Source organism: Alkalispirochaeta americana (assembly GCF_900156105.1).
In the GTDB taxonomy this organism is placed as follows: domain Bacteria; phylum Spirochaetota; class Spirochaetia; order DSM-27196; family Alkalispirochaetaceae; genus Alkalispirochaeta; species Alkalispirochaeta americana.
The window spans coordinates 57,672-100,962 of sequence record NZ_FTMS01000017.1; the positions used below are offsets into that span (position 1 = coordinate 57,672).

The window sequence follows — 43,291 nt, forward strand, 5'->3', positions numbered from 1 at the left end:
GATATTCTTCAGCGCCTCAGGGAACTTTCGGTACAGTCCGCCAACGGGATCTACACCGCCGAGGATCGAATGCAGATTCAGGTGGAGGTTTCCCAGCTGGTAGACGAGATCAACCGGATTGCATCGCATGCCCAGTTCAACGGGATGAATATCCTTACGGGATCCTTCGCCCGGGACAGCGCCACCGGTGGTGTCATGCAGTTCCACATCGGAGCTAACATGGACCAGAGTGAGCGGGTTTTTGTTGGAACCATGACCGCTCAGGCCCTGGGGCTGGAGAACGTTCAGGGGGAAGACGGAATCATCAGCATTTCCACCCCCGACGCAGCGAACCAGGCAATCGGTATGATCGACGCGGCGCTTCGCCAGGTTTCCAGTCAGCGAGCAGACTTGGGAGCCTACCAGAACCGGTTTGAGACGGCCCAGCAGGGTGTTGCCATTGCGGCAGAAAACCTGGCGGCCTCGGAATCACAGATCCGTGACCAGGATATGGCCAGCGGGGTTGTTGATTTCGTGCGCAACCAGATCCTGACCCAGTCCAACACTGCCATGCTGGCTCAGGCCAACACGCAGTCCCAGTCGGTGCTGCAGCTGCTCGGGTAATCCGTTCATTTTTGGTGAGAGGGATCTGGACGTCACCTTTCACCCGGCCACAGGGGGGGGTCGCGCGCTCCCCCCTCCTGACGGGCTGTTTTGTACATGGAGGTACCCATGGCTTTAGAAATCACTCCGGTGCTCCACCAGCACCAGGGAACGCAAAACTCCCAGCCCCGCATCAGCCTTGATGAGGCCCGGGAGAAAGCAAAAAAAGTTGCCGCCGAACTCCGGGAACAGCATCCCTCGCCTGAGGAGATCCGGAAAAGCATAGCAGAGTTACGGCGTGTCACGCGCAACTTCAATAAACAGCTGAACTTTTCTTACAACGAAGATCTGGGGCAGATGATCGTCAAGGTGATTGATCGAAACACCGATACAGTAATCAGGGAGTTGCCGCCGGCAGAACTTCAGCGCGTACACATCCGGATTCGGGAAGCGATCGGGTTGCTCTTTGACGAGACGATCTAGCCTTTAGACAGGACGGTTTTGCCTTTGACAAGACGGTCCAGGCCCAGGCGGCACAGTTCGGTGCTCGGCAGAGCACGGGAGGGGACGTGTCAAACATAACCATTCCAGGCATCTCAAATCGGCAAGGCATGGATACCTCCAAGATGATTGAGGATCTCATGAAGCTGGAGCGTCGGCCCGTGGAGCGGCTGGAACGCGAAGTTGAAACCTTCGAGCTCCAGCAGCAAACCTGGCGGGAGTTGGGACGAAACCTTTCGGACCTGCGCGATGCAGCCCGCCGACTGTACGGCTTTGAAAACCCCTTTCGCAACCGCCTGGGCGAAGCCAGCGACCCCTCGGTTCTCTCGGTTTCGGCCTCCCGCCAGGCCCGGGAGGGCCGGGAAGAGATCACAGTCCTCCAGACGGCAGGTCGGGATCGCTTTGCCTCAGCCTCGATTGACCGAAATTACCGTGTCGCTCCCGGGACCTATCAGTTCTCTCTGGGCGATACCACCCGATCCTTCCGCTTCGGCGGGGGATCCCTGAATGATTTTGCCGATCAGGTAAACCGGCGTGTTTCCGATGTCGTACGAGTCAGCATTGTTCCCGAAACCCGGTCAACTCGCATCCTCGTCTTTGAAGGACAGGGAGAGGGAGCCGAGGCTCGCCTTTCCTTTGGCGAGGCAGCGGAAGAACTGGTCCACGATATCGGACTCTTTGCCCCACCCCGGTCCGAAGAATCGGTATTTCTCCTGGAAGGACACCCCTTGCGTCTGGAGCCGGGCCATGAGGAAAGGATATCCCTGGGAAAACGCTTCACCCTGGAACCCGGAATGGTTCTTCAGTACGAGGCCCGCACGGAAGAACTGCCCCGGGAAGAATGGACCCCTCCCCCAACCCCGCCGGGCGCCGAGTTTCCCCCTCCCGGGGGCGTAACCCTGGGGGGAATTACCCTTCGCAACGAGTCTGACCGCATTCCCCTGCCCCGGCCGGAACCTCCCGAGCCGCCCCGGGAGGTGAAGAACAACCAGGCCCTGACAATTATCGGCGACGGCGACGAGCGGGATCTGCCGCCCCTCCCGGAGGGCCAGCAGTACCAAACTGTCACGATTCCCGCCGAGCGCCTTCCTGCCGCGGCACAGGAGTTCCGCTTTGCAAACCAGAACACCCATCGAGCCCTGGAGATCAAAAACATCCGGATCTACGATCCAAACCTCCGCGACGGAGCAGTTGCGGCAAACGCGATCGAGACAGCCCGGGATGCCCGTATCCTCTATAGCGGTGTAGAGATCACCCGGCCCTCCAACGAGATCGACGATCTTATCCCGGGGGTCACCCTCTCGCTTCGCCGCCCCTCGCCGCAACCGGTGGAGATCACCGTCAGCCCCGACAGGGAGTCTGCAAAGGATTCGATCATCAACTTTGTCGGATACTACAATCAAGTCATCCGCGATATTAACATCTATACCCGCAGCGATCCCTCGATCATCGACCAGATCGACTACTTTACCCCCGACGAACAGGAACAGATGCAGAAGCGACTGGGCCTCTTCCAGGGAGACAGCGCTCTCAACCAGCTGAGAACACGTCTCCAGACGATCATGATGGACGCCTACGGCGGAGCCGACGATGCCCTGCGCCTTCTGGCGGAGATCGGCATCTCCTCGAACGCCTCGGGCCGGGGAGGAATAGACACATCCCGCATGCGGGGCTATCTGGAAATAAACGAAGCAACTCTGGATCAGGCTCTGGAGCGCAACTACACCGCCGTGGGACGGCTCTTCGGCCGGGATACCTCGGGTGATCTTTCGGCCGACACGGGCGTGGCGGTCTCGCTGGAACAGTTTGTAACCCCCTATGTACGCATAGGAGGAGTGGTTGCCGGACGCTCGAGCAGCCTTGATACACGAATTTCCCAGGCCGAATCGCGGATAGACCGCTACAACAGCCGCCTGGAAGATACGGAGCAGCGCCTGCGCCGGGAGTTCGGCCGCATGGAAGGAGCCCTGGAACAGCTTGAAGAACAGTCGCGATCTCTGGATAATCTACCCGGTATTGGCAGAGGCCAGGGTAACTGATAAGGCACCGGGACTACAGTCCAATTCACCCGCAGCCGGAGCAATCGTGGAGCCGCAACAATAGCAAAGGCGCCAACACCATAAGGAGAGCCGATACCGTGAAGATCTTCATAAACGAGATGCCCCTGGAGTTCCATCTGGAAGAGGAGGAAACCCTCGGGTCCGTGGTGGACCAGCTAACGCAATGGCTCGCAGCCAACAACCACACCATGGAGAGCCTCCTGGTTGACGGCGCCTCCTGGGATGATTCCAACGCCGCCTGGCGGGAAAAACCGGCAACCTCCGTGGAGAAGGTGGAAATCACCGCCTCCAACCGCTACGAAGAACAAATCGGCAAGCTGGAAACCCTCACCTCCTACACCACCCTCCTGCGGCGCGTCCTGGTGGAAGGCTCCGATGATCAGCTCCAGGCCGTCCTGGAGGAGCTGCCCTTCGTCGTGGAGGGGATAGCCCGCATCACCCCCGATCTGGCGGGACTCCTGGAGGAACCTCTGGGCGGCATTCCCCGGGAACTTCCCGACAAGGAAACCCGCCAGCGCGCGGCCTCGCGGGCCGACGAGATGGCGAGCCTCTTCGAGAATCGTCAGCGGGAACTTATCGATCCGGAACACGAGATGGGCCGCACCCTGGTGGTGCTCGACGCCTTGTTACCCCTCTTTGAGGATATTCCCGGACAGCTCCAGACGGGAGAAGAAAAACAGGCTCTGGAGACGATCGTCCGCTTCACCGAGATTGCCAGCCGCCTGTTGCGGCTGATTCCCCGCATCGTGGAATCACACCCTTCCCTGCAGGAGGAACAGATCGAGGGGGAACCCCTGGAAGAGTTCCTGGGAACGATCCAAAATTTTCTGGTAGAGCTGGAAAAGGCCTTCCAGAACGCCGATTATATACTGGTGGGAGATCTCCTGGAGTACGAGATGTTGCCTCGTTTCTCGGCCATCTCCTCGGCGGTAGCACACCACATAGATAGCACCCGATAACGTTAGGAAGGGCATGAAAGTAAAAGAGATAGACAACATCGAACGGATTCCCCTGGCTATTGACTACCGGCGGATGTACCGCGCCCGTGTGACCATCGCAATCGGGGAGGCCGAATCATCACCCTGTCCGGTAGAGTTTGCCCTGGAGCTCTCCCCCTTTGGGTCACAACAGGTATCGGTAACCTTTCTGGGAAATACCGACTACCCCCTGATCCCTGCGGTGCGCCTTCTGAAGCAGCACCTGGTTGACCTGGATCGCGCCGGAGGGCTCCCCTGAGGATAGCCGAAACACACACCAGCCGTTCCGAGGAAGAGACAGCCCTCACCGCCCGGAACCTGGCGGAACGCATCCGGCCCGGGATGATCATCACCCTTCAGGGAGACCTGGGGGCAGGCAAAAGCGTTTTTGCCCGGGCTCTGGGAAGAGCCCTGGGGGTGGAGGAGCCCATGCCAAGCCCGACCTTCTCCCTGGTCCACGAATATCAGGGACGTCTTCCTCTCCTGCACATCGATCTCTACCGCCTCTCGGGGGAGGATGAGTTCGACTTGCTCGGGCTGGAGGAGGCCATGGAGGGGGCGGCAACTCTGGTGGAGTGGCCTGAACGGGCACCCCGGCTACTGGAGGAAGCGGCTGTGCGTGTCACCATCACCATTGCTTCACAGGCCCCGCACCCCCATGACCAAATCAGAACAATCACGATAGAATAGGCCATGCGAACGATCGCTCTTGATACGGGAAGCTCCATTTTGGCCATCGCTGCCGCCCGGGGGCACGAGATTGTGCAGATCCGGGAGCTTCCGCCGGAGTTCCGCCACATCGAGAACCTGACCCCTGCCCTGGAGGAGCTCCTCCGTGAGGTAGGTTGGTCTCCATCCTCTCTGGAAGCACTGGTGGTGGCGGCAGGGCCGGGAAGCTTCACCGGATTGCGGGTTGGCATGGCCGCCGCCAAGGGGCTGGCCCTGGCCTGCGGAGCGCCGGTCGTCTCGGTTGATTCCCTGGAAGCCCTGGCAGCAACCGAAACAGCAGCAGATCCGGCCTTCCAGGGACTCCTGGTGCCGGTGATAGACGCCCGCAAGGCCCGGCTCTACGGAGCGCTCTTTCAGCAGGATGCGGCAGATCAGGAACTGCCCGGACGATTCCTGGAAAACAGCGATCTCCCGCCCCGGGAGCTGGCCCGGGCCATAACCGCTCGGAATCCTCGGCGATGGAAGCTCACGGGAGCCCTAGACCCGGAGGTTCTCTCGCCCCACATGCCCCGGGAGATCCTTGAGCGACAACTGCCTGCTCGTCATCCCCGGGCATCCTCGGCCCTGCCCGGCCTGGTGAGGTGCGGTGCAGCACGGCTCCGGCAGAATCAGGTCGACGATCCCTACGCCGGCCCGGCCTATCTCCGTGCAGGTGATGTGGGAGAGGCCAAGAACTATCCCCGCTTTTCGGGGTGAGTCCCGGCTGATCCCCGGAAGAGGCCAACGGACTAGGGGGAGATCAAATCGGAGAGCCCCGAGAGATCGTCCGGGGCCGAGCGGGCAGCCGCCTCGTTTTCAGCCTGGATCGCTTCGAAAACTTCCCGGCGATAGACCTTTACCGACTCGGGGGCGACAATCCCCAGCTTGACCTGATCACCGCGAATCTCCACCACCGATATCTCGATATCGGAGCCGATCATGATTCGCTCTTTGGTCTTTCGCGCAAGAATAAGCACGGCCTACCCCTTTCCCAGGAGAGAGTGCTGAAGCCCCCAGCGCGAGTCCAGGGAGATCGCCTGCCGACCCAGCCTGTCGCGGCGATTCACGATGAGCGGCCCCTGGAGATTGCAGGTCGCCCGCCGGTCGTCTCCCTCTCGTGCAATGGTGACGATCGCAAAAACCAGGAGGTCGTCAAAATCGGGCTTTCCGATTTCGGCAAGATCCTCGGGGTCTATATCAAGTTCGTACCGGGACTCCACCAGGTAGGGGTTCACCAGAATAAAAGCCAGCTCCCGATCCTCCAGGCTTTGGAGCCAGAGGAAGGGCTTGTGCACGGCATCCAGCAGGGCATACCGCCGAAACCGCTCGAAACCAAAGAGACCGGCCGGAAAATGAATCAGCTGTTTCTCCTGAACCGTGACCGTCCCGTAGGGTTTGCTCTCGATCGTTACATCCGTCATCGTTATCGAACCTCGCTCACCAGCAGAATCGTCTACCGGAGAAAATCAAGCAGCGTGGGCTGGATGACCCGGGCAGAAACCCCCAGGGCAGCGCGATGGGTCATCTCCAGCATCTTCAAATCGGTAATTGCCTCGGCAAAATCCACGTCGGTGAGGCGGGAATCCTGGCCTTTCACGTCGAGGATTTCCATATCGTTGCGCTTGTAGCTCCCCTCGAGACGAGCGTTGACTGCACCAATTTTCCCCAGCGTGCCGAACATTGAATCCAGGGAGCTATCCACAGCGCGAAGCCCCCGGGAGCCGATAGCTTCCTGATCGCCGCTCATCATCTGATCCCGAAGAGCTATGAGGGAATCAAAGACTGACCCTCCCGAGACCCTCGCCGAGGGAGCGATATTTCCGGGAGGCCGGTCCTCGCCGGACGCGATGAGTCCCAGATCCTGCAGGACCTGCGATCCCGGTCCATCCTGGAGCCAGATTTGCCGGGGACTGGTCCCCTCGATTACCAGGCTTGAATGAACAGGATCCAGGCGCGCCCGCACCCCCGCTCCGGCATCGTTGATCTTCTGGATCACCGAAAAGGCCGTGTCGCCTTCGCGGAGGGTAATATCCACGCCGTTCACGGAAAAGGTTCCATCCTGATCAACCTGGTACTGCCGGGCATCCTGGCGGGACTGAATCTGCTGCGACTCGGCCCAAAAGACGCGGTTTCCCGGCAAGTTGGCTTCCACAAAGACATTTTCGCTGACTTCGGCCGACTGGGCCGTGATCGTTCCCTGGTAATGAACCTCGGTGATCATCCGCTGGTTGTCGCCAGTGACCATGCCCGTGAGAACCTGGAAGGGCTGCTGCTTTGTGCGGTCCCCCGAAAAGATCGTGGTGCCGTCGGAACCCCGGGCGTTTCCCAGCTCCACCATCTCCTGAAGAATCTCGTTTATCTCGTTCCCCATGTGCCGGAGGTCCTCGGGTGCATACGTGCCGTGCGCACCCTGGACAGCCAGTTCCCGCGCCCGCTGAAGGAGATCGACCGACCGCTGGACATAGCCTTCGGCGATCTGGTTCCTGTCCTTGATGGTGCCGATGTTGTCGCCGAAACGCTCGAGGCGCACCGTATAGGAGCGATACCGCGTGGCGTGGGCAGCCGCCAGGGGATCGTCCCGCAAGTTGGTAATCCGCGACTGCGTGGCAACCTGATTCTGGAGCTGTTGCATTGCCCGGGTGCGTTCCCGCAGATAAAACTGCATGGAGTCATTCGGCAAATTCGTGCTGATGCGTTGCATGGTTCTGCTCCTACGATCCGAGTCGGTTAATGATGGTATCGAGCATGCGATCCACCGTGGTGATAAACCGTGCTGCCGCCTGGTAGCCGTGCTGGAACTTGATCATCTGGGCCAGTTCCTCGTCCAGGTTGACCCCGCTGATGGATTGCCGCAGATCGGTCAGGTCCTTTCGTATCCGTTCGCTGGTGCGCAGCGAAATCTCGGCCCGTTCTCCCTTGAGTCCCACCCGGGCCACGGAATCGGCAAAATAGTCGTCCAGCGTCTCTTCCCGACCAATGCCAACGGGGGTGTTTCGAATTTGGGCGATCGCCAGGGCAGCCCGGCCATCGCCGATCTCACCGGGTTCTCCAGCCACGGAGAAGGAGCTGGCGACACTCAGCGGCTCCCGCTGGACTTCGGGGTTAACGGCAATCCACCCCGAGGGGTTCTGCAGGGGGGCCACCGAATAGGACGGGCTCGCCCCCAGGGAGTTTTCACCCCGGAGCCCCAGGACGGCATCGGCTTGATTCCAGACAAAGGCCCCGGCAGGGCCGCTCTCGTTCAGAAGGCCCGAGTAGCCCGTCAGAAACTGCCCGCTGTCTTCAAGATGGCGCAGAACAAAATCGGGGGTGTCCCGATCGGCTGCTACAGTTCCTTTCAACTCGAGCTGCCCCGTGCGGTTGAGCCGGGCTGTGACCTCGGCGCCTGAATTATTGATTCGGGCGATCACATCTTCCACGGTGTCCCGGGCTCGATAGGGAACTTCGATGATCCCCCCCGGGGCAGCCCCGGAAGAGGCCGAGAGACGCAGGGTACCGGCCAGGCCAATTTGGGCTTTCCCGTCCAGGGAGTTGGCACCGCTGAGACGGAAGATATAACTATGATCAAGCTCACCGTCCTGGTTTATATCGATGTTCCCCTGGGCATCCAGAACAGCCGGGTGTTCCACAAAAAAATCGACACCGCTCCGGCCGTTTACCCCGTAGCCCTCGCGGTGAATTTCGTTCACCAGGTCAGCCACGTTGACCACCAGCGTATCCAGCGCCTGGATTTCTTCCCGGAGATCCCGATCGCGCAGTTCCTGAAGGGCCCCCAGGGAGCCGCCCCGGAAGCGGATCGCCTCGCCACTGTGCTCCCAAACCACCTCGCTATAGCCGTTGTTCTGCCTGTTTGGTTCCAGATCAAAGGGCCGGGCGATTCGCCCCTGGACGATATGGTATCCTGCGGTGTATACGCTAAACTCGTCGGGGTTTCTCTCGTCCACAGTGATATCCAGGTGTTCGCTCAGACGATCCACCAGCAGATCTCTTCGGTCCAGGAGATCATTGGGGCTGTCTCCCGCGGCCCGGACCCGTACGATTTCCTTGTTCAGGTCGGAAATATCCGAGATGAGGGTATTAATCTGCTTCACCCCGCCCCGTATCTCCTCTTCCACCATCGTCCTGATTCTGTCCAGGTTCTGATACCGGAGACGAACCCCCTCCACCAGAGCTTCCCCCCGCTGAAGAACCGCCTCGCGGGAGGCTCGCTGGTCAGGATAGAGCGAAAGTTCCTGCCACCCATCCCAGAAGCGATCCATAAGACTTCGCACCGAGGAATCACCCGGTTCGTTGTAGACCTGCTCAAGCTGCAGGACGTAGCGCTCCCGCGTGGTCCAGTAGGACTCGTCCCCCAGGGCAGTGATGATCCTTCGGTCCAGCAACTCGTCGCGGACCCGCTCAACCCGGGCGATATCAACACCCTGGCCGATCTGGCCGGGAGTCTCGGCACGGTTCAGTCCGGGCCGATAGAGGGGATGCGTCGGAGTAAACTCCACACGTTGACGGCTGTAGCCCTCGGTGGAGGCGTTTGTCAAGTTGTGACCTACGGTCTGAAGCGCTCGCTGGTGGGCCATGATGCCCCGTTTGCCCAGCTCCAGCCCGGAAAAGGTAGACTGCATTAGTTCCCCCCTGTACCCTTCACTGGTGGTGATTCACCATCAGGGCCGTTCCCGCTGTTTCGGCACCCATATTCCCCTGACCGGTACGGGAATAGCCAGGAGCAGCCCATTCGGGAAAGAGTTCTCTCAAAACCTCACGGTTTGTCGCCATGGAGGAGCGCAGGTACGTGTCCATCGAGGCAGTGTTGCTCTGGAGACGGAGAACAGCCACCTTCAGAGCCCGGTAGGCCTCGCTCACATCGGCCCGAATCTCCCGGGGAAGTTTCGCCAGAATCGCTGCCAGAGACCTCCCGGTCTCTGCGGCCTGAGCCAGGTCATGAAAGGCCTGATCCCGTTCGTTCTCGATCCCGGCAAGGGCCTCACCCAGGGGATGAAGCTCTTCCAGGAGTTCCTCCAGGCGATCCCAATCCCGACGAAGAACCTCCGTCTGCAATGCCTTCTGGTGGACCGTAAGTTGATCCAGCAACGAGGTCTGACGCTGGAGACACTCCAGCAGGCGGGCCGCCCGGGCCGGAATCATGGGCTGATCTGCAGAACTCTTCACCTGTTCCTCCACCCTTTCCTTATCGACGGAACAGGAACGTTCATTTAATCCTCTTCCTGCGATTGTGCGTTGATTCCAGAGGTGGCATACTATGGGTGAACCTATTCTGAGAAGGGAGCAACCATGACTATTACTGATCTGATACCACATAGAGATCCTTTCCTCTTTGTTGACAACCTGGAGACGGTCTCCGAGAAGGAGATCGTTGGAACGGTCACTTTTGGGCCGGAGCGCCCCTTTTTTGCCGGCCATTTTCCTGACTACCCCGTGGTGCCGGGTGTTGTCCTGGTGGAGAGCATGGCTCAATGCGGCGGGGCCGGTGTGCGGCAACTGGGCGTCCTGGGAGAGAAACTTTTCTTCCTTGCATCGATTCAGGGTGTCAAGTTTCGTCGCCAGGTACGACCCGGCGAGACGGTGCGCATGACCGTTACCAACCAGCGGATCAGCCCGCGAATGCTCCGGCAATCAGGGGTGGCTACCGTGGATAGCGAGGTTGCCTGCGAGGCAGAGTGGATGTGCCTGGTGGGAGATGCACCAGCCTCATGAAACCCAGAGAAACAATTCCGAAGCGCCTGCGAGAACGGGCACAACAGCACGCCCAGCGCCCCTTCAGCTGGAGCAAGGACGAGAGCAACGTCTTCCAGGCAACCTCCTTCGGCGAGATGTGGCAGCTGGTCACGGCCCTGGCCTGGGGGTTCCGCGATTTAGGGGTTTCCCGGGGAGATCACGTGGGAATCATCAGCCACAACCGACGGGAGTGGCTCTTTACCGACCTGGCTATCCTGGCCCTGGGAGCAGCCGATGTCCCCCGGGGATCCGATTCCACCGCCGATGAGGTTGGCTATATCCTGCACCACGCCGACTGCAAGATAGTGATCGCCGAAGACCCGGCGCAGTGTGAAAAGATTCTCTCCCGCCAGGGTAATCTCCCCCTGCTGGAAAAGATCATCCTCTTTGATGATTACCAGACGCCCCGGGATCGCCCGGCACCTCAGGGAATAGAGCTGATACCCTGGCAGGAGGTTCTGGACCGGGGGAACGCCGCCGGCCAGGAGGGTCGCCGGGAGATCGAAGAAGAGGTCGATGCCGGAGATTCCGACGATGTGGCAACACTTCTGTATACATCGGGAACCACGGGAGAGCCCAAGGGGGTCATGCTCACCCACCGGTCTTTCCTCTTTCAGATGGACCGGATCGTGGATATCCTTTTCCTGAAGCCTCACGATATTTTCATGACCGTCCTGCCTATCTGGCACTCCTTCGAGCGGGCGATCGAGTATATCTGCCTGAACTACGGGACCAGCCTGGCCTATTCAAAACCGATCGGGAAGGTCATGCTGGCCGATATGGCTCGCCTCCGGCCGGCCTGGATCACCTCGGTGCCACGAATCTGGGAGGGCATCCGCTCGGCGGTGCTGCGAAACGTGAGCACCCAGAGCCCTCTGCGGCAAGCGATGTTCTATTTTTTCCTGGGGGTGAGCGAGATGCATTCCGGAGCATATAATGCTGTACGGGGACGGATACCCCAGTTTCAGCGGCGCTCACGGATTATCGATGCCCTGGTCGCGATGGTCCCCCTGGTGATACTCACCCCTTTCTGGTTTCTGGGAGATCTTCTGGTTTTTCGCAAGATACGCCAGCGTCTGGGTGGGCGCTTTGTTGCGGGCGTCGCCGGCGGAGGAGCCCTCCCCCCCCATGTGGACCAGTTCTTCCGGGCCGTGGGCATCACCGTCCTTGAGGGCTACGGTCTCACCGAAACAGGGCCGGTCCTTTCGGTTCGCCTCCAGAAAAACCCCATCCCCGGAACGGTGGGCCCCCTTCTTCCCGACATCGAGTACCGGGTGATCGACGAGAAGGGCCGGGAAGTTGGCCCCGGCGAGAAAGGCGAGCTTCACGTGAAGAGCCCCCAGGTTATGCTGGGCTATTACAAGAAACCTGAACTCACCGCTGAAGTTCTCCAGGAGGGGTGGCTAAAAACGGGGGATCTGGTGGTTTTTACCCATACCGGCGATTTCAGGATCGTGGGGCGCTCCAAAGAAACGATCGTCCTCCTGGGGGGCGAGAACGTGGAGCCCCAGCCGATAGAAGAGGCGATTCTCCAGTCTGACTACATCGATCAGGTGATGGTGGTAGGGCAAGACCAGAAGTTTCTGGGAGCGCTCATCGTTCCAAACGAGGAGTTGCTGCAAAAGCTGGCCCAGGAGCTGGAGATCGACTACGTAGAGCGGGAAGAACTGCTGGAAAACGAGGCGATCCACTCGCACCTGAGCCAGCAGGTGAAGGAACGGGTGAACAGCAAAACCGGCTTCAAAAGTTTTGAGCAGGTTTTCCGCATTCATCTCCTGCCCCGACCCTTTGAAGTGGGGGGAGAACTCACCCAGACCATGAAGATGCGCCGGAACGTGATCGCCGAGAAGTACCGACGGCAAATCACCGCGCTTTTCTAGATACTGCCAGCCAGACCGTTCGCATCCCCGGCCTGAAAGGGCCGGGGATCTCTCACCCTCTCACATCCTCACCGGGCCGGTTGTCCGGGGTGGTGCGCAAAAAGGCGTCCCGAAATCCCTGATTGCGAACCTGGTGCAACACCGTTCCCCGCTCGTCCGCCGAGAGGGGGCCTACAAAGACCCGGAATATTCCAGGACGGGGGCTCCCGTCTTGAAAGGTGACCGCCAGAGGAAGGTCCTCTCCACCGTTTTGCAGGATCCTCACCGCCCGGAGGGCACTCTCGTGCTCTCCCATGGCAGCAACCTGCACGTAGTGGGCACCGCTCTGAAGGCTATCTACCAGAGGCAACTCCCCAGGGACGGCCAAAGAGGGGGCCCCTTCTTCGGGGGTAACTTCTGGTTCGGGCACAGCCTCTGCCTCCGGGAGAGGCGAGGGTGCGGCCACGGCCGGTTTCATCTCGGGATCTTCCTCGGGATCTTCCGAATCCGGTACGTAGTCGGGGCTTCGAAACTCGGCCGGTTCCAGGGTTATCACCACGTCGGGAGAATAGGGAGTCACCTCATCGGCCGAGGGCTGGACCAGTTCGGGCAGTTCCGGTTCCTCGGGTTCGGCCTCGGGTTCCATCGCTATCTCGGGTTCGACCTCGGGGGGGGCAGCCTCAAGCTCCTCGGGTTCCCCGGGCGCTATCGCTATCTCGGGCGTGATCTCGGGTTCTCCTTCTCGGGGCACATCAGCCAGAGGAAGTTCGATGGCCACCTCGGGGGGGTGCGTTCCGGGGGGCGGCACCAGATGATCAGCCTCGTCCTTTTCGACAGGGGGTTCCCGATCCATGGCCTGCTTCGGTTCCATGGCCTGCTTCGGTTCCACGGTCGGCTTCGGTTCCACGGCGGGAAGCGCCACCAGGAGCGGTGCTTCACCCCGCAGAGCCCGGTCAACTTCAAGAATTCGTGCCGTCAAGGGATCCTCCCCCACCAGGGAATCGACAACTTCGGCTCGAGTAGCGGGAGCATCCCTGACGACCGCCTCTTCGGGCGCTTCAGGGAGCGTCAAGACCACCCCGAGAGGAGCTCGCCCGAGGGGACGATCGGGAATCAGCGGTGGATCAAGCAACGGAACTGGCAGGACCTCCTCGTCCTCCCGAGGAGGAAGAGAGATATCGGGCAACACACCGTAGACGTCGGGACCCGGGAGCGCCTCACCCTCGACCTGGGCGACCTCCCGGGGAGGAAGCTCTACCTGCGGGGCAACAGTCTCCTCCGCCCGGGGAAGTGCCTCAGCCAGGGGTTGCTCGTCGGGAAGTGAGGGAGCGGGATCTGCAGGACGGACCTCCGCTTCGGGCTCGACCCGTCGGACCAGATCGCCTCGAACATCTCTGTTGGGGTCTCCCAACTCTGCCGCAGGATTGATATCGGGATCGGGGTGAAAGGGGAGATCCTGATTCGGGTCCACCGCAGTCAATCCGGGCAGCCGTACCTGCCGGGCCGAGACAGAAACACTCTCACCGCGACGGAGACCCAGAGCACGAGCAGCATCATCGGAGAGGAGCATGAAGACCCCGGGCTCATCCACGCGGGAAACCACCACCACTCGCACCGATTCTCCCGTTACCTCGCTGGTGACATCAACCATGGAGTTGAGAGGATGGGCATTGGATCCCGCAAAGAGTCCCTCCGGCGGAAACTCTCCGTATCTGCCGACCACCGCCAGGCCACCCCGGCCGCTTTGGGCAGCCACAGGCAACGCAGCCACCAGAATAGCCGCAGTTATCGAGAGAAAGAAAATCCGTCGCATACTCATCTCCGTATCACCTCTGTAAGGAATCATCGGCAGGTGCGGGAAGGTCTTTAGAGAGGAGCCTCTCCAGTTGCGAATTGCCCGGGGCCGTGCTATTTTCTCAGGCACCGTGACGTCTGAATTATATTATGCCATCCAGGTACTCACCGGGGAAGAGCAACTCTTCATGCAAAGAGTCGAAAAGCAGATACACCGCATTTCGGGAGCCCCGGGAATCCCGGCCTGTCGGCTCCGGTGGCCCCGGCGAACCCTCACTATACGCCGAAAGGGAAAGAGAGTTACCACAATCCAGCCGATCTTTCCCGGCTATCTTTTTCTCGAGACTCCGGAGGTAACTCCCGAATTGTATCATCTCCTGCGAAGATCCTCGGGGTTTATCCGGTTTTTGCCGGAAAATCACGCCCTGATTCCCCTGGAAGCAAAAGAACTCCGGCTGGTGCAGCATCTGCTCTCCTTCGGGGATGTCCTGAAAGAATCCACGGTCACCTTCGATACAAACAACCGGATTGTCGTGAAGGCCGGGCCTCTCCAGGGCCTTGAAGGCCGGATTGTCAAAGTGGACAAGCGAAAAGGCAGAGCGAAGGTGCAACTGGACCTCTACGACACGGCTTTTCTCATTGATCTGGGATTTCGGGCCCTGGAAAAAGCCCCCGATCCTCCCTGCGAACCTGCGAAATCTTCTGTCCGGGAGCCCTCATGAGCACCACCAGGATCTGCGTGATCGGAGCCGGCTTTGCCGGTCAGCAAATAGCCCGCGAAATTTCCCAGAAAGAGATCTTTGGCCGCGTTGTGGCCTTTCTTGACGACGACCCGAAAAAAATCGGGACCTCGATTGCCGGGATTCCTGTACTGGGCCCGATCGCCCAGGCGGCTCCTCTCCTGGAAAAGACCCCCGCCGACGAGGCCTTGATCGCAATCCCCAGCGCGTCGAGGGAGACCCTGCGAGGGCTCTACCAGACGCTCCGGGAGGCCCGTTTTCTCCGTATCAGGATACTCCCTACGGCCTCGCAGATCGTGGGCGACGAGGCTCACGTGATCCAGACTCGAGAGATCGACCCCCAGGATCTGCTGGGGCGGACTCCGGTGAACATCAATCTGCGCGAAGCCCTCTCCTATTTGCGGGGACGGCGTGTTCTGATCACCGGAGCCGGGGGAAGCATCGGCAGCGAACTGGCGAGGCAGCTTCTCTTCGGGGGCGCCGAGCGGCTTTATCTCCTGGGACACGGCGAGAACAGCATCTACGAGATCGATGCAGAGCTGCGGCTGCTTCAGAGCGAGGGGGTAGGAGAGAGCGCCACGATCGTTCCCATTATCGGCGAGCTCACCGACCGAAAGTACATGCACTTTCTCCTCGGCCGTCTGAAGGCCGATGTGATCTTTCATGCGGCAGCCTACAAACACGTTCCTCTGATGGAGGAAAATCCCGTCGCCTCCATTCAAAACAACGTCTTCGGCACCCGAAACCTCCTGGAGGCGGCCCAACAGAACGGGGTAAGCCGGGTGGTCCTGATTTCCACGGACAAAGCCGTGGATCCCACCTGCGTATACGGGGCAAGCAAGAGCCTGGCCGAGGAGATCATGCTCTCCGGGACGGGGCCTTGCTCATCTCTGGTGGTGCGCTTCGGCAACGTCCTTGCCTCCCGGGGAAGTATCCTGCCCCTCTTCCGACGGCAGATCGAGACGGGAGGCCCCGTGACGATCACCGACCCCCGGGCGACCCGGTTCTTCATGACCATCCCCGAGGCGGTCTCGCTGGTGCTCAAAACGGGGGGAGTCGGCACGCCGGGGGCCCTTCATGTGCTGGATATGGGAGATCCCATAAATATCCGTGATCTGGCAGAACAGCTCATCCGCTTTTATGGCTACGAACCGGACCGGGACATTCCTATCCGGGAGATCGGCCTGAGGCCGGGAGAAAAACTCACGGAATCACTTTTTGCCCCCCACGAGATTCCCCGGGGGGAGCCCCTGGAACGAATACACCGGATTGAAGGGCGAATCTCCCTGGTACCGGACCTGCAGGAACTCCTGGAGATGCTGGAACCGGTCTGCTTCTTTGACCAAACCCGCCCTTCCGAGTATCGTAACCGCTGGAGACTGCGCAGGATCCTCAGGGAGATCTTTCCCGATCTGCAGCAAGCCCCTCACGAGCCCCAGTACTGATCAGGAGATCAGGAGATCAAGAAGGAGAGAGACCGGTGCGGGAAGTTCCCTTTTCAAAACCCTCGATCGGCCAGGAAGAGATCGATGCAGTTACGCGGGTCCTGCAAAGCGGCTGGCTCACAACGGGGGCGGAAGCTCTGGCCTTTGAGAAAGAATTTGCCCTCCGGGTGGGCTCGGCCCAGGCCCTGGCAGTAAACAGCGCCACGGCGGGGCTCCACCTGGCCCTGGAGGCCTGGGGGGTTTGTGCCGGTACGGTGGTGATCGTTCCCAGCCTCACCTTTACCGCCACGGCCGAAGCGGCCCACTATCTGGGAGCGTCCATAGCCTTTGCCGACATCGACCCCGAGACGCTTCTTCTGGATCCCCGGCAGGTGGATCGCCTGGCCGACTCCCTCCGGCGCCAGGGCCACCGGGTTAGCGCTATCATCCCCGTCCACCTGGCCGGTGCTGTCTGTGACATGACCGCCCTGCGCGATGTGGCCCGACACCACGGAGCTGCCCTGATAGAGGACTCAGCTCACGCCTTTCCTTCGGAAACACCCCGGGGCTACGCAGGAACCCTGGGAGACGCAGGGGTCTTTTCCTTCTACGCCAACAAGACGATCACCACCGGCGAAGGAGGGATGATCTGCACCGACAACGAGGACCGGGCAGAACGGATGCGCACCATGCGAACCCACGGAATCGACCGCCCCTCCTGGGATCGTTACCGGAGCAGTCGGGGCAACTGGTACTACCAGGTGGTGGCGCCAGGCTTCAAGTACAATATGCCCGACACAGCAGCCGCGATTGGGAGGGTTCAGCTTGGCCGGGCTGACGAGCTTCACCAGGCCCGCTCTGCCGCAGCGGCCCGCTACCGCTCCATGCTTGAACCCCTGGCCGGGGCCGGGGCTCTCACGATGCCACCCGATGCTCCCGGCCACGCCTGGCACCTCTTTGTGGTGCACCTTGCCCCGGGCCGTGATCGGGACGCCCTCATCAGCGACCTTGCCCGGGCACGGATAGGCTCCTCGGTCCACTATATACCGCTCCATCATATGCCTTTCTGGAAAGCGGCGGCGCTCTCTCCCCCAGGACAGGGAGTGGCAAAAGAACCCGCCTTCGGGCTGCCCTGCACCGATGCAGTGGCAGGAAGAATTCTCAGCCTGCCCCTGTATCCGGGAATAACCGAAGAGGAACAGTGCCAGGTCTGTTCCGTCCTGGAGGAGATACTCCTGTGAAAACCCTGCGCCATTACCTGTGCGCCCGGCCCATCATCGCAAACCGGGCAGGAAACCGGATCGTTGCCCCCGAGGAGTTCTCGCTGGATTACCCGGAGTGCCTCATTCTGGAAAGCAGCGCCAGCTCCCCCGAAAACCTTTCTCCCCGGGAATTTCTGCCCCCGCCCTTCGAAGCGGTCCCCCTTCTCCCACCAGCAGCGGTTCACCCGGGCCAGATCATCGCGATTGTTATCGGCCCTTCCTGGAAAGAAGCAGACCGCGCTGCCGGGGCGATCAGCCAGGAACAGGACCGGTCTCTCTCCACCGAGAGCCGCATGATCTGGAGCAGCGGCGATGCTTTGAGATCATCCTCTGTTGATCCTGACGAAGAGACGCTGCGGGACACCCACCTGGTGCAGGGCCTCTACGAAACAGGAGAGCAGCAACACCGTCTGGATGCGCCTCTCTGGGCCGAGGTCCGCACCAAAAAGGACCAGCTTCATCTGCGAATTCCCACGCAATGGCCTGACCACGTGAGACAATCCCTGGCCCAGGCTCTGAGAATTCCCCTGGCCCGGATCAGTCTGGACGTTGTCCCCGTGGAAGGAGGCCGCGACGGAGCGCTCTTTTTCCCCAGTCTCCTGGCCTGCCTGGCCGCGCAGGCCCACCGCCTGGCACAAGCTCCCCTGCGCCTGGCCTTGCGCAACGATCAGATCGCCCTCACAGGAGGCAGAAGCCCTTCCACGGTGCGTTACCTCACCCGCGTGAACAGCACAGGAGAAATCCTCCGGAACGAGATCGACATACAACTCGATTGCGGTGCCTACCCCACTTTGAAAGAAGAAACCCTGAGTCGCCTCCATCTGGCTGCTCAGGCGCTGTACGCCGGCCCGTCCCCCCATGTGAGCGCCCGGGCGATTCGTACTGCCTATCCTCCTCTGGGAGCCTTCGAAGGAGTCGGCACAGCCCAGGTCAGTTTTGCCCGGGAAATACACTACAATCGCCTGGCGGGAATCGCCGAAGAGGACCCGATCCTCTGGAGAAAAAAACTGTTCCGTCCCGAATGGCCTCTTTTGCATAATCTGGCCGATACGGTGGCAGAGAACGCCGATTTCCACCGGCGCTACGCCGCCCACGAACTGGTACGGAAGCGACGGATGCAGCTCCCCCGGAACAGCGCCTCCCTGAAAGGAATCGGCTGCGCCTTCGGCGAACAGATCAGCGGCATGACCTCGGGACGCGAACGGGGATCGGTGGCGCTACAGCTGGAACAGGACGGGTCTGCCCGGATCTTCTGCTCCGTACCTACCCCCACACCCCGCCTGCGACAAGCCTGGAGGGCCATTGTAGCCCGGGAGTTGCAAATTCCCCTGGAACAGGTAACCCTGGAAACCCGCTACGACGAGCAGCAGGACAACTCCGGACCCAGAATCTTCTCCCGGGGAGTATCGGTTATCCCCCGAACCCTTCTGTCAGCCTGCGAAGCGGTGCAGAAGCAGCGCTTTCGGGAACCGCTCCCCATTCTGGTGCGCCGATCCATCAAATCTTCCCGGTCAAAACGTTACCCCGGAGATGCCCTGCGGTCCCTGGGGGCCGCCGCCGTCGAGGCCACCCTTATCCCGGCTACAATGGAGATCGATGTTCGTTCCGTCACCATGGCCGTTTATGCAGGAACGATCCTGGACCGCCAGTCTGCCGAGGCAGAGCTTCGCCGCGGGATCTACCAGGCCCTGAGCTGGGCCCTGAAAGAACCTCTGGACCGGGGCGCCCGGCAGACCAACAAGGAGGCAGAAATCCTGGGCGACCCCGAGGTGCAACGCCAGTACACGCCGGGTTTTCTTGGCGCGCCTCCCCGAATAAAAGTGATCTTTGTGCCCGGCGGGAAACGGGACAGCTCTGTGGGGGTAGGAGAACTCCCCTTTCTCACCGTCCCGGCGGCCCTGGTGAGCGCCCTGTCCCAGGCCAGCGGCCTCTATCTTGACGGTATCCCCGCTCGTCCCCGGGAAGTTCTGCGCATGCTCCAGGAGGAGGAGTAAGACCATGGAGATAACCTTTACCCTGAACGGCAAGAAAAAGACTCTGGAGTGCGCCCCCACCGATTCCGCCTGGTCCCTCATATCGGAGACCGGGGATCAGGAGGGCCGCTGCCATAACGGCAGTTGCCTCCGGTGCGCCGTTCTTTTGGGGGAACGCCCGGTGCTCTCCTGCATTCTTCCGGCCTATCGCCTCCACCACGCCGACGTGACCACCCTGGAGGGCATTTCCGGAAAACCGCTTTTCCGGGACATTTTGAGAGCCTTCGATAAAGTCGGAATATCCCGCTGCGAGGATGCCCTGCCCGGGCTGGTCATGCTGGCCTACCAGATTATCTCTGAAAAAGGGACCCCCTCGGATCTGGACATCCAGTCCTACAGCAGGTACCTGGTAACCCGCTGCGCCGGGAGAGACGAGTTTGAACGGGCCGTCCGGCTGGCTGGCCGGCTCCACGGCAGAAAACGATCCGATCGAAGACCGGGAGCCGGATCAGGAGCGGGATCAAGAACGGGGGCCACCTCATGAGTGGCCGGACAGGAAGAACAACCCCTCCGGCCCTGCCGGGAGTCCATGTCCCCACCTCCCTGAGCGAGGCCCTGCAGATTCTCCGGCGGGAACCAAACCTTCCCATCTGGGCAGGAGCAACCTGGTGGATGGACAAGGGACTCAGCGCCTCGTCGCTTCTCTCGCTCCAGGCCCTGCCGGAGCTGAAACGTGTGGTTCGGAGCGATCTCCGCGTCGATATCGGAGCAGCCGTTCCCGTAGCCCGCCTGCGCGAGGCAGGCCACCGCTATCTTCCGGAATTGCTCATGACAACTCTGGATCGGCAGGGCCCCCCTCCGGTGCGCAACATGGCAACCCTGGGAGGGGCCATCTCGCTTCCCGAGGGAATCCTGCCCGTCTCCCTGGTCCTGCAACTGCTGGACGCCCGGGTGGAACTTCGTCGTGCCGGCTCCTCCCGGTGGAGCGCAATCAATGCGATGCACCGGATCCCCGGCGAAATACTCACACGAATACGCATTCCCCTGAAACACCGTACCCACTGGATGCTCCACCAGTTCGGCAACGCCTATCCCCTGACCTCACCCTCCATGACCGTGGCTGCCACGGCCAGGGTAGACAAAAACGGCCTTGCAGGACTCCACTGTGGCCTGCTGATCCGGGGAACCCACCTGATCCGGCTCCGCGAGGCCGAGGCAGAACTGGTGGGACGCCAGCTTCCCCTGACCGAACGGGACCAGCGCATCCTTCTGAGCGCTCTCAGGGAACAGGCCTCCTACATCCGGGAGATGGACGACCTGGGACGCTGGCGTGCCATCAGCACCCTGAAGCAGTTCCTCCGGCGCCTGGGGTGATTCCACGGCCCCGGCACACCCAGGAAGACACAGATCGGTTGAGCGAAAGCACACCTTCGGTCTATCATGGCTTCGTGTCAGGCTTTGTACATCTCCACAACCACTCCGACTTTTCGCTCCTCAAGGGTGCATCGAGCATTCCCGGCATGGTGGCCCAGGCCAGGGCGCTGGATATGCAGGCCCTGGCCATCACCGATGACGGCAATCTCTTTGGAGCGCTCTCGTTTTACCAGGAATGCCGCAGAGCCGGAATAAAACCCCTTATCGGGTGCGATTTCTATGTCGCCCCCAGCTCGCGACACCGCAAGACCGGCCTGGACGGGGCAAACCGGAACGGCCGCATCGTCCTGCTGGCCCGGGACCAGGAAGGCTACAGCAACCTGCGTCACCTCTCGTCCATCGGCTACCTGGAAGGGTTCTACTATCGGCCCCGGATCGATCACGAGGTGATGGAACGCCACAGCGCGGGGCTGATCGCCCTCACGGGCTCTCTGGGCGGCGAAATCCCGCGCCTTCTCCTGGGCAACCGCCCCGATGAGGCAGAGAAGCTCCTGGAGTGGTACTGCACCATCTACGGGAAAGAAAACGTCTATCTGGAGCTCACAGACAACAAGATACCGGAACAGAAGGTCCTCACCCGGATGCTGGCGCAGCTTTCGGAAAAGCTCGACCTCCCCCTGGTGGCGGCCAACGACACCCATTACCTCACCAGAGAGGATGCCAACGCCCAGGACATCCTCCTGTGCATCGGCAGCAACCGGAAAAAGGCCGAAACAAACCGTTTCAGCTTCTCCACCCAGGAGTTCTATCTGAAATCGGCCCCTGAAATGAGTGAGCTCTTCCGGGACTACCCCCAGGCAATCACCAACACCCTGGCGATCGCCGAACGGTGCAACCTGGAGATAGAGCTTCCGGGACCGCGGTTCCCCTCCTATGACATTCCCCCGGAGTTCTCCTCCCGCGATGATTACCTGCGACACATCACCTGGGAGGGAGTCCACCAGCGCTACCCCGCCATAACCGACGAAATCCGCCAGCGAGCCGACTACGAGCTGGAAACGATCATCTCCATGGGCTTCACGGGTTATTTCCTCATTGTCTGGGACTTCATCGCCTATGCCCGAAACAACGCTATTCCCGTGGGCCCCGGCCGAGGTTCAGGAGCAGGCTCCATCGTGGCCTACGCCCTGCGGATCACCGACGTGGACCCCCTGAAGTACAACCTGCTCTTTGAGCGATTCCTCAACCCCGAACGGGTCTCCATGCCCGACTTCGATATCGACTTCTGCTTCGAGCGGCGTGGCGAGGTGATTGACTACGTTACCCGCAAGTACGGCCGCGAAAAAGTGGGCCAAATCATCACCTTCGGGACACTGAAAACCAAATCGGTAATCCGCGATGTGGCCCGCGTCCTGGGCCTCCCCTACGACGAAGCCGACGGAATAGCAAAACTGGTTCCCCAGGATCTGAAAATGACCCTGGCAAAGGCCCTGGACCAGGAACCTGAACTGGCAGCGCTACCGGAACGCGGCCCCGTCTACGCCGAACTACTCGACACCAGCAGACGTCTCGAGGGGTTGCACCGCCACGCCTCCACCCACGCAGCAGGAATCGTGATCGGCGAAAAAGATCTGGTGGAGTACGTCCCTCTCTACCGGGACCCCCGGACAGGCTCGATCTCCACGCAATTCACCATGGATCAGCTGGAAGAGTGCGGCCTGGTAAAGATGGACTTCCTGGGCCTCAAGACCCTCACCCTGATCAAGAACACCGAGGCCCTGGCCAGGTTGCGCCACCCCGACTTCTCCGTGGAGACGATCCCCGAAGACGACCAGGCAACCTTTGCCCTCCTGGGAAAGGGCCTCAGCAAAGCGGTCTTCCAGTTTGAAAGCTCGGGAATGCAGGACATCCTGCGCCGGGCCCGGCCAAACCGGATCGAGGACCTGATTGCCCTGAACGCCCTCTATCGGCCGGGCCCCATGCAGTACATCGATCAGTTTGTGGATTCCAAAAACGGTCGAACCCCCATCTCCTATCCCCTGCCGATCCTGGAGAAAGTCCTCAAGGAGACCTACGGGGTTATCGTGTATCAGGAGCAGGTCATGGAGATCGCCCAGCTTGTAGGCGGTTTCAGCCTGGGAAAAGCCGACATCCTCCGACGCGCCATGGGAAAGAAAAAAGAGTCCGAAATGGCTCTTATGGAGAAGGAATTTCTCCAGGGCGCCCAGGAAAAGGGCTACACCCGCGAGCAGGGATCACTCATCTTTGAACTTCTGAAACCCTTCGCCGGCTACGGCTTCAACAAGTCCCACGCAGCGGCCTACTCCCTTCTGGCCTACCAGACAGCCTACCTGAAGGCAAACTTCCCTGTGGAGTTTCTCGCGGCCAACCTGACCAACGAGATCAACGACACCGACAAGTTCGCCGATTACCTCCAGGAGGCCCGAACTCTGGGGATCGTGGTCCGCCCACCCGACGTCAACACCAGCGAGAAATACTTCGGCGTTCTCCAGGACCAGGTAGTCTTCGGTCTGGTGGGTATAAAGAACGTGGGCTCCGGCGCCGTTGATGCCATCCTGGCCGCCCGCGCCGAGGGGGGAGCCTTTCAGAGTTTCCTGGATTTTCTGGAGCGCATCGATACCCGCACGGTAAACCGGAAGGTAATCGAAACCCTGATAAAAGCCGGTGCCTTCGATGATTTGGGCCACAACCGCCCCACCCTGCTCCATAACCTCGATACCTTCCTGGAAGCCGCCTCCCACACCCGGGAAAACCGCCTGGCCGGACAGGTTTCCCTCTTCGACGACACCGGCGAGACCGGCGAAGACCGTCTGCTGATCGAGGAACAGCCCCCCTGGAGCGCAGCAGAACGCCTGGAATACGAACGGGAGCTTCTGGGATTTTACTTCTCGGGGCACCCCCTGGATGACTACCGGGAACGGTGGAAAGAAACCACGGGGGTACACCTGGGAAGGCTCAAATCGGCTACCCTGGGGGAGAAGCTTCAGATCACGGGATTTCTCCGGGAACTGCGCGTTGTAGTGACCCGCAAGGGATCCCGTATGGCCATGGGCGTCCTGGAAGACTACAATGGCGAGGTTGAGGTGGTGGTCTTCCCCGATGTCTACGCCGAGATGGCCGATGAACTGGCACCCCGCCGGGTTGTGGGATGCCGGGGCAGCCTGGAGCGGCGCAAGGATTCGGTCCAGCTCGTTCTGGAATCGTTGATCCCCCTGGAGGACCTGGAAGAGCGTGATGCCTCAACGGTGCATCTTCGGCTTCTTCCGGAGAATCTCACCGAAGAAGCGTTGTATAATCTGCGGGGCGATCTGCAGGACCTGGGAGGAAACTCCGAGATCCTGCTCCATCTGGGCCCCCCTGAATCGGAATCGGTGGTCCGGGTAAACACCCAGTTGCGCGTATCCTCGCGCAAAGATGTTCTGGACCAACTGGCACAACACCCCCTGGTAAGAGAGGTATGGAAAGCATGATACAGCCCATCGCCCGTGTGGCAAGCAGTCTGTTGTCCCTGTATATGATGGTGATCTTCATTCGCATCATCATGACCTGGTTTCGCGGAGTTCACTACGGACGAGCCTACCTCTTCCTGACCTCCATAACCGACCCCTACCTGGACTGGTTCCGCCGGAACACACCGGTGCGGCTCGGCATGATGGATTTCTCTCCCGTGGTTGGTATTCTGGCCCTGGGGTTCGCCCAGAATATCCTGACCGAAGTAGCCCACACCGGAACGGTTACCATGAGTTTTCTGCTCCTGGTCATCGTCTCCTCGGTCTGGTCGGTAGTCTCCTTCTTTTTTACGATCTTTCTCATTCTGGGGCTGATCCGCCTGGCAGGCATCCTGGCAGGCCTTGATACAGGAGGCGGCCGTTTCTGGATTGTGATCGAACAGATCCTGAACCCGGTCCTGCAGGTCGTGGTGAGGCCCTTTCTCCGGGGCCGCTTCACCAACTACCGCGATTCCCTGCTGATCTATTGCGGAGTCCTTCTGGCAGTTCTCGTGGGGGGCCGGTTCCTTCTCCGGTTCATCCTGGCCCTGATCGGGCAGATCCCCTTCTAGTCAGGTGTATTCGCTCCCCCTGGGAGACTCCCTGCGGAGCCGATCCGTTACGACCCTCCCGGGAATCGGCCGCGCCCGGGCAGAGCGGCTGCAACGGCTGGGAATCGCTACCCTGGAGGACCTGCTTCTTCATCTTCCCAGGTCCTATCAGGACCGATCCCGCTTCAGCCCCCTCACGGAGGCTCTCCGCCAGGGGGAGGGGCTTGTCTGCACCCGGGTTCTCAGCCACGAGTACTTCCCCTTCCGCCGCGAGCGGGTGCTGAAGATTATCGTTCACGATGAGACCAGCGCCGCAGCCCTGGTCTGTTTCGGCCGTGCCTTTCTGGCCCGGCTGGCTCCGGTGGGGTCCGAGGTCCGGATCTGGGGCCAGTTCTCATTGCGGCGGGGAGAGATCCAGAGCAGCGCCTTCGAGATCGAACCCCACGATCCCCAACGTCCCCTGGCGGGGATCATTCCCGTCTACCCCCTCACGGAGGGAATCTCCCAGACAGTGCTGCGAAACGCCCTGAAATCGGCGTGGGCGCTGGCCGCTCCCCACCTGGGGGATGATCTGCCCGACCGTCTCCGCGCCCGGGCGGGAGGACTCACCTGTGCCGAGGCACTCCGGGCGGTTCACTGGCCACAAACACTCCCACAGGCCCGGCAGAGCCGACACCGCCTGATCTTCGGAGAACTCTTTCTCTTTCAGAAAGAGCTCGCCCTGGAAACGCTGGCCCGACGTCGGGCCCGCCGGGTTCGCCGTCAATCTCCCGGAAAATCCCTCGTGGAAACCGTTCTGAAGAACCTGCCCTACCAGCTCACGCCCGATCAGGCCCGGGTTCTGGGGGAGATCCGGGACGATCTGCGCCATCCCTGGCCCATGGCCCGCCTTCTGCAAGGAGACGTGGGGTGCGGAAAGACCCTGGTTGCGCTCCTGGCTGCCTGTGCCGCCCTGGAACAGGGACGCCAGGCAGCACTTATGGTTCCCACGGAGCTTTTGGCACGGCAGCACCTCAGAAACGCCCGGGAACTCCTGGCCCCGGCGGGACTCACGGTCCGGCTGGTCCTGGGAGGGCTTCCCAAAGCCGAAAAAGAAGCCCTGGCCGATGATCTGAGCCAGGGCCGGGTCGACCTGGCCGTGGGAACCCACGCGCTGTTGAGCGAAACCTACAGCTACCCCGCCCTGGGACTGGTCATCATCGATGAGCAGCACCGTTTCGGCGTGCGTCAGCGGGAACTCCTGACACGGCGGGGAGAAAACCCTGACGTACTCATGATGAGCGCCACCCCCATTCCACGGTCTCTGGCACTTACCGCCTTCGGCGATATGGAGATCAGCACGATCCACCATCTTCCTCCGGGAAGAAGTCCTGTGACGACCCATCTGGCGCGGATCGGCAACGAGGAGCGGGTTTACCGCTTCCTGAGGCGCCACCTCGACGAAGGACACCAGGCCTACCTGGTCTATCCCGCCATCGAAGAGGGCGAATCGGGAACGCTGCGGAGCGCCACGGCCATGGAAGAACGCCTGACCCGGGAGCTGGCGCCTCACCGGGTGGGTCTGGTACACTCCAGGCTCAGCGAGGAAGATCGCAGCACCCGGATGGATCTCTTCGCCTCGGGAGAACTCGCAGCCCTGGTGGCTACCAGCGTGGTCGAGGTGGGAGTGGATGTCCCCAACGCCACGGTGATGGTGATCGAGCAGGCCGAGCGCTTTGGCCTGGCCTCACTGCACCAGCTCCGGGGCCGCGTGGGTCGGGGACCGGCCCGGTCCTACTGCATCCTGGTCTATCAGGAGCCCCTCACGGAAGAGGCCCGGCAACGCCTGAAGGTGCTCTACAAGACCACCGACGGCTTTGTTATCGCCGAGGAAGACCTGCGAATCCGGGGCCCCGGAGATCTGCCCGGCGAATCCAGGGGGCTTCACCAATCGGGGTTTCTGGCCTTTCGTCTGGCTGACATCAGGCAGGACATGACGATCATGACCCAGGCGCGCCAGGCTGTCCGGGAAGACCTGGCTGTCCAGGGAGATCTGGCTGTCCGGGAAAACCTGACTATCCAGGGAGATCTGGCGCAGAATCTTCCGGGCGAAACGAAGCAAAACCACAAGGAGATCCCATGAGAATCAGCGGAGGAACCCTGCGGGGGCGCACCGTTCTGTGTCCCCCCGGCGTCATTCGTCCCGCCATGGACCGCATGAGGGAATCCCTCTTTTCCATTCTTGGCCCCCTCCAGGGGCTGAGTTTCCTGGACCTCTTTTCCGGCTCGGGGCTGGTGGGGCTCGAGGCCTATTCCCGGGGGGCACAACCAGTGGTACTGGTGGAGAAAGACCGGGGCAAACGGCGAGTCATCCTGAAAAACCTGGCAGACCTTCCCTCACCGCCCCGGCTCTGCCTGGAACCGGTGGAACGCTATGTGGCCCGCACCTCCACACCCTTCGACATCGTCTATCTTGACCCCCCCTTCTCCTATCCCTACAAGGAAGATTTGCTCCTGCGCATCTCCCGATCCAGGCTGATCCGGGAAGAAACCCGCATTTTGATCCATCTGCCCACGGAAGAAGCCCTGCCCGATCAGCTGGGCAGACTGGAACGGGACGATCGCCGGGAATACGGAGGATCATCGGTCCATTTCTTTTCACCTTCCTCCCCCGGAAACGCTGACACGTAGAGCCGTTCCTGCTACCATTCGGACCATTATGAGTGAGTGGAGCAACCGACGCGGGCGTCACCATTCCCTGGGCCTCCCCACAGGAACGGAGACGCTGCAGCTGCAAGAGGCGGCGCGACACCGCCGCATTACCCGGATTCTGGAAGATCAGTTCGAGCTCTGGGGCTACACCCCGGCCGAGACACCTCTGGTGGACTATTTCGATGTCTACCAGCCCCTGCTCACCCCCGAAGGAGTTCGTAGCACCTACCGTGCCATGGACCGTCAGGGGGAGATCCTCTCGGTACGAGCCGACACAACCCTCTTTCTGGCAAAACAACTGGGACTTCATCTCTCGGCCGAGGAACTACCCGTGCGGGTCTGGTATAACGACCAGATCGTGCGCGCCGAGGAAGAACACGATATCGCCAGCAACGACTATCAGCAGGCCGGGCTGGAACTGGTGGGCGCCCCGGGGATCGAGGCCGACGCCGAGGTTCTGCTGATCCTCCAGGATTCGCTCAAGGCCCTTTCCCTGGAAACCGCCGCGATCCACCTGGGCCACCACAGAATACTGGAAGCCCTGACTCCCGAAGGAATCACTCCGGCAGCCCTGCGAAGTCTGGTGCGGCGGCGACGGCCCCTGCCCGCAGAGTGGGGACTTTCAGCTGATCTGCAGGAGCTTCTGCTCTTTATCGGCTGCCGGAAAAGCTTTTCCAGAAAACTCCAGGAATGGACCCTTCCCGGAGATGTTCGTTCTGCTGCCGAGGAACTTCTGGCCCTGACCGATCTGCTCCCGCAGGATGCGTCTCCCCAGGAAAACCACCCCCGGATCAGGATAGACATCAGTGAGCTGGCCTCACACGACTACTACAGCGGCATCGCCTTCAGCGCCTACCACCCGGAAAGCACCGCCGCCATCGCCCGGGGCGGCCGCTACGACCACCTCCTGGGGCACTTCGGATACGATGCCCCTTCGGTGGGATTCTCTGTGTTCACCCGCAAGCTTCCTCCCCGATCCCTTCGGGAGGAACACCGTCCGTCACCGTCCGCCCCGGGACAAACCTTCGCAGAACGCGCCGCCCGGGCTCAGGAAGCCCACGAACGGGGAGAAAGGATGCACCTATGATCACCATCGCCCTGCCCAAGGGACGGCTTTTCGATAAAACCAGCAAAATCCTGGCCCGCTGCGGCTATCATCTCACCCTGGGAGAACGGCAGCTCGTGGCCGAGGAACCCCGGGGCGAGATCCGGGCCATCCTGGTGAAGAACTCCGATCTTCCCACCTACGTGCACCACGGCATCGCCGGCCTGGGTGTCTGCGGCAGCGACGTCATCTACGAGAGCGGCCACGAGTTCTTTGAACTCCTCTCGCTCCCCTTTGGAGGAACCCGCATCTGCCTGGCGGGCAAGAAAGATGAATCGCCAGACTCCCGGAACGCTGCAGTCCTCCGGGTAGCCACCAAGTTCACCCGTTTCACCCGCGATGCCTTCCACCAGCGGGGAATCCCCGTAGACGTGATCCGTCTGGATGGATCCGTGGAGCTGGCACCGGTACTGGGCCTCGCGCCCTACATTGTGGACCTGGTCGAGACAGGAAGCACCCTGGTTGCCCACAATCTGGAGGTGAAAGAGACCCTGGGAAATACCGATGTTCGCTTGATTGCCAATCCCGCCTTTTACAAGTATCATTTTGACAGGGTAAACCGCTTCGTTTCCACCTTGCAGGAGGCCCTGAAGGCTGAGGCAGGTGAAGGCTAAACCAGACCCGGAATCCCGAGGGGGACCAGTTCCCACCTCTTCCCGGGGCTTTCTGAAAGTCTCCGGCGATGAGGCCCAGAGCCTGAGCTCATCCCAGCGGGTCGCTCTGATCCGCCGGGGTAACGAGTTCTTTAACAAAGGGGATTACACAACGGCTAAACGGATATTCATGACCGTGGGATACTCCGACGGCCTGATCCGGTTGGGAAACCGGTTCTCCGAAGAAGGAAACCCTCTGGAAGCGTTTCGGATGTTCTGGCTCGCCGGCGATACCCGCCGCGTGTCGGAACTGAGCGAGAACATGGCCAAGGTGATCCGGAAGTGGCTCCAGGAAGACGAGCCCCTTCCTCACCGGAAAAAGAGAGAATAGCTTGTGGATACAAAAGACCCGGATCCCGGAAATGACCCCGGACATAATCATGACCAGGAACAACTGGCACTCCTCTCCCAGCAGGGCTACCAGTATCTGCGCGAGAACATGACCCGGGAAGCACAAAAGCGCTTCGAAGAAGTGCTCGCGGCTGAACCGCACAACAATTACGCCCTGGTGGGCATGGGCGATCTCTGCCGGAAGGAGCGGCGTTTCAAGGAAGCCGTGACGCATTACCAGCGCTGCCTTACGCACCATCCGGAGAACAACTACGCCCTCTTCGGCCTGGCCGAGAGCTACCGTTCCATGAAACAGTTCAACCGGGCCACAGAGGTTTGGGAGCGCTACCTGAAACACGACAACGAGAACGTAACAGTCCTCACCCGCGTGGCCGACGCCTACCGGAAAACCCGTACCTTCGAGCGGTCCCGCGAGCTCTATCTGCGGGTTCTTGAGCTTGAACCGGACAACAGTTACGCCCTGATCGGACTGGGCCACCTCCATTATGATTTCTCCGATTACGAAAAAGCTCTGGGGTTCTGGGAACGGATGTACCAGAAGAGCGGCAATGCCGTGGATATTCGCGTCCTGACCTCCCTGGGAAACTGCCACCGGAAGATGAAGACCTTTGAAGCAGGCGTTCCGTACTTCGAAAACGCTCTGAAACGGGAGCCCTACAACTTTTTTGCCCTCTACGGGCTGGCAGACTGCTTTCGCGGAATGCGCAGGCCCGAGAAATCCCTGATCTACTGGAAACGGATTCTGGAGATGGACCCCGAAAACAAGGTGATCCTGACCCGCGTGGGCGATGCCTACCGGACCCAGGATGAACTGGACCAGGCCGAAGGGTTCTACCGCCAGGCTCTGAACGTTCAATATGACAGCTACGCTGTTCTGGGGCTGGCGATCATTCACCGCAAGCGGAAGGAATACACCGAGGCGATCCGCGGGCTGGAACAACTCCTGGATTCCGAACCCGAGGGACACCGGGCCGTGCTGGAACTGGCAGCCTGCTACGAGGAACAGGGGAAAATCCCTGAAGCCCTGGCAGTACTCTCCCGGTTCGTGCAACAGACCCACAGCCCCTCCCGGACCGTCCAAAACCGCATCGCCGAGCTGAAAAGCCGCCTCTAGCGCCCTTTTTCCCGCTCGGGAAATACCAGCCCGTTCCGGGGGGCCTGGACGGCGGCCCGGTTACTATTGCTCCAGCACCGCCTTGATTCTGCGAACCCCCTGGGAGGAGGATTGCTCCTTCCTGATCCTGAAACACCCCATGTTGCCGGTACGCTCCACATGGGGCCCCCCGCAAACCTCGCGGGAGTAATCCCCGATACTGTAGACCTTCACTTTCTCATCATACCGATCGCCAAAAAACGCCAGAGCCCCGGCGTCGCGAGCCTCCTGGAGGGTCATGGTCTGGACCTCCACAGGAAGATCAGCGGCAATCTTCTCGTTCACGATCGCTTCAACCGCTTTGATCTGATCGGAGGTCATCTTCTCGGGGTGAGCAAAGTCAAAACGCAACCGGTCGGGGGTAATGTTGCTCCCCTTTTGGGAGACATGGTCGCCCAGGACATCGCGCAGGGCCTGGTGCATCAGGTGCGTGGCGGTGTGGAGCGCCGTGGTGTACTCCGACTGATCAGCAAGCCCTCCCTTAAAGGTCTGGTTGCCATCCAGCTTTGATTTCTCGCGGTGCTTTACAAAAGCTTCTTCGAAGCCCTCGCAGTCCACGGTAAAACCATGCTCGGCTGCCAGCTCCTGGGTGATCTCCAGAGGAAAACCGTAGGTATCGTAGAGCTTGAACGCCAGACGACCGGGAATCTCCCGCTTCTTTCCCTTCATCAGGTTGGGAATCATTTTCTCGAACTCCCGCTCCCCGTTCTGGAGGGTCTTCAGAAAGCGGTCCTCCTCGGCACGAAGCTCCTGAAGAATTGTCTCCCCGTTTTGTTCCAGCAACGGATAAAATCCGGCGTAGGTCTCGATCACCTTCCGGACGGGATCGGCCAGGAAGGGCCCCTCAAGACCCAGCTTGCGGCCGTGCCGCATGGCCCGGCGGATAAGTCTCCGGAGAACGTAGCCCTGGGCAAGATTTGAAGGAACCGTGGGATTCTCGTCTCCCATCATGAAGGTAGCAGTCCGGGCATGATCAGCGATGATACGCAAAGACCGGTCAGTCTCTTCGGCCGCGCCATAGCTATGGCCCGTGAGACCCTCAAGACAGGCCAGAAGCGGCTGGAACACCTCGGTATCGTAGACCGAGCGCTTGCCCTGCAAGATAGCGATAGTGCGCTCCACCCCCATACCGGTATCCACGCAGGTCCGCTCCAGGGGCAGAAAGGAACCATCGGCCTGCTTGTTATACTGCATGAAGACATCGTTCCAGATCTCCAGGTATTTCCCGTCGGACACACCGGGCCGGCTCTCGGGAGTTCCCTCGATCCCCGTATCGATGAACATCTCCGAGTCGGGGCCGCAGGGCCCGGTCTGACCGGCAGGCCCCCACCAGTTGTCCTTGCGACCCAGGAAATGGATCCGCTCGGCGGGCACCCCCACATCCCGCCAGACGGCGGCGCTCTCCTCGTCCCGGGGGACATCGTCATCGCCCCCGAAGACAGTCACGGAGATCCGTTGCGGATCTATTCCGAGCCACTCCGGCGAGGTGAGAAACTCCCAACTCATGCGGATCGCCTCTTCCTTGAAATAGTCCCCCAGGGACCAGTTCCCCAGCATCTCGAAAAAGGTCAGGTGGCTCTCGTCACCCACCTCGTCGATATCGCCGGTACGAATACACTTCTGGACATCCACCAGCCGCGTTCCTGCGGGATGGGGCTCGCCCAAAAGGTAGGGCACGAGAGGGTGCATCCCGGCGGTGGTGAAAAGAACAGTGGGATCGTTCTCCGGGATCAGGGATTTTCCCGAGATCTCGGCGTGACCGCGGGCCTTGAAAAAATCGATATATTTCCGACGTAGTTCCTGTGCTGTCATAAGAGGTCCATGATAGAAAAAGCGGGGGCCGAGGTCAATCGTCGTGGCCGCCCTCAGGTATTTCGAGGCCCTTTTCGATCATCTTCCGAACCGTCTCCGGACAAGGCCTTCTTTTCCCCGGTTTTTCATTCAATATTCTTGAATAAAACCTCTTTCATATGGAAATATCGCCCTTCAGGGAATAGACTTATACCTGTGAATACACGAGCACATACAGTCCCGGCCCTCCTTATGATGGCCGTCTTTCTCCTAGTGACACCCTGGGCGCTCCGGGGGCAATCCAACGAGATTCTTGACAGGATACTCCAGGAAGAAGTTCTCACCTACGGCAGCGCCGCCTATGTGTTGCTTCTGGCCCTGGGGGAACTGGAAGAAGGCGACTCCCTCACAAACGCCGTGGCATCCCTGGACCGAAGGGGTTACGGTCTTGAAGACCGGCCCGGCCACGATGCGGTGACCCTGGGAGAGTTCTGCTTTCTCGCGATGCGCCTCTTCGAAGTTCCCGGAGGCATCTGGTACAGGCTCCTTCCGGGTCCCCGCTACGCCGCGCGGGAGCTGGCCTATCGGGGGGCCTTGCAGGGACGGTCCTATCCCTCCATGCATCTTTCGGGAGAACGGGCCCTACGCATCCTGGGCCGCGTTCTTGCCCTCCGGGAAAGGGGGATCCTGTGATTACCGCCATATCCGCTCCCCGGCGCCCGGGGCTGGCACTCGGAACGGGAGTTCTCCTTCTTATCCTCTCCGTTGCATCCGGGGTATCCTCCGCTCCCCGGGAGACTCCGTCTGCGCAACTGGAACGAACCTGGGGAATCAACCTGGACAGCAGCTCATCCTTCTCGCAGGCAGACCACAAAGAAGACAACGATCCGGACCATACCGTCACAGCAGCACTCTGGATACGAAGCCTCCTGGTATTGAGCCGGGACCGTTCGGTGGAGATGATTGCCCAGGGAAGCTACACCTGGAGCGACGACCGGGAATACCTCTTCAACGTGGATACTCTCCGGGCCACGGGACGATTCCCGGGGTTGCTGGGAGAAACCTCCATGGTACGGGCAACGGCAGGACGCTTTCACCTCCGGGATACCACGGGCCTTGTCCTCAGCCACGTGGCCGACGGCCTGCAGCTCAGGGTCAGCTATCCCTTTGCCCGTCTGCGCCTGGCCGGAGGATACACCGGGCTCCTCCTGAACCCCGTCTCGGACATCCGCATGACCGAAACAGACCTGACCGAAAGCGACGATGACGACACCTTCTTTGGCCCGGCCCGACTGCTGGGGGTGGCAGAGATCACCTTCTCCGACCTTCCCCGGCGACAGAGCCTGAGCGCCGCCGTTACCGCCCAGAAGGATCTGCGCGACGCCGATGATGACGAGACGACCTTCGACAGTCTCTACGCGACGATCGCCCTCTCCGGTCCCCTGGCGGGGAATCTCTACCACTCCCTCTCGGGAACGGTCATGGCCGGGTCGGCCGAGGCAGACTCAACCACAAAGTCGTCCCTGGGATTCCTGGCAGAAGCACGCCTGCGGTACTACCGGGAGGCCCTGGCAGGATCACGCCTGGGCGCGAACTTCACCTGGGCCTCGGGAGACGAGGGCGGTGCTGACCGTTTTGTCCCCATCACCCGGGGAACCGCAGGAACGATCCTGGATCTTCCGCTAGAAGACATCCTGCGCGGAGAGATCTTCTATAGTTTCCGCCCCTTCCCCGGTATCCAGCCCAGCCTCACCGTGGGGTGGTTCTTTCTTGCCTCCGACGAGAGGCCCCAGACCCCCGAGGTCGACACCGATTCGGACGGTCGCTTCCTGGGAACCGAGGTAGTGGGGCGTCTGGTGGCCCGGCCAGTCAGCGATCTGGGCATTCAGCTCACGGGGGGGGCTTTCTTCCCCGCCTCGGGCAGTTCGGGGGTCTTCACCAGCGATCGAAAGACAGAATATCTCCTGAAAATAGAGATATCCACCAGCTTGTGATATTGTTTCAGAAGAGGGAACGAGAATGAAAAAATTAATTGCAAGAGCGAGTCTTCTTGGGGCACTCCTGATAGCAGCGGCCTTCCCCGCCCTGGCCCTGGAAGCACGGATCGCATCGGTTCAGGGAAAGGTGGAGATCCGCACGGACAGCTCCGCGCCCTGGATCACCGCCGTTGAGGGGATGACAATTCCTCTTGGCGCAACCATATCCACGGGGTTCAACTCCCTGGCCGAGGTCACCGTAGGACCAGCCACACTCCAGGTACGAGCCCTCTCGCGCATGCGCCTGGACGAGCTCATAGAGCAGGAGGGCGTTGTTCAGAGCGATCTCCACCTGCAGGTGGGCCGGGTGCGTGCCGATGTACGCTCCGCCGAGGGTCTCCGCAGCGAGTTTCGCCTGAGCAGCCCCATCGCAACAGCCGCTGTGCGGGGAACCAGCTTCGAGTTCGACGGCACCACCGTCCAGGTTGAAAGCGGCTCTGTCCAGCTTGCCAACCAGTACAACGAGGCGGTCCCCGTGGGAACCGGAGAGTCCACGAGCTCCACCGGTGACGAACCACCTCCCCCGCCCTCGGAAAGCCGGGAAGCTGCTGCTGTAGTCGTGGCCTTTACCCCCGGCGCAGAAGAGTCGGGAGACCGTCAGGAAGGAGTCCTGGCGTCGACAGCCCCCACGACCGGGGGAATCCGCGTGAACTGGTCGTACGAATACTAGAAAGAGGCGGAAGCGGCGGGGGGGTCCAGGCAAGAAACCCGGTTACGCCCCGCCTCCTTGGCCCGGTACAGGGCCTGATCGGCCTGTTCGATGATCTCCAGAGGAGGGCGTCCGTCCTCCCGTTGCCCCGCCGAAACCCCGGCGCTGATCGTGACCACCCCTGAATCACCCCCCTCCTGGTGAGGAATCGCCAGCTCCTGGACATTCCGCAGCATCCTCTCGGCAATGCGGAACGCCTCGTCAGCCGAAGTACCAGGGAGCACCACCACGAACTCCTCCCCGCCGAAACGTGCCACCAGGTCCCCTTGATGCCTCAACGCAGCGCGAAGGGTTCCGGCAATACGCTTGAGGCAGATATCCCCCTGGACATGGCCGTAGCAGTCGTTGTAGGGCTTGAAGAAATCCACATCGGCCACCACAATTCCCACAGGCCGCTGTGATGAATCGTTCCAGATTTCCTCCAGGTGATGCAAGAGCCCGCGCCGGTTGGCGATCCCCGTCAGGGGGTCCAGACGGGAGAGCTCGGCAAGCCGGGTATTATCCGCTGCCAAGGCATCCCCCCGGAGCCGCTCCCGCAACCCCACCAGATACGAATAGCGACGCCCCTGCTCCAGGCCATGATTGGCAAGGAGGGTGATTCCCGCCGTTGCCACCAGAGACAGGGTGTAGTGAGCCGCCACGGGAAGGGGGAGAGGAATGGCGAAAAACGGAATCGCCCCGATATAAAGCAGCGAGAGCAAAACCGAAACAGCCAGAGCAGCCCGAAACCGCAGAACCACCACGTTGTTTGCGTAGGCCAGGACCAGAATAAGCCCGTGATGATAGTACACCGCATTGGGATGCCTGCTGAACAGCACCAGATAGAGCACCCCCAGGCCGGACATGACCGTGATCAACTCCACAAAGAACTCCCGCACCGCCGGAGCGACACCGCGACGGATCATGAGCGTAACAGCAAGCCCGGCCGGAGTGATCAACCCCAGCCGCACCACCCGGGCATGAACCATCATATCGGGAATCATGAACCGGTCGGAAAACAGGAAAAAATTGATCAGAACCAGAGCCACCAGATTCCGCAGAACAAGATAGCGGCTGCGCTCATCGCCGGTCTCCTCTTCAAAACGCTGCTCCAGCTCGGCAGGCAACCGCACCGCCCGGGGCCGCTCAGTCAAAAGGGTGGCAATCCGCTTTCGCAGGAGGAGAATTTCCTCTGTAGCGGCCTCACACGCTCCCTCGGGGACCGTCTCCGGGGAGTTTCGGAACGCCTCTTGAGGAAATTCTGCCCCACCTTCTTCAGGACCGATCAAAACGCCTCCTTCAACTCTGGTATCCGACACTCCCAGTATCTGGAATTCTCCAGGGCAAAACAATAGTATTTAGTATAGTATGTAACAGGAATCGTCTCGCAAGGGAGTTGTCATGGCAAAAGCTCAATCGGTGCTGGAACGGTATTATTTCATTCCTTTCATCGCCACCGCCCTCATTGCAGGCCTCTCGCTGCTTCCCCAATACCAGGCCCTGGAGCGAGGAAGCTACGACATACTCCTGGGAATACGTCCTCCTGTTGAGGAGCGTCCGGAGTTCCTGCTCCTTAACGCCGACGATCTGGCAGTAGCCCAAGTGGGAATGTGGCCCTGGAGCCGGCACATCATGGCCGACGGACTGATCCTGATGCGAGAGTTTGACCTGAACTACGCCGTCTTCGATATCGAGTATGTCGACCGAAGTCCCCAGGGGGTGGACTCGCTCTTCCTGAACCAGGAGATCCCCCAGGCCTTCTCCCGGGAGTTTGAAGCCCTGGAAGATAATATCACGGCCCTCTTTGCGGCACTCCACCAGGGAGCCATCCCCCTGGATGAGGCCGAGGAATATATCTTTCAACTGGTTGATCTCTCCCGGGCCTCCCGGGAACGCCTGCTGGAAGAGGTTCGGTCCATCGCCCGGGACAACGATGAGTACCTGGGACAGGCAGCCCGGTTCTTCGGAAAAGCCTTCTTCACCACCACCATGCTCCCCGACGACGTGGGACTGGTTGCGGTGGGGGACGAGCACCGGCGGTTTATCCTGGACTCTATCTCCCTGGAAAACGTCACAGGCGATCTGGAACTCCTGCCCGAGGCCAGGGACATTCAGCCTGCCATCCCCCCCGTACTCCGCCGCGCTGCCGGGGCGGGGTTCCCCAACGTCCTGGTAGACCCCGACGGGGTCCGGCGCCGGGTCGATCTCCTGTCCCGCTATCAGGACCGCATTTTTGGCCAGCTTGCCTTCCGGCCTCTCCTCCACTGGCTGGGGAGTCCCGATATCGAGGTGGAGCCGAGGCGGATCATCTTGCGCGATGCCCGTCATCCCGATGGGGACCAGCGGGATATCACCATCCCCCTGAGCCACGATGGCAAAATGCTCGTGACCTGGCCACCCAAACGGTACGATCAGAGCTTTCGCCACCTCTCGTTCAACGATCTCTACGTGCACGGGCTCCTCGAGCAGGATCTGACAGCAAATCTTGAAGCCATGGATGGGGCAGGGTTTCTCCAGTTTGGCGAGTCCGGCCCGGATCTCCTGCCGGCCTACCGCTACGCCGAAAAGCTGCGCGAAGAAGGCCTCGTCACGGGAGATCCCGAGGTGATCGAGGAATATTATGAGGTCCGGGCCTTTTTCTTTGAAGCTCTGAAGGCCTTCCTGGCCGGAGACGCCGAGGAGACGCTCCAGGGCGAACTGCAACGGATCATCGCACACCCGGACACGCCCGGAGCACTTCGAGAGACCTACCGCGAGGTCCAGGAGGATGTGGAAGCCTTCTTTACCGCCTCCCGCGACATATGGCGACGGCTCCAGGAGATCCGGGAACGGCTGGGACGGGAACTCTCCGGCTCCTTCGCTGTTTTGGGCCACACCAGTATCTCCACCACTGATATCGGGGTGAACCCCTTTGACGGCCAGTACATCAACGTTGGCCTTCACCCCTCAGTAGCGAACACCATTCTCACAGAAGACTTCCTGCGGGAGGCCCCGCCCTGGCACAGCCTGGTTGCAGCGATTCTTCTCAGCCTTGTCGCAGCCCGCCTTATTCGCGATGTGAAACCCCTTCAGGCGGCAGGAATCGGCGTTGGCCTGCTGGTTGCCATAGTGGCCGTGGGAACGGGTCTCTTTGTCGGGCTGGGCTGGTACATCGCTACAATCACCCCCCTGCTGGCGGTTTTCCTCACCTCCGTAGCGATCTCGCTGGCCAAGTTCCTGAAAGCCGAGGGCGAAAAAAGTTTCTATCTCTCGGCCTTTTCCCGCTACCTCTCGGCCGATGTGATCGACCAGATCATCGAAGACCCGGAGCGGCTCAAGCTGGGCGGCGACAGCAAGGAGCTGACAGCAATCTTCACCGACGTAAAGGGCTTCTCTACCATCGCCGAGCAGATGACTCCGGCCGATCTGGTAAAGCTCCTGAACGAATATCTCACCGCCATGAGCGATATCATCCTGGGCCTCTACGGCACTATCGACAAGTACGAGGGCGACGCGATTATCGCTTTTTTTGGAGCTCCCCTGGACCAGGACGATCACACCTGGCGTGCCTGCGCTGCGGCGGTACGCATGAAGGCGATCGAGCGGGAACTGAACCCCCGCTTTCTCGAGTCGGGGCTGGCCCCGGGCGAGCTTCTCACCCGGGTGGGGATCAATGCCGGCGAGATGGTAGTAGGGAACATGGGAACGCCCAAGAAAATGGACTACACCATCATGGGCCACGCCGTGAACCTGGCGGCCCGGCTTGAGGGGGTCAACAAGCAGTACGGCACCTGGACGCTCACCACGGAGCGAACCATCGGCGCAGCCGGTCTCGATGCCTTCCTGGCACGCCGTCTGGACCGCGTGAGAGTGGTGGGGGTTCATGAACCGATCCGACTCTACGAGATTATCACCGAGAGCAGCACTGCCCGGGAGGAGGAGCGGGAACTGGCGGATATCTTTCTCCAGGGGCTCACCCTTTTCGAGGAACGAGACTTCACAGGGGCGTCAAAATACTTTCGGGAGGCGAAAAAGCGAGCTCCCCAGGATGGGCCGTCCACGGTCTACCTGGAACGATGTGCAAAATACCAGAAAACTCCCCCGGCAGAAACCTGGGACGGTGTGTATAACCTCACCAGCAAGTAGATCAGACCGGGCCGGCTTCTAACCAGAGGAGAACTCCTCACCGGGAAGCCGGATCACCACCTCACCCCGGGCCGCCATGGTCCGCACAAGGCGCACAAAATCACCGGTTACACGGTCCACATCGCGGCGGCGCATCGGCCCCAGCGATTCCCGGTGAAGCTCCACCATTTCCCGTCGGCGATCGCTCATGTTTGCCAGGAGCCGTTCGGCCAAATCTGGTCGTTTCCCTTTCAGGATCACCGAAATATCCTGATCGTCCACACTCTGGAGGATCTTCTGCAGATCCCGATCGGAGAGGTACGCAATGTCCTCCAGACTGGTCATGTGCGTTCTGACCTTCTCGGCCAGATCCTGGTCGGTATCGTCCAGGGATGCCAGAATGCGATCCCCCGACGAGAGGTCCATGTACCGGAGAATCTCGGCCAGCCGTTCTTCCCCGGCAATCTCCTCGCCCTGGGGCGTGCCCAGCGATTCCAGGCGAGCCCGCAACCGCTCTTCCACCGTTTCCAGGATGCCCCCCTCCACCCGGCCCAGGGAGGACACTCGTCGCACCACCTCGATCTTCAGTCCCGGATCAAGGGCCTCAAGAAGGCGAGCCGCCGCTGCTTCGGGCATATGAGCCACCAGAATTGCCACCACCGCCGGAGATTCCCGGCGCAACAGCGCCGCCAGTTGCTTGCCCTCCACATCCTGCAGGAAGGCAAACCGGTGAGGCCGTTCTTCCGGCAGGAGCTCGTAGAAACGGCGGTCTCCCTCGTCCTGGCCAAAGGCGCGGACCAGGATCTCCCGGGCCGTCTCGGGGCCAGATCGGGCTTCGCGGCGCGGGGCGGCTGCTGTGGAACCGAATCGGGCAAGAACTTTCCGGGCTTCCCGGGGCGAGATAGGCCCCAGATGGGCCATCGCCTCAAGAATCTGCTCCGCCTCAGCCGGTTTCATGCTCCGCAAAACCCGGGCAGCCTCTTCGCGCCCCATAAGAGCAAGGAAAACCGCCGCCTGACGGAGCTGCGACGACTCTTTCGGGGAAGAGGCACCACCGGAAGGAGCCTCACCGGAAGAGGCATCACCGGAAGGCGGGGCCGGTCTGGAGGTGTCTCCGGGCGGAGACCGGCGGGTACGAGGCTCCTCGGGGGGAGCGGTATCTTTCATCAGCCCCTGGATCTTCCGGTACGCTCCAGCGGCACGGCGGTATTCTTCCATCCCTGTACCTTTCTACAATACCTTTCTGCAAACCCGTCTGGGGGGAAACTCGCGTTCTCTTGCCTCCGGGAGCACTCCCGGGATGGCCCTCCCGGGTATGATGCGGCACATTGGGAGCAAGGTCAACTGCAAAAAACAGGCCAGAAACGATTGACACCAACCAGCCACTCTGGTATAACTACACCCGTTCAGAGCGTGCCGCTGTAGCTCAGTCGGTAGAGCAGTGGACTGAAAATCCACGTGTCGACGGTTCAATTCCGTCCGGCGGCACCTAAAAGGCCTCCCTTCGGGGAGGCCTTTTTTGTTCTGCCCGCTAGTTCCTGTGTTCTATTTCCTGTCCTGTCCCGCGCGCTCCAGAATGAATCGTCCCACCAGGGACTGAACCTCTTCAATACGCTCGCCGGTCTTTCCGCTCAAACCATCCACGGCGGTAACAGCTCCCTGAATCTCTCCGGCACCAACCTGCATCTCCTCCATCCCCTGCCGAAGGTGCCGGGTAATCTCGTCGATCCGCACCATCTCATCCAGCATGGTTGTACTGGCGTTGCGGATCTCGCCGGAGCCGGACCGGACAGAATCGGTCACCCGGGAAATCTCTCCCAGGGCCTGCAGAATCTGGGTACTCCCAGCGCTCTGCTCCTCCATGGCGTTCCTGATCTGCCGCTCGTTCTGGCCCACCTCATCAATAAGACGCTGAACCGTAACAAAGGCCCGGGAAACCTCACTGGCAGACCCCACAGCCCCGGTGATGGAGGATGATATATCTGAAAGCTCCCGGCGAATCGATTTTGACTGCGCTCCGGCGTCTTCCGAGAGGGTCCGGATTTCCGAGGCCACCACAGCAAAGCCCCGGCCAAACTCCCCGGCGTGGGCTGCCTCGATAGCGGCGTTCATGGAAAGCAGGTTTGTCTGACGGGCAATTGCCTGGATCACCGAGCTCGCCTCCTGAAGGCGACTGCTCCGCTCGGCGATCTCCCTGTTCACACAAACCATCTCGTCGAGTTTTTCCCGCCCGTCCCGGGCCGCGGCAGAGAGCTCGTCGAAGGAGGCCGCGTTCTTCTCAAGGGTTGCCGCCACAGAACGGACACTGGCCATCATCTCCTCAATTGAAGCGCTGCTCTGGGCAACCACCGAGGACTGGTTCTGTACCAACCCGTCGAGGCCCTCGATGTTTCTGCTTATCTCCTCAATCGTGGCGGTCACCTCGGAGACGCTCCCCGCCTGAACACCGGCTTGATCGGCCAGGGAATGAATGTTCGCGGTGATCTCCGTGACGGCCGCTGCGGTTTCCTGCATATTTCCCGAGAGTTCCAGCCCCAACTCGGCCAAGGAATCTGTGGCGTGTCGGACCGTGGAGATAATACTCCTGAGCCCCCCCAGAAAGGAGTTGAAACTCTCCGATATCTGCCCCACCTCGTCCCGGCTCACCACCTCCAGGCTGGCCGTGAGATCGCCCTCGCCCCGGGCCACGCCATCGAGCCCTGCCGAGACCCTGCGCAAGGGCAAGAGAGCCCCCCGGACACACCACCAAAGAAAGGCGGCAGCAAAAGCCGCCAGAACCAGGGCGATCCCGCTCAGCCGGGCCACGCTGCGCCCCACACCAGCCGAAATCATGGCCTCGATGTTCGCTGCACTAACCCCCATAAACCATATGCCGATAACTGCACCGCTTCCGTCGCGGGAAACGATGGGGTCGTAGATCGTCACGTAGTCCTCTCCAAGAATCCGGGCGGCACCCACCATGGTCTCTCCCGCCACAACGGGCGCGTAGGCGGCGCTTTCCCGTCCCAGGTGGGTTCCATCGGCCCGGGATCCATCGGCAGTACGAATCGAGGTAGCGATTCTGCGAAAATCATCACCATCGCGGACAAAGAGCGTGGCCACCACCCCCAGGGATTCCGAGAGTTCATCGATCAGCTCGTAGTTGCCCGAGAGGGACCTTCCCGAGCTGTCCACAAGATCTCCCGATACAAGTTGCACCTGGCCGTACTGAGCCCGCGCGTGGTCCTGAAACATGGCCAGATCGCCCCGGAGCTTCAGCTCAAAGACCTCCTGCGCCACGGCCCGGGAGTTGTTCGTAATTGCCAGAGAGCTGGCAGCGATAAGAAGCCCCCCCAGCCCCAGCAGAGCCGCGATCCCCGTGAGCGAGACCTTGAGCAGGAGACTGGATGAAAAAGCCCGGGATGAGAAAAAATGTGAAACGAAACGCAATGTGTACCCCCCCATGTTTATTACTTGTGATTTTTAAATACAAACATATCACGGGGAGAACATTTTTCTACCTGTCGCCTTTATTCTGTCATTTTTTTTCTGCCTTTATTCTCCAGGGATACTGCACATCGGGAATTACTCCACAATAAACCGGTCCACAATGCCCTTGACCCGGGCAATGCCCTCACCGTTCTTGCCGCTCATCTGCTCCACGGCGGTCACGGCCTGCTGGATCTCGTCGGAACC

At 60.8% G+C, this 43,291-nt stretch carries 37 protein-coding genes and 1 tRNA gene (1 of these 38 running past the window's edge); 28 read left to right on the forward strand and 10 right to left on the reverse strand.

Going from position 1 to position 43,291, the window contains the following annotated elements:
- The 7 genes from BW950_RS12395 to tsaB all read left to right on the forward strand — a co-directional run.
- Window positions 1–603 carry the 3' portion of a flagellin N-terminal helical domain-containing protein gene (locus BW950_RS12395; protein ID WP_076489623.1) on the forward strand. The gene continues 252 nt to the left of window position 1, outside the view, so 603 of the gene's 855 nt are visible here — the last part of the coding sequence; its start codon lies off the left edge, out of view; its stop codon occupies window positions 601–603.
- A 108-nt stretch (window positions 604–711) separates the two neighbouring features.
- Window positions 712–1,065 (forward strand): flagellar protein FlaG, encoded by a 354-nt coding sequence (locus BW950_RS12400; protein WP_159438798.1) that lies wholly within the window; start codon window positions 712–714, stop codon window positions 1,063–1,065.
- An 86-nt stretch (window positions 1,066–1,151) separates the two neighbouring features.
- Window positions 1,152–3,122, forward strand: a complete 1,971-nt coding sequence (fliD, locus tag BW950_RS12405) for a flagellar filament capping protein FliD (RefSeq protein WP_076489624.1) — start codon at window positions 1,152–1,154, stop codon at window positions 3,120–3,122.
- Window positions 3,123–3,220: 98 nt separating this feature from the next.
- A complete protein-coding gene (locus BW950_RS12410) occupies window positions 3,221–4,102 on the forward strand; it encodes a DUF8042 domain-containing protein (protein ID WP_076489625.1) in 882 nt (293 codons plus the stop codon).
- A gap of 13 nt (window positions 4,103–4,115) precedes the next feature.
- Complete coding sequence (locus tag BW950_RS12415; RefSeq protein WP_076489626.1) at window positions 4,116–4,379, forward strand: hypothetical protein; 264 nt, start codon at window positions 4,116–4,118, stop codon at window positions 4,377–4,379.
- A gap of 2 nt (window positions 4,380–4,381) precedes the next feature.
- The gene (gene tsaE / locus BW950_RS12420; protein WP_076489627.1) at window positions 4,382–4,810 is read left to right on the forward strand and encodes a tRNA (adenosine(37)-N6)-threonylcarbamoyltransferase complex ATPase subunit type 1 TsaE; all 429 of its coding nucleotides are present in this window, start codon (window positions 4,382–4,384) and stop codon (window positions 4,808–4,810) included.
- A 3-nt stretch (window positions 4,811–4,813) separates the two neighbouring features.
- Window positions 4,814–5,545: a tRNA (adenosine(37)-N6)-threonylcarbamoyltransferase complex dimerization subunit type 1 TsaB gene (gene tsaB, locus BW950_RS12425; protein ID WP_076489628.1), complete on the forward strand. Its 732-nt coding sequence runs from the start codon at window positions 4,814–4,816 to the stop codon at window positions 5,543–5,545.
- A 32-nt stretch (window positions 5,546–5,577) separates the two neighbouring features.
- Here tsaB and csrA read toward each other — a convergent pair whose 3' ends face one another.
- The 5 genes from csrA to flgN are packed head-to-tail and all read right to left on the reverse strand — an operon-like array spanning window position 5,578 to window position 9,991.
- A complete protein-coding gene (gene csrA, locus BW950_RS12430) occupies window positions 5,578–5,805 on the reverse strand; it encodes a carbon storage regulator CsrA (protein ID WP_076489629.1) in 228 nt (75 codons plus the stop codon).
- A gap of 3 nt (window positions 5,806–5,808) precedes the next feature.
- On the reverse strand, window positions 5,809–6,249 hold the full coding sequence (locus BW950_RS12435) for a flagellar assembly protein FliW (RefSeq protein WP_076489630.1): 441 nt from the start codon (window positions 6,247–6,249) through the stop codon (window positions 5,809–5,811).
- Between the two features lie 32 nt (window positions 6,250–6,281).
- Window positions 6,282–7,529, reverse strand: coding sequence for a flagellar hook-associated protein 3 (locus tag BW950_RS12440; RefSeq protein WP_076489631.1), 1,248 nt, complete (start codon window positions 7,527–7,529; stop codon window positions 6,282–6,284).
- A 10-nt stretch (window positions 7,530–7,539) separates the two neighbouring features.
- Complete coding sequence (gene flgK / locus BW950_RS12445) at window positions 7,540–9,447, reverse strand: flagellar hook-associated protein FlgK (protein WP_076489632.1); 1,908 nt, start codon at window positions 9,445–9,447, stop codon at window positions 7,540–7,542.
- A 19-nt stretch (window positions 9,448–9,466) separates the two neighbouring features.
- Complete coding sequence (gene flgN / locus BW950_RS12450; protein ID WP_159438799.1) at window positions 9,467–9,991, reverse strand: flagellar export chaperone FlgN; 525 nt, start codon at window positions 9,989–9,991, stop codon at window positions 9,467–9,469.
- 123 nt (window positions 9,992–10,114) lie between these two features.
- On the opposite strand from flgN, the gene fabZ reads away from it, so the two are divergent.
- Both fabZ and BW950_RS12460 read left to right on the forward strand, forming a co-directional pair.
- Window positions 10,115–10,537 carry a 3-hydroxyacyl-ACP dehydratase FabZ gene (gene fabZ / locus BW950_RS12455; RefSeq protein ID WP_076489634.1) on the forward strand — a complete coding sequence of 141 codons (423 nt, stop codon included), beginning with the start codon at window positions 10,115–10,117 and terminating at the stop codon, window positions 10,535–10,537.
- Window positions 10,534–12,438, forward strand: coding sequence for an AMP-dependent synthetase/ligase (locus BW950_RS12460; RefSeq protein ID WP_076489635.1), 1,905 nt, complete (start codon window positions 10,534–10,536; stop codon window positions 12,436–12,438). Before fabZ ends, BW950_RS12460 begins: the two co-directional genes overlap by 4 nt.
- A 52-nt stretch (window positions 12,439–12,490) precedes the next feature.
- On the opposite strand, the gene BW950_RS12465 is transcribed toward BW950_RS12460, so the two are convergent.
- Window positions 12,491–14,230, reverse strand: a complete 1,740-nt coding sequence (locus BW950_RS12465; RefSeq protein ID WP_076489636.1) for an SPOR domain-containing protein — start codon at window positions 14,228–14,230, stop codon at window positions 12,491–12,493.
- 112 nt (window positions 14,231–14,342) lie between these two features.
- On the opposite strand from BW950_RS12465, the gene loaP reads away from it, so the two are divergent.
- The 14 genes from loaP to BW950_RS12535 are packed head-to-tail and all read left to right on the forward strand — an operon-like array spanning window position 14,343 to window position 30,958.
- Window positions 14,343–14,933 (forward strand): antiterminator LoaP, encoded by a 591-nt coding sequence (gene loaP, locus BW950_RS12470; protein ID WP_159438800.1) that lies wholly within the window; start codon window positions 14,343–14,345, stop codon window positions 14,931–14,933.
- Window positions 14,930–16,396, forward strand: coding sequence for a nucleoside-diphosphate sugar epimerase/dehydratase (locus BW950_RS12475; RefSeq protein ID WP_076489637.1), 1,467 nt, complete (start codon window positions 14,930–14,932; stop codon window positions 16,394–16,396). Before loaP ends, BW950_RS12475 begins: the two co-directional genes overlap by 4 nt.
- Window positions 16,397–16,431: 35 nt before the next feature.
- A complete protein-coding gene (locus BW950_RS12480) occupies window positions 16,432–17,616 on the forward strand; it encodes a DegT/DnrJ/EryC1/StrS family aminotransferase (RefSeq protein WP_076489638.1) in 1,185 nt (394 codons plus the stop codon).
- Window positions 17,613–19,631: a xanthine dehydrogenase family protein molybdopterin-binding subunit gene (locus BW950_RS12485; RefSeq protein ID WP_076489639.1), complete on the forward strand. Its 2,019-nt coding sequence runs from the start codon at window positions 17,613–17,615 to the stop codon at window positions 19,629–19,631. The genes BW950_RS12480 and BW950_RS12485 overlap by 4 nt, the downstream gene beginning before the upstream one ends.
- Before the next feature lie 4 nt (window positions 19,632–19,635).
- Window positions 19,636–20,154, forward strand: coding sequence for a (2Fe-2S)-binding protein (locus tag BW950_RS12490; RefSeq protein ID WP_076489640.1), 519 nt, complete (start codon window positions 19,636–19,638; stop codon window positions 20,152–20,154).
- Window positions 20,151–20,984 (forward strand): FAD binding domain-containing protein, encoded by an 834-nt coding sequence (locus tag BW950_RS12495; protein WP_076489641.1) that lies wholly within the window; start codon window positions 20,151–20,153, stop codon window positions 20,982–20,984. Before BW950_RS12490 ends, BW950_RS12495 begins: the two co-directional genes overlap by 4 nt.
- A gap of 38 nt (window positions 20,985–21,022) precedes the next feature.
- Window positions 21,023–24,475, forward strand: a complete 3,453-nt coding sequence (gene dnaE, locus BW950_RS12500; protein ID WP_234969109.1) for a DNA polymerase III subunit alpha — start codon at window positions 21,023–21,025, stop codon at window positions 24,473–24,475.
- A complete protein-coding gene (locus BW950_RS12505) occupies window positions 24,463–25,065 on the forward strand; it encodes a YggT family protein (RefSeq protein ID WP_083944000.1) in 603 nt (200 codons plus the stop codon). The genes dnaE and BW950_RS12505 overlap by 13 nt, the downstream gene beginning before the upstream one ends.
- A 4-nt stretch (window positions 25,066–25,069) precedes the next feature.
- Entirely contained in the window at window positions 25,070–27,166 is a 2,097-nt protein-coding gene (gene recG / locus BW950_RS12510) for an ATP-dependent DNA helicase RecG (RefSeq protein ID WP_076489643.1), read from the forward strand.
- Window positions 27,163–27,714: a 16S rRNA (guanine(966)-N(2))-methyltransferase RsmD gene (rsmD, locus tag BW950_RS12515; protein WP_076489644.1), complete on the forward strand. Its 552-nt coding sequence runs from the start codon at window positions 27,163–27,165 to the stop codon at window positions 27,712–27,714. The genes recG and rsmD overlap by 4 nt, the downstream gene beginning before the upstream one ends.
- Window positions 27,715–27,742: 28 nt before the next feature.
- Entirely contained in the window at window positions 27,743–28,822 is a 1,080-nt protein-coding gene (locus BW950_RS12520; protein WP_076489645.1) for an ATP phosphoribosyltransferase regulatory subunit, read from the forward strand.
- Window positions 28,819–29,454: an ATP phosphoribosyltransferase gene (gene hisG, locus BW950_RS12525; protein WP_076489646.1), complete on the forward strand. Its 636-nt coding sequence runs from the start codon at window positions 28,819–28,821 to the stop codon at window positions 29,452–29,454. Before BW950_RS12520 ends, hisG begins: the two co-directional genes overlap by 4 nt.
- Entirely contained in the window at window positions 29,444–29,824 is a 381-nt protein-coding gene (locus tag BW950_RS12530; protein WP_076489647.1) for a hypothetical protein, read from the forward strand. Before hisG ends, BW950_RS12530 begins: the two co-directional genes overlap by 11 nt.
- Before the next feature lie 3 nt (window positions 29,825–29,827).
- Window positions 29,828–30,958 (forward strand): tetratricopeptide repeat protein, encoded by a 1,131-nt coding sequence (locus BW950_RS12535; protein WP_076489648.1) that lies wholly within the window; start codon window positions 29,828–29,830, stop codon window positions 30,956–30,958.
- 63 nt (window positions 30,959–31,021) lie between these two features.
- Here BW950_RS12535 and BW950_RS12540 read toward each other — a convergent pair whose 3' ends face one another.
- Window positions 31,022–32,809 (reverse strand): alanine--tRNA ligase, encoded by a 1,788-nt coding sequence (locus tag BW950_RS12540; protein WP_076489649.1) that lies wholly within the window; start codon window positions 32,807–32,809, stop codon window positions 31,022–31,024.
- 195 nt (window positions 32,810–33,004) lie between these two features.
- Here BW950_RS12540 and BW950_RS12545 point away from each other — a divergent pair, with 195 nt between their 5' ends.
- The 3 genes from BW950_RS12545 to BW950_RS12555 are packed head-to-tail and all read left to right on the forward strand — an operon-like array spanning window position 33,005 to window position 35,494.
- Complete coding sequence (locus BW950_RS12545) at window positions 33,005–33,481, forward strand: hypothetical protein (RefSeq protein ID WP_143559240.1); 477 nt, start codon at window positions 33,005–33,007, stop codon at window positions 33,479–33,481.
- Window positions 33,478–34,782, forward strand: a complete 1,305-nt coding sequence (locus BW950_RS12550; protein ID WP_076489651.1) for a hypothetical protein — start codon at window positions 33,478–33,480, stop codon at window positions 34,780–34,782. The genes BW950_RS12545 and BW950_RS12550 overlap by 4 nt, the downstream gene beginning before the upstream one ends.
- Window positions 34,783–34,807: 25 nt before the next feature.
- Window positions 34,808–35,494, forward strand: a complete 687-nt coding sequence (locus BW950_RS12555) for a FecR family protein (RefSeq protein ID WP_083944001.1) — start codon at window positions 34,808–34,810, stop codon at window positions 35,492–35,494.
- On the opposite strand, the gene BW950_RS12560 is transcribed toward BW950_RS12555, so the two are convergent.
- Window positions 35,491–36,801 (reverse strand): GGDEF domain-containing protein, encoded by a 1,311-nt coding sequence (locus BW950_RS12560; protein ID WP_076489652.1) that lies wholly within the window; start codon window positions 36,799–36,801, stop codon window positions 35,491–35,493. The two genes, BW950_RS12555 and BW950_RS12560, sit on opposite strands and share 4 nt — an antisense overlap.
- Window positions 36,802–36,913: 112 nt before the next feature.
- On the opposite strand from BW950_RS12560, the gene BW950_RS12565 reads away from it, so the two are divergent.
- Window positions 36,914–39,637, forward strand: coding sequence for a CHASE2 domain-containing protein (locus BW950_RS12565; RefSeq protein WP_076489653.1), 2,724 nt, complete (start codon window positions 36,914–36,916; stop codon window positions 39,635–39,637).
- Between the two features lie 18 nt (window positions 39,638–39,655).
- Here BW950_RS12565 and BW950_RS12570 read toward each other — a convergent pair whose 3' ends face one another.
- Window positions 39,656–40,834: a flagellar motor switch protein FliG gene (locus BW950_RS12570; protein WP_076489654.1), complete on the reverse strand. Its 1,179-nt coding sequence runs from the start codon at window positions 40,832–40,834 to the stop codon at window positions 39,656–39,658.
- Window positions 40,835–41,031: 197 nt separating this feature from the next.
- On the opposite strand from BW950_RS12570, the gene BW950_RS12575 reads away from it, so the two are divergent.
- A tRNA-Phe gene (locus tag BW950_RS12575) sits at window positions 41,032–41,104 on the forward strand.
- Between the two features lie 57 nt (window positions 41,105–41,161).
- On the opposite strand, the gene BW950_RS12580 is transcribed toward BW950_RS12575, so the two are convergent.
- Window positions 41,162–43,045 carry a methyl-accepting chemotaxis protein gene (locus BW950_RS12580; protein ID WP_159438801.1) on the reverse strand — a complete coding sequence of 628 codons (1,884 nt, stop codon included), beginning with the start codon at window positions 43,043–43,045 and terminating at the stop codon, window positions 41,162–41,164.
- Between the last annotated feature and the right edge of the window lie 246 nt (window positions 43,046–43,291).

Excerpts from the sequence above, each read along its gene's own strand:
- BW950_RS12400 (WP_159438798.1), top strand. The coding sequence starts at position 712 with ATGGCTTTAGAAATCACTCCGGTGCTCCACCAGCACCAGGGAACGCAA.
- BW950_RS12415 (WP_076489626.1), top strand. The coding sequence starts at position 4,116 with ATGAAAGTAAAAGAGATAGACAACATCGAACGGATTCCCCTGGCTATT.
- tsaB (WP_076489628.1), top strand. The coding sequence starts at position 4,814 with ATGCGAACGATCGCTCTTGATACGGGAAGCTCCATTTTGGCCATCGCT.
- BW950_RS12435 (WP_076489630.1), bottom strand. The coding sequence starts at position 6,249 with ATGACGGATGTAACGATCGAGAGCAAACCCTACGGGACGGTCACGGTT.
- BW950_RS12440 (WP_076489631.1), bottom strand. The coding sequence starts at position 7,529 with ATGCAACGCATCAGCACGAATTTGCCGAATGACTCCATGCAGTTTTAT.
- flgK (WP_076489632.1), bottom strand. The coding sequence starts at position 9,447 with ATGCAGTCTACCTTTTCCGGGCTGGAGCTGGGCAAACGGGGCATCATG.
- fabZ (WP_076489634.1), top strand. The coding sequence starts at position 10,115 with ATGACTATTACTGATCTGATACCACATAGAGATCCTTTCCTCTTTGTT.
- BW950_RS12460 (WP_076489635.1), top strand. The coding sequence starts at position 10,534 with ATGAAACCCAGAGAAACAATTCCGAAGCGCCTGCGAGAACGGGCACAA.
- BW950_RS12465 (WP_076489636.1), bottom strand. The coding sequence starts at position 14,230 with ATGCGACGGATTTTCTTTCTCTCGATAACTGCGGCTATTCTGGTGGCT.
- BW950_RS12475 (WP_076489637.1), top strand. The coding sequence starts at position 14,930 with ATGAGCACCACCAGGATCTGCGTGATCGGAGCCGGCTTTGCCGGTCAG.
- BW950_RS12490 (WP_076489640.1), top strand. The coding sequence starts at position 19,636 with ATGGAGATAACCTTTACCCTGAACGGCAAGAAAAAGACTCTGGAGTGC.
- BW950_RS12495 (WP_076489641.1), top strand. The coding sequence starts at position 20,151 with ATGAGTGGCCGGACAGGAAGAACAACCCCTCCGGCCCTGCCGGGAGTC.
- BW950_RS12505 (WP_083944000.1), top strand. The coding sequence starts at position 24,463 with ATGGAAAGCATGATACAGCCCATCGCCCGTGTGGCAAGCAGTCTGTTG.
- rsmD (WP_076489644.1), top strand. The coding sequence starts at position 27,163 with ATGAGAATCAGCGGAGGAACCCTGCGGGGGCGCACCGTTCTGTGTCCC.
- BW950_RS12520 (WP_076489645.1), top strand. The coding sequence starts at position 27,743 with ATGAGTGAGTGGAGCAACCGACGCGGGCGTCACCATTCCCTGGGCCTC.
- hisG (WP_076489646.1), top strand. The coding sequence starts at position 28,819 with ATGATCACCATCGCCCTGCCCAAGGGACGGCTTTTCGATAAAACCAGC.
- BW950_RS12540 (WP_076489649.1), bottom strand. The coding sequence starts at position 32,809 with ATGACAGCACAGGAACTACGTCGGAAATATATCGATTTTTTCAAGGCC.
- BW950_RS12555 (WP_083944001.1), top strand. The coding sequence starts at position 34,808 with ATGAAAAAATTAATTGCAAGAGCGAGTCTTCTTGGGGCACTCCTGATA.
- BW950_RS12565 (WP_076489653.1), top strand. The coding sequence starts at position 36,914 with ATGGCAAAAGCTCAATCGGTGCTGGAACGGTATTATTTCATTCCTTTC.
- BW950_RS12570 (WP_076489654.1), bottom strand. The coding sequence starts at position 40,834 with ATGGAAGAATACCGCCGTGCCGCTGGAGCGTACCGGAAGATCCAGGGG.